At 71.6% G+C, this 55956-nt stretch carries 58 protein-coding genes and 1 pseudogene (2 of these 59 running past the window's edge); 32 read left to right on the forward strand and 27 right to left on the reverse strand.

All coding sequences use genetic code 11. The annotated features are described in order from the left end of the window. The 12 genes from ABD714_RS18885 to ABD714_RS18940 form a co-directional block, all read left to right on the forward strand. On the forward strand, positions 1–223 hold the 3' end of the coding sequence (locus ABD714_RS18885; protein WP_344813997.1) for an MraY family glycosyltransferase. 911 nt of this gene lie to the left of the window's left edge; only the last 223 of its 1134 coding nucleotides appear in the window; its start codon lies beyond the left edge, outside the window; its stop codon occupies positions 221–223. A gap of 159 nt (positions 224–382) precedes the next feature. Then, positions 383–922, forward strand: a complete 540-nt coding sequence (locus ABD714_RS18890; protein WP_344813998.1) for a Cg1360 family ATP-synthase-associated protein — start codon at positions 383–385, stop codon at positions 920–922. A 68-nt stretch (positions 923–990) separates the two neighbouring features. Next, positions 991–1290: an AtpZ/AtpI family protein gene (locus ABD714_RS18895; RefSeq protein ID WP_344813999.1), complete on the forward strand. Its 300-nt coding sequence runs from the start codon at positions 991–993 to the stop codon at positions 1288–1290. Continuing rightward, positions 1287–2096 (forward strand): F0F1 ATP synthase subunit A, encoded by an 810-nt coding sequence (atpB, locus tag ABD714_RS18900; protein ID WP_344814000.1) that lies wholly within the window; start codon positions 1287–1289, stop codon positions 2094–2096. Before ABD714_RS18895 ends, atpB begins: the two co-directional genes overlap by 4 nt. Before the next feature lie 69 nt (positions 2097–2165). Continuing rightward, entirely contained in the window at positions 2166–2393 is a 228-nt protein-coding gene (gene atpE, locus ABD714_RS18905) for an ATP synthase F0 subunit C (RefSeq protein ID WP_041792454.1), read from the forward strand. Positions 2394–2403: 10 nt separating this feature from the next. Then, entirely contained in the window at positions 2404–2955 is a 552-nt protein-coding gene (locus ABD714_RS18910; protein ID WP_344814001.1) for a F0F1 ATP synthase subunit B, read from the forward strand. Beyond that, complete coding sequence (locus ABD714_RS18915) at positions 2955–3749, forward strand: F0F1 ATP synthase subunit delta (protein WP_344814002.1); 795 nt, start codon at positions 2955–2957, stop codon at positions 3747–3749. Before ABD714_RS18910 ends, ABD714_RS18915 begins: the two co-directional genes overlap by 1 nt. A 68-nt stretch (positions 3750–3817) precedes the next feature. Then, positions 3818–5452, forward strand: a complete 1635-nt coding sequence (atpA, locus tag ABD714_RS18920) for a F0F1 ATP synthase subunit alpha (RefSeq protein ID WP_344814003.1) — start codon at positions 3818–3820, stop codon at positions 5450–5452. A gap of 40 nt (positions 5453–5492) precedes the next feature. Continuing rightward, complete coding sequence (locus ABD714_RS18925) at positions 5493–6404, forward strand: F0F1 ATP synthase subunit gamma (RefSeq protein ID WP_344814004.1); 912 nt, start codon at positions 5493–5495, stop codon at positions 6402–6404. 50 nt (positions 6405–6454) lie between these two features. Then, on the forward strand, positions 6455–7909 hold the full coding sequence (gene atpD, locus ABD714_RS18930; RefSeq protein ID WP_344814005.1) for a F0F1 ATP synthase subunit beta: 1455 nt from the start codon (positions 6455–6457) through the stop codon (positions 7907–7909). Between the two features lie 36 nt (positions 7910–7945). Beyond that, complete coding sequence (locus ABD714_RS18935) at positions 7946–8347, forward strand: F0F1 ATP synthase subunit epsilon (protein WP_344814006.1); 402 nt, start codon at positions 7946–7948, stop codon at positions 8345–8347. A 50-nt stretch (positions 8348–8397) separates the two neighbouring features. Further along, positions 8398–8853: a DUF2550 domain-containing protein gene (locus ABD714_RS18940; RefSeq protein WP_344814007.1), complete on the forward strand. Its 456-nt coding sequence runs from the start codon at positions 8398–8400 to the stop codon at positions 8851–8853. A 63-nt stretch (positions 8854–8916) separates the two neighbouring features. Here the strand turns inward: ABD714_RS18940 and ABD714_RS18945 are convergent, their stop codons facing one another. Next, positions 8917–9696 carry a hypothetical protein gene (locus ABD714_RS18945; RefSeq protein WP_344814008.1) on the reverse strand — a complete coding sequence of 260 codons (780 nt, stop codon included), beginning with the start codon at positions 9694–9696 and terminating at the stop codon, positions 8917–8919. Between the two features lie 30 nt (positions 9697–9726). Here ABD714_RS18945 and ABD714_RS18950 point away from each other — a divergent pair, with 30 nt between their 5' ends. Next, positions 9727–10728 carry a glycoside hydrolase family 5 protein gene (locus ABD714_RS18950; RefSeq protein WP_344814009.1) on the forward strand — a complete coding sequence of 334 codons (1002 nt, stop codon included), beginning with the start codon at positions 9727–9729 and terminating at the stop codon, positions 10726–10728. A gap of 120 nt (positions 10729–10848) precedes the next feature. Here the strand turns inward: ABD714_RS18950 and ABD714_RS18955 are convergent, their stop codons facing one another. Beyond that, a complete protein-coding gene (locus ABD714_RS18955; RefSeq protein ID WP_344814010.1) occupies positions 10849–12120 on the reverse strand; it encodes a TrpB-like pyridoxal phosphate-dependent enzyme in 1272 nt (423 codons plus the stop codon). After that, positions 12117–12818, reverse strand: coding sequence for a cob(I)yrinic acid a,c-diamide adenosyltransferase (locus ABD714_RS18960; RefSeq protein WP_344814011.1), 702 nt, complete (start codon positions 12816–12818; stop codon positions 12117–12119). The genes ABD714_RS18955 and ABD714_RS18960 overlap by 4 nt, the downstream gene beginning before the upstream one ends. An 83-nt stretch (positions 12819–12901) precedes the next feature. Between ABD714_RS18960 and ABD714_RS18965 the strand changes: the two genes are divergently transcribed. Together ABD714_RS18965 and ABD714_RS18970 are read left to right on the forward strand one after the other, a co-directional pair. Beyond that, on the forward strand, positions 12902–13798 hold the full coding sequence (locus ABD714_RS18965) for an NAD(P)-dependent oxidoreductase (RefSeq protein WP_344814012.1): 897 nt from the start codon (positions 12902–12904) through the stop codon (positions 13796–13798). Between the two features lie 60 nt (positions 13799–13858). Then, a complete protein-coding gene (locus ABD714_RS18970; RefSeq protein ID WP_344814013.1) occupies positions 13859–14611 on the forward strand; it encodes a peptidylprolyl isomerase in 753 nt (250 codons plus the stop codon). A 32-nt stretch (positions 14612–14643) separates the two neighbouring features. On the opposite strand, the gene ABD714_RS18975 is transcribed toward ABD714_RS18970, so the two are convergent. The 3 genes from ABD714_RS18975 to ABD714_RS18985 form a co-directional block, all read right to left on the reverse strand. Then, complete coding sequence (locus ABD714_RS18975; protein WP_344814014.1) at positions 14644–14850, reverse strand: hypothetical protein; 207 nt, start codon at positions 14848–14850, stop codon at positions 14644–14646. 101 nt (positions 14851–14951) lie between these two features. Beyond that, positions 14952–15764 carry an alpha/beta fold hydrolase gene (locus ABD714_RS18980; RefSeq protein WP_344814015.1) on the reverse strand — a complete coding sequence of 271 codons (813 nt, stop codon included), beginning with the start codon at positions 15762–15764 and terminating at the stop codon, positions 14952–14954. Positions 15765–15774: 10 nt separating this feature from the next. After that, positions 15775–16050 (reverse strand): hypothetical protein, encoded by a 276-nt coding sequence (locus tag ABD714_RS18985; RefSeq protein ID WP_344814016.1) that lies wholly within the window; start codon positions 16048–16050, stop codon positions 15775–15777. 89 nt (positions 16051–16139) lie between these two features. On the opposite strand from ABD714_RS18985, the gene nucS reads away from it, so the two are divergent. The 6 genes from nucS to ABD714_RS19015 all read left to right on the forward strand — a co-directional run bounded on the left by nucS (position 16140) and on the right by ABD714_RS19015 (position 22467). Then, the gene (gene nucS / locus ABD714_RS18990; protein WP_344814017.1) at positions 16140–16862 is read left to right on the forward strand and encodes an endonuclease NucS; all 723 of its coding nucleotides are present in this window, start codon (positions 16140–16142) and stop codon (positions 16860–16862) included. Positions 16863–16898: 36 nt separating this feature from the next. Further along, positions 16899–17432, forward strand: coding sequence for a P-loop nucleotide/nucleoside kinase family protein (locus ABD714_RS18995; protein ID WP_344814018.1), 534 nt, complete (start codon positions 16899–16901; stop codon positions 17430–17432). A 48-nt stretch (positions 17433–17480) separates the two neighbouring features. Beyond that, on the forward strand, positions 17481–18938 hold the full coding sequence (locus ABD714_RS19000) for a carboxylesterase/lipase family protein (protein ID WP_344814019.1): 1458 nt from the start codon (positions 17481–17483) through the stop codon (positions 18936–18938). After that, positions 18931–20457, forward strand: a complete 1527-nt coding sequence (locus ABD714_RS19005; RefSeq protein WP_344814020.1) for a flavin-containing monooxygenase — start codon at positions 18931–18933, stop codon at positions 20455–20457. Before ABD714_RS19000 ends, ABD714_RS19005 begins: the two co-directional genes overlap by 8 nt. After that, positions 20435–21292: an SDR family NAD(P)-dependent oxidoreductase gene (locus ABD714_RS19010; protein ID WP_344814021.1), complete on the forward strand. Its 858-nt coding sequence runs from the start codon at positions 20435–20437 to the stop codon at positions 21290–21292. The genes ABD714_RS19005 and ABD714_RS19010 overlap by 23 nt, the downstream gene beginning before the upstream one ends. A gap of 827 nt (positions 21293–22119) precedes the next feature. Next, positions 22120–22467, forward strand: a complete 348-nt coding sequence (locus ABD714_RS19015) for a YciI family protein (protein ID WP_344814022.1) — start codon at positions 22120–22122, stop codon at positions 22465–22467. Between the two features lie 3 nt (positions 22468–22470). On the opposite strand, the gene ABD714_RS19020 is transcribed toward ABD714_RS19015, so the two are convergent. Genes ABD714_RS19020 through mce form a run of 5 tightly spaced genes read right to left on the reverse strand, consistent with a single transcriptional unit; the run spans position 22471 to position 27754 of the window. Beyond that, complete coding sequence (locus ABD714_RS19020) at positions 22471–23511, reverse strand: mycothiol transferase (protein WP_344814023.1); 1041 nt, start codon at positions 23509–23511, stop codon at positions 22471–22473. 50 nt (positions 23512–23561) lie between these two features. Beyond that, a complete protein-coding gene (locus ABD714_RS19025) occupies positions 23562–24584 on the reverse strand; it encodes an endonuclease/exonuclease/phosphatase family protein (RefSeq protein ID WP_344814024.1) in 1023 nt (340 codons plus the stop codon). Between the two features lie 32 nt (positions 24585–24616). Continuing rightward, the gene (locus tag ABD714_RS19030; RefSeq protein WP_344814025.1) at positions 24617–25744 is read right to left on the reverse strand and encodes a DivIVA domain-containing protein; all 1128 of its coding nucleotides are present in this window, start codon (positions 25742–25744) and stop codon (positions 24617–24619) included. Between the two features lie 55 nt (positions 25745–25799). After that, entirely contained in the window at positions 25800–27281 is a 1482-nt protein-coding gene (locus ABD714_RS19035; protein WP_344814026.1) for a coiled-coil domain-containing protein, read from the reverse strand. Further along, the gene (mce, locus tag ABD714_RS19040; protein WP_344814027.1) at positions 27278–27754 is read right to left on the reverse strand and encodes a methylmalonyl-CoA epimerase; all 477 of its coding nucleotides are present in this window, start codon (positions 27752–27754) and stop codon (positions 27278–27280) included. The genes ABD714_RS19035 and mce overlap by 4 nt, the downstream gene beginning before the upstream one ends. A gap of 70 nt (positions 27755–27824) precedes the next feature. Here mce and ABD714_RS19045 point away from each other — a divergent pair, with 70 nt between their 5' ends. From ABD714_RS19045 to ABD714_RS19070, 6 genes are all read left to right on the forward strand, one after another. Continuing rightward, positions 27825–29018: an acetyl-CoA C-acetyltransferase gene (locus ABD714_RS19045; protein ID WP_425562420.1), complete on the forward strand. Its 1194-nt coding sequence runs from the start codon at positions 27825–27827 to the stop codon at positions 29016–29018. Beyond that, positions 29018–29977: a methylmalonyl Co-A mutase-associated GTPase MeaB gene (gene meaB / locus ABD714_RS19050; RefSeq protein WP_344814028.1), complete on the forward strand. Its 960-nt coding sequence runs from the start codon at positions 29018–29020 to the stop codon at positions 29975–29977. The genes ABD714_RS19045 and meaB overlap by 1 nt, the downstream gene beginning before the upstream one ends. 155 nt (positions 29978–30132) lie before the next feature. Beyond that, a complete protein-coding gene (locus ABD714_RS19055) occupies positions 30133–30297 on the forward strand; it encodes a hypothetical protein (RefSeq protein WP_344814029.1) in 165 nt (54 codons plus the stop codon). Positions 30298–30302: 5 nt separating this feature from the next. After that, positions 30303–30851, forward strand: coding sequence for a PH domain-containing protein (locus ABD714_RS19060; protein WP_344814030.1), 549 nt, complete (start codon positions 30303–30305; stop codon positions 30849–30851). Then, the gene (locus ABD714_RS19065) at positions 30848–31351 is read left to right on the forward strand and encodes a MarR family winged helix-turn-helix transcriptional regulator (protein WP_344814031.1); all 504 of its coding nucleotides are present in this window, start codon (positions 30848–30850) and stop codon (positions 31349–31351) included. The genes ABD714_RS19060 and ABD714_RS19065 overlap by 4 nt, the downstream gene beginning before the upstream one ends. Positions 31352–31386: 35 nt before the next feature. Beyond that, positions 31387–32556: a DUF6716 putative glycosyltransferase gene (locus ABD714_RS19070; protein WP_344814032.1), complete on the forward strand. Its 1170-nt coding sequence runs from the start codon at positions 31387–31389 to the stop codon at positions 32554–32556. On the opposite strand, the gene ABD714_RS19075 is transcribed toward ABD714_RS19070, so the two are convergent. From ABD714_RS19075 to ABD714_RS19085, 3 genes are all read right to left on the reverse strand, one after another. Further along, positions 32546–33730, reverse strand: coding sequence for a cytidylyltransferase domain-containing protein (locus ABD714_RS19075; RefSeq protein ID WP_344814033.1), 1185 nt, complete (start codon positions 33728–33730; stop codon positions 32546–32548). The two genes, ABD714_RS19070 and ABD714_RS19075, sit on opposite strands and share 11 nt — an antisense overlap. Before the next feature lie 120 nt (positions 33731–33850). Continuing rightward, a complete protein-coding gene (locus ABD714_RS19080) occupies positions 33851–34636 on the reverse strand; it encodes a hypothetical protein (protein WP_344814034.1) in 786 nt (261 codons plus the stop codon). A gap of 45 nt (positions 34637–34681) precedes the next feature. Beyond that, positions 34682–35137, reverse strand: coding sequence for a group II truncated hemoglobin (locus ABD714_RS19085; protein ID WP_344814035.1), 456 nt, complete (start codon positions 35135–35137; stop codon positions 34682–34684). A 133-nt stretch (positions 35138–35270) separates the two neighbouring features. On the opposite strand from ABD714_RS19085, the gene icmA reads away from it, so the two are divergent. Further along, on the forward strand, positions 35271–37004 hold the full coding sequence (gene icmA / locus ABD714_RS19090) for a coenzyme B12-dependent isobutyryl-CoA mutase large subunit (RefSeq protein WP_344814036.1): 1734 nt from the start codon (positions 35271–35273) through the stop codon (positions 37002–37004). 131 nt (positions 37005–37135) lie between these two features. Here the strand turns inward: icmA and ABD714_RS19095 are convergent, their stop codons facing one another. The 4 genes from ABD714_RS19095 to pgm form a co-directional block, all read right to left on the reverse strand. Beyond that, positions 37136–37438 carry a DUF3349 domain-containing protein gene (locus ABD714_RS19095; RefSeq protein ID WP_344814037.1) on the reverse strand — a complete coding sequence of 101 codons (303 nt, stop codon included), beginning with the start codon at positions 37436–37438 and terminating at the stop codon, positions 37136–37138. Positions 37439–37462: 24 nt separating this feature from the next. After that, positions 37463–37741 (reverse strand): hypothetical protein, encoded by a 279-nt coding sequence (locus ABD714_RS19100; RefSeq protein WP_344814038.1) that lies wholly within the window; start codon positions 37739–37741, stop codon positions 37463–37465. A 4-nt stretch (positions 37742–37745) separates the two neighbouring features. Then, on the reverse strand, positions 37746–38966 hold the full coding sequence (locus ABD714_RS19105; RefSeq protein WP_344814039.1) for an inorganic phosphate transporter: 1221 nt from the start codon (positions 38964–38966) through the stop codon (positions 37746–37748). 174 nt (positions 38967–39140) lie between these two features. Continuing rightward, positions 39141–40775 carry a phosphoglucomutase (alpha-D-glucose-1,6-bisphosphate-dependent) gene (pgm, locus tag ABD714_RS19110; RefSeq protein ID WP_344814040.1) on the reverse strand — a complete coding sequence of 545 codons (1635 nt, stop codon included), beginning with the start codon at positions 40773–40775 and terminating at the stop codon, positions 39141–39143. 131 nt (positions 40776–40906) lie between these two features. On the opposite strand from pgm, the gene ABD714_RS19115 reads away from it, so the two are divergent. Further along, on the forward strand, positions 40907–41866 hold the full coding sequence (locus ABD714_RS19115) for a tetratricopeptide repeat protein (protein WP_344814041.1): 960 nt from the start codon (positions 40907–40909) through the stop codon (positions 41864–41866). Positions 41867–41979: 113 nt separating this feature from the next. Here the strand turns inward: ABD714_RS19115 and ABD714_RS19120 are convergent, their stop codons facing one another. Together ABD714_RS19120 and ABD714_RS19125 are read right to left on the reverse strand one after the other, a co-directional pair. Then, a complete protein-coding gene (locus ABD714_RS19120) occupies positions 41980–42978 on the reverse strand; it encodes a hypothetical protein (RefSeq protein ID WP_344814042.1) in 999 nt (332 codons plus the stop codon). 125 nt (positions 42979–43103) lie between these two features. Continuing rightward, positions 43104–43985, reverse strand: coding sequence for a LysR family transcriptional regulator (locus tag ABD714_RS19125; protein ID WP_344814043.1), 882 nt, complete (start codon positions 43983–43985; stop codon positions 43104–43106). A 136-nt stretch (positions 43986–44121) separates the two neighbouring features. Here ABD714_RS19125 and ABD714_RS19130 point away from each other — a divergent pair, with 136 nt between their 5' ends. After that, positions 44122–45012: an aldo/keto reductase gene (locus ABD714_RS19130; RefSeq protein WP_344814044.1), complete on the forward strand. Its 891-nt coding sequence runs from the start codon at positions 44122–44124 to the stop codon at positions 45010–45012. Next, entirely contained in the window at positions 45009–45941 is a 933-nt protein-coding gene (locus tag ABD714_RS19135; protein WP_344814045.1) for an aldo/keto reductase, read from the forward strand. The genes ABD714_RS19130 and ABD714_RS19135 overlap by 4 nt, the downstream gene beginning before the upstream one ends. A gap of 38 nt (positions 45942–45979) precedes the next feature. On the opposite strand, the gene ABD714_RS19140 is transcribed toward ABD714_RS19135, so the two are convergent. The 6 genes and pseudogenes from ABD714_RS19140 to ABD714_RS19165 form a co-directional block, all read right to left on the reverse strand. Continuing rightward, positions 45980–46315: a YnfA family protein gene (locus tag ABD714_RS19140; RefSeq protein WP_344814046.1), complete on the reverse strand. Its 336-nt coding sequence runs from the start codon at positions 46313–46315 to the stop codon at positions 45980–45982. A gap of 30 nt (positions 46316–46345) precedes the next feature. After that, positions 46346–47371 carry an NAD(P)-dependent oxidoreductase gene (locus tag ABD714_RS19145; RefSeq protein WP_344814047.1) on the reverse strand — a complete coding sequence of 342 codons (1026 nt, stop codon included), beginning with the start codon at positions 47369–47371 and terminating at the stop codon, positions 46346–46348. A 37-nt stretch (positions 47372–47408) separates the two neighbouring features. After that, a complete protein-coding gene (locus ABD714_RS19150; protein ID WP_344814048.1) occupies positions 47409–48182 on the reverse strand; it encodes an NUDIX hydrolase in 774 nt (257 codons plus the stop codon). 482 nt (positions 48183–48664) lie between these two features. Further along, a pseudogene (glgB, locus tag ABD714_RS19155) lies at positions 48665–50569 on the reverse strand (1,4-alpha-glucan branching protein GlgB); the annotation flags it as partial. Positions 50570–50583: 14 nt separating this feature from the next. Next, positions 50584–51948, reverse strand: a complete 1365-nt coding sequence (locus ABD714_RS19160) for a maltokinase N-terminal cap-like domain-containing protein (RefSeq protein ID WP_344814049.1) — start codon at positions 51946–51948, stop codon at positions 50584–50586. Next, entirely contained in the window at positions 51948–54050 is a 2103-nt protein-coding gene (locus ABD714_RS19165; protein ID WP_344814050.1) for an alpha-1,4-glucan--maltose-1-phosphate maltosyltransferase, read from the reverse strand. The genes ABD714_RS19160 and ABD714_RS19165 overlap by 1 nt, the downstream gene beginning before the upstream one ends. A gap of 97 nt (positions 54051–54147) precedes the next feature. On the opposite strand from ABD714_RS19165, the gene ABD714_RS19170 reads away from it, so the two are divergent. Next, positions 54148–54534, forward strand: coding sequence for an SRPBCC family protein (locus tag ABD714_RS19170; protein ID WP_344814051.1), 387 nt, complete (start codon positions 54148–54150; stop codon positions 54532–54534). Between the two features lie 27 nt (positions 54535–54561). Here ABD714_RS19170 and glgX read toward each other — a convergent pair whose 3' ends face one another. Then, positions 54562–55956 carry the 3' portion of a glycogen debranching protein GlgX gene (gene glgX, locus ABD714_RS19175; RefSeq protein WP_344814052.1) on the reverse strand. It continues 717 nt past the right edge of the window, so 1395 of the gene's 2112 nt are visible here — the last part of the coding sequence; its start codon lies off the right edge, out of view — the gene reads right to left on this strand; the stop codon is at positions 54562–54564.

A 55956-nucleotide genomic window follows, 5' to 3' on the forward strand; every position in this document is an offset into this window, starting at 1 on the left:
CCTCCTCGAGCGCGGGCACAGCCAGCGCCGGGCCGTGCTGCTGATGTACATCTGGTCGGCCCTGGTGTCGTTCGGGGTGATCATCCTGGGGCTGGTCCGCACCGACCGGCAGTGGCAGGTCGTCGCGGTGGTCCTGGTGATCGCGGTGGTGCTGCTGCTGGCCACCCTGGGGCGCCCGGTCCGGGGCGAGCGGCGCCCCCGCAGCACCGTCGGTGGAGCCTGACGACACGCCCGGACGGCCCCGCGAGAGCCTGCTCACACCGGACCAGTCGGAGTTCTGGTTCGGTGGGTGCTTCGTGATAGTTTTCACGAACACTTTCGCCCTACGCCTGCGGCACGCTCCCGCGTTCGCTGATCCCCTGATGACGAGGACGACGCTTCGATGACGACCCCCCACCGGCAGGCCTCCGCGGCCGCGGCGGAGCGGTCCCCGAACGTGTCGACGAGCGACAGCGAGGCCATCGTGAGCGGACCGAGCATCCACGTCGTCCGGGCGCGCAAGCTGCTGGTCGGCGGGCTGGTCGGCGGCGTGGCGGCGGCACTGCTGTCACTGGTCCTCTTCACCGTCCTGGACGGCACCCGCGGACTGGCGTCGGCGGGTCTGGCCGCCGCCATGGTCCTGTTCTTCTACGGGGTCGGTCAGCTGGTGATGGTGGCCTTCGCCGACGCCGGCGCCCGGACCCTGCTCGCCGTCTCGATGGCCAGTTACACCGCTCGCGTCGTCGTGCTGGGGCTGGTGCTGCTGGTCTACAACAAGAACAGCGACGCCTTCCCGGCGCTGTGGCCGATGGCCATCTTCCTCACCACCGTCGCCGTGGTGGTGGGCTGGATCGTGGCCGAGGTCTGGGTCTTCAACCGGCTGCGGATCGGCGCCTACGACACCGAGTACGTCTCGCCCAGCACCGACGAGGACCAGCAGTGAGCACCGCTCAGCACGGCGCATCGCAGCGGCGCGTCCAGCCGGTCCGGCCGTCGCAGCGGGCTGCTAGCGTGTCCATCGCCATGAAGCAGCGTCGCCGGGCGGAGGAGGAGGGGGGTCAGGTGCACAGTCACGCGGTCGGGATGAACGAGGGACTGCGGGTCCTGTCCTACCTGATCGCCGGGGTCGCGCTCTACGGCGCGCTCGGCTGGCTGGCCGACCGGCTGCTGGGCACCGGATTCTGGCTGCCGGTGGGCATCGTGCTCGGCGCGGCCTCCGCGGCCTACACCATCATCCGGCGCTTCGGGCAGGTCGAGGACTCGACCGCCCAGAGCCTGCCGACGACCACGACTGGAGAGGGAGCGCGTTGAGCCTGCTGACCATGGGGCTGCTGCCGCTGGAGACCGGTGGCGAGGAGGGCTACGTCCCGCCGAGCCCGGAGCTGTTCGATCTGCCGCCGATCTTCCCGAGCATGCCGTGGCTGGACAAGTACTTCCTGCAGGCGCTGGTCGCCACCGTCATCATCATCATCTTCTGGGTCGTGATGTCCCGGAAGCGGGCGATGGTGCCGAGCAAGGGCCAGTTCGTGGGCGAGACGGCGTACTTCTTCATCCGCAACTCGATCGCCCGGGACAACCTCGGCCACGACTTCCGCAGGTTCCTGCCGTGGCTGATCGCGCTGTTCTCCTTCGTCCTGCTCAACAACCTGTGGGGCGTCTTCCCGCTCACCTTGATGCCGACCTTCGCGCACGCCGGCTGGGCATACGGTCTGGCCGCCATGGTGTGGATCGTGTACAACGCCGTGGGCATCGCCAAGCACGGCCTCGGTGGCTACCTGAAGGTCTCCACGTTGCCGTCGGGCGTGCCTGTCTTCATGTGGCCGCTGATCATCCCGCTGGAGTTCTTCTCCAACATCATCGTCCGGCCCGTCACGCTGGCTCTGCGACTCTTCGCCAACATGTTCGCCGGCCACCTGCTCGTCGTGGTCTTCGTCGTCGGTGGGGAGTACCTGCTGCTGCACGGTGGGAGCATCGTCAACCACGTGGCCGGCGGTGTCGCCCTGGTCTTCAGCATGGCCATCTTCGGGCTGGAGATCTTCGTCCAGTGCCTGCAGGCCTTCATCTTCACCGTGCTCACAGCGGTCTACCTGTCGTCCTCGCTGGCCGAGGAACACTGACCACTTTTCCCCTTCGTCCACCCAAGATTCGGCTGAACCCCCAGCGGAATACCGAAAGGAATGTTGTACATGTCTCCACTGGAGCTCACCGGCTCGCTCGGCATCGTCGGCTACGGCCTCGCCGCCATCGGCCCGGGCATCGGCGTGGGTCTGATCTTCGCCTCCGTCATCCAGGGCACCGCCCGTCAGCCCGAGGCGCGCGGCGCCATGATGGGTACCGCCTGGATCGGCTTCGCCGTGACCGAGGCCCTGGCGATCATCGGTATCGCCCTGGCCTTCGTCTTCGGCGGTCTGTGATCTGACCATCATGACGTCGCTTCTCATCCCGTACGCCACGAACCCGCTGGTTCCCGAGCTGGCGGAGATCATCGCCTCGATCGTGTTCGTGGCGATCCTGACCGTGATCATCGCCAAGGTCGTGGTGCCGCGGTTCGAGGCCACGTACGCCGAACGCACCGCCGCGATCCAGGGCGGCATGGAGAAGGCCGAGAAGGCGCAGGCGGAGGCCGAGGCGGCGCTGAAGACGTACCAGGCGCAGCTGGCCGAAGCCCGCACCGAGGCGGCCAAGATCCGCGAGGACGCCAAGACCCAGGGCACCCAGATCATCGCCGAGCTGCGCGAGCAGGCCCAGGCGGAGGCGGCTCGGATCCGCTCGTCGGCCGAGGCGCAGCTGGAGGCCGAGCGGACCCAGGTGCTGACCCAGCTCCGGAGCGAGGTCGGCGGCCTGGCCACCACCCTCGCCGGCCGGATCGTGGGTGAGTCCCTGACCGACGACGAGCGGGCTCGCCGTACCGTCGACCGTTTCCTGGCCGACCTGGAGTCCGACAGCACCGACGCCAACACCCCGGCTGGGACCTGATGGCTGAACCGCTGGAGAACCGTCTCGGCGTGCTCGACGAGCTGCTCGACGAGTGGGGTCCGCACGACGACCTGGCCGCGGAGCTCTTCGCCGTGGTCGACGCGCTGGACTCCTCGGCGACGCTGCGTCGGGTCATCACCGACCCGGGCACGCCGGAGAACGCCCGGCGTGACTTCGTCCGCGGGGTGCTGGCCGGGAAGGTCTCTGTCACCTGCATCGAGTTCGTGGCCCGGGCCGCCCAGCGCCGCTGGTCGGGCGGGCGCACCTTCACGGCCGCGCTCGAGCGCCAGGCCGTCCGCTCGGAGCTGTTCCGGGCCGACCGGGCGGGCCAGCTGGACGAGACCGAGGACGAGCTGTTCCGGTTCGCCCGGGTGGTCGAGTCCGACGGGGCGCTGCGCAACGCGTTGTCCGAGCGTGCGGTGGGCGAGTCCCACCGCGAGAGCCTGGTCGACGAGCTGCTGCAGGGCCGGGCCACTCCGAGCACCGTGGTGCTGGCGAAGCGCGCCGTCGGGTCGCGCGAGCGGACGTACGGCCACGCGCTGGAGAGCTACATCAACCTCGCGGCGGCGCAGAAGAACCGGGTGATCGCCACGGTGCGGGTCGCCCGACCGCTGACCGAGGACCAGCTGCAGCGACTGCGGGCGGGCCTGGCCCGCCAGGTCGGACGCGACATCGCGCTGCAGGTCATCGTCGAACCGGACCTGCTGGGCGGGGTCCGGGTCGAGCTCGGCACCGAGGTCATCGAAGGGACCGTGTCCGGCCGGCTGGCCGAGGCGCGCAAGCTCTTCTCCTGACCAGCGCCGAGCGCTGCTGATCAGCCCCCTGACAAGCCACTGAGTAACGAAGATCGGATGAGGAAACGATGGCGGAACTGACGATTCGACCGGAAGAGATCCGGGAGGCCCTGGACCGGTTCGTCCAGAACTACCAGCCGGAGACCTCGACCCGCGAGGAGGTCGGCACGGTCGTCACCTCCGGTGACGGCATCGCCCGGGTCGAGGGCCTGCCTTCGGCCATGGCCAACGAGCTGCTCGAGTTCGAGAACGGCGTGCTGGGCATCGCCTTGAACCTGGACGTCCGTGAGATCGGCGTCGTGGTGCTCGGTGACTCCGAGGGCATCGAGGAGGGCCAGGCGGTGCGCGGCACCGGCGACATCCTCTCCGTGCCCGTCGGCGACGGCTACCTCGGTCGGACGGTGAACGCCATGGGCACGCCCATCGACGGGCTCGGCGACATCACCGACATCGACGAGCGACGGCCGCTGGAGCTGCAGGCCGCCGGCGTGATGGAACGCCAGGAGGTCCGGCAGCCGCTGCAGACCGGCATCAAGGCCATCGACGCCATGATCCCGGTCGGCCGGGGCCAGCGGCAGCTGATCATCGGCGACCGCAAGACCGGCAAGACCGCCATCGCGATCGACACGATCATGAACCAGAAGGCGGCCTGGGAGTCCGGCGACCCGGAGGCACAGGTGCGCTGCATCTACGTCGCCATCGGGCAGAAGAACTCCACCATCGCCTCGATCCGCGGTCAGCTGGAGGAGGCGGGAGCGCTGGCGTACACGACCATCGTGAACTCGCCGGCTTCCGACCCCGCGGGCTACAAGTACATCGCCCCCTACACCGGCTCGGCCATCGGTCAGCACTGGATGTACCAGGGCAAGCACGTCCTGATCGTGTTCGACGACCTGACGAAGCAGGCCGAGGCCTACCGGTCGATGTCGCTGCTGCTCCGCCGCCCGCCGGGTCGCGAGGCGTACCCGGGTGACGTCTTCTACCTGCACAGCCGGCTGCTCGAGCGCTGCGCCAAGCTGTCCAAGGAGCTCGGCAGCGGCTCGATGACCGGTCTGCCGATCATCGAGACCAAGGCCAACGACGTGTCGGCCTACATCCCGACCAACGTCATCTCCATCACCGACGGCCAGATCTTCCTGCAGTCGGATCTGTTCAACGCCAACCAGCGACCGGCCATCGACGTCGGTGTGTCGGTGTCCCGGGTGGGTGGCGCCGCGCAGATCAAGGCGATGAAGAGCGTGGCCGGCTCGCTGAAGCTGGAGCTGGCGCAGTTCCGCGACATGCAGGCGTTCGCCATGTTCGCCTCCGACCTGGACGCCACCACCCGGCGTCAGCTGGACCGGGGCAGCCGACTGACCGAGCTGCTGCGTCAGCCGCAGTACTCCCCGTACCCGGTGGAGGACCAGGTCGTGTCGGTGTGGGCGGGCCTGCAGGGTCTGATGGACGAGGTCCCGGTCGACGACGTCCTGCGGTTCGAGCGCGAGCTGCTCGACCACCTCCGCCACAACGGCAACGCCCTGACCAACATCCGGGAGTCGAAGGTCTTCGACGACGACACCGCCGAGGCTCTGCGTGGCCAGATCGCGGAGTTCAAGAAGGGCTTCCAGACGTCCGACGGCAAGCTCCTCGCCGGTCGCGAGGACTACGAGCCGCTCGAGGAAGACGACGTCAACCAGGAGCAGATCGTCAAGCAGAAGCGCTGATGCGCACCTGCGTCGACGTCGAAGCCAGGAAGGATCAACCATGCCGGCCAGCCTGAGGGAGCTGCGACAGCGCCGCGCCTCGGTCACCACCATCAAGAAGGTGACCCGGGCGATGGAGCTGATCGCGTCCTCCCGGATCGTCAAGGCCCAGCAGCGTGCTCAGCAGGCGCTGCCGTACGCCCGCGAGCTCACCCGGGCGGTGTCGGCGGTCGCCACCGACGCGCCGGAGATCAACCACCCGCTGACCATGCAGGTGTCCGACCCGAAGGGCGCGGCCATCCTGGTGATCACCTCCGACCGCGGTCTGGCCGGGGCCTACTCCTCGTCGGTGCTGAAGCAGGCCTCCCAGCTGCGGGAGCTGCTCGAGCGCGGCGGTCTGCGGGTCCAGCGGTTCCTGGCCGGGCGCAAGGCGATCGCCTTCGCGACCTTCCGCGGATTCGAGATCCACCGGCAGTGGGAGGGGTTCTCCGACGCGCCGACGTACGCGGAGGCCCGCGACATCGCCGACGCGCTGATCGAGTCGTTCCTCAAGTCGTCCGAGGAGGGCGGTGTGGACGAGATCCACATCGTCTACACCCGCTTCGTCTCGATGCTGACCCAGACACCGACGGTCATCCGCCTGCTCCCGCTCGAGGTGGTGGAGGGTGAGGCGACCGACCGGTCCGAGCTGCACCCGCTCTACGACTTCGAACCCGAGGCCGAGTCGGTGCTCGACGAGCTGCTGCCGCTCTACGTCGCCAGCCGTGTCTACTCCTGCCTGCTCCAGTCGGCGGCGTCCGAGCTGGCCAGCCGGCAGCGGGCGATGAAGGCGGCCACCGACAACGCCCAGCAGCTGATCGAACGGCTCACCCGTGAGGCCAACGCCGCCCGGCAGGCCGAGATCACGCAGGAGATCAGCGAGATCGTGGGCGGCGCCGCCGCCCTGGCCGAGGCGTCCGCCGGCTCCGACTAGCTCCACCCACCATCACCAGCACCAGTAGCGACACGAGGTAACGAGGGACTATGACCGCAGTAGCAGAAGACACCACCACGAACGCTCCCGCCGGCGGGACCGGACGCGTCTCCCGGGTGATCGGACCGGTCGTCGACGTCGAGTTCCCGGCCGACCAGATGCCCGACATCTACAACGCCCTGCTGGTGGACACGACCGTCAACGGCGTGACCCGCACCATGACGATGGAGGTGGCGCTGCAGATCGGCGACAACGTGGTCCGGGCGATCGCGCTGAAGCCGACCGACGGCATGAAGCGGGGTGCTGAGGTGCGGGACACCGGTGCGCCGATCTCGGTGCCGGTGGGCGACATCACCAAGGGCCACGTGTGGTCGGTGACCGGGGACGTGCTGGACGTCGATCCCTCGACCATCGAGATCACCGAGCGCTGGCCGATCCACCGGGATCCGCCGAAGTTCGACCAGCTCGAGCCGAAGACGGAGATGCTGCAGACCGGCATCAAGGTGCTCGACCTGCTGACCCCGTACGTGACCGGCGGCAAGATCGGTCTGTTCGGTGGTGCGGGCGTGGGCAAGACCGTGCTGATCCAGGAGATGATCTACCGGATCGCCCACAACTTCGGTGGCACCTCGGTGTTCGCCGGGGTGGGGGAGCGGACCCGCGAGGGCAACGACCTGATCAACGAGATGGAAGAGGCCGGCGTCTTCAAGGACACCGCCCTGGTCTTCGGTCAGATGGACGAGCCGCCCGGCACCCGGCTGCGGGTCGCGCTGTCGGCGCTGACCATGGCCGAGTACTTCCGCGACGTGCAGAACCAGGACGTGCTGTTGTTCGTGGACAACATCTTCCGGTTCACCCAGGCGGGCTCGGAGGTGTCGACCCTGCTCGGCCGGATGCCGTCGGCGGTGGGGTACCAGCCGAACCTGGCCGACGAGATGGGTCAGCTGCAGGAGCGGATCACCTCGACGCGTGGTCACTCGATCACCTCGATGCAGGCGATCTACGTGCCCGCCGACGACTACACCGACCCGGCCCCGGCCACGACGTTCGCCCACCTGGACGCCACCACGGAGCTGTCGCGCGAGATCGCCTCGCGTGGTCTGTACCCGGCGGTGGACCCGCTGTCGTCGACCAGCCGGATCCTGGATGCGCAGTTCATCGGTCAGGCGCACTACGACGTGGCGGTGGAGGTGAAGCAGATCCTGCAGCGGAACAAGGAACTGCAGGACATCATCGCCATCCTCGGTGTCGACGAGCTGTCCGAAGAGGACAAGATCATGGTCAACCGGGCGCGGCGGATCCAGCAGTTCCTGTCGCAGAACACGTACATGGCGGAGAAGTTCACCAACATCCCCGGCTCGACGGTGCCGCTGGCGGAGACCATCGAGTCCTTCCAGATGATCGTGTCCGGCAAGGTCGACCACATCGCCGAGCAGGCGTTCTTCAACGTGGGCAGCATGGAGGACGTGGAGAAGCGTTGGTCCGAGCTGCAGAAGAGCAACTGATCATGTCCCTGAGCAAGGTGAAGGGCGGTCGGTCCGATGGCTGATCCGATGCAGGTCGAGGTGGTCTCGGCCACCCGCGTGGTCTGGTCGGGCAAGGCGACCAACATCATCGCCAAGACCGTCGAGGGTGACATCGGCATCCTGCCCGGGCACGAGCCGGTGCTGGCCGTCCTGGTTCCCGGGGCGGTGGAGATCTTCGCCGAGGACGCCAGCCGTGAGGTGGTGGCGGTCGACGGTGGTTTCATCTCCGTCGCTCATGGCCGGGTCTCCATCCTCAGCGAGTACGCCATGCTGGCCGAGGAGATCAGCCTGCGGGACGCCGAGAAAGAGCTGGCGGCCGCCCAGTCTCGGCTCGACGCCGGCGAGGACGACCTGGACACGCGGCAGCACTTCGCGCTGGCGAGTGCTCAGGTCCGGGCCGCCGAGAAGCTCCGCTAGTCGCGCCTCGCAACTTCTCCGCAACTCAACCGTTGCTAGGGTTCGCCGTGATGCATGGGTGGTTGGCGGTCCTGGTGGTCGTGGTGCTCGTCGCCCTGCTGGCGGCGGCGGCGCTGATTGCTCTGCCCCTCCGGCGCCGCGTGCTGGCCCGCGACGGTGGGCTTTTCGAGTGCAGCGTCCGGCTCAAGACGGCGACACCGGGTGCCGGCTGGGTGCTGGGCATGGCCCGCTACAACGCGGAGATGCTGGAGTGGTTCCGGTTCTTCTCGTACTCGACCCGTCCGCGCGCCTCCTTCCTCCGCAACGAGGTCAGGGTCGTCAACAGCCGCGAGCCCGATCCCGTCGAGGCCGTGGCCCTCTACGCCGGTCAGCAGGTGGTCGAGCTGGTCGAGCACGTGGGCTCGGCCTCGGGCGGGCAGACCTGGGAGATCGCCATGGCCACCGACTCGCTCACCGGTTTCCTCAGCTGGTTGGAGGCGGCCCCGCCGCGACCTCCAGGCCTCTGACGGTCACGCTTCCGTGCCGGTTCCGGTCCCCTGCACGGTCCCGCGAGGTTCCCGGCCTCCGGGTCACTTCGGCCGGGCGGCCACCACGGCGTCCAGCTGGGTGCGCATGCTCCCCATCAGCTGGTCCGCCGCCAACGGCGCGTAGGCCGCCGTGCCGGACTCGTAGCGGTACTGCCAGGTGAGCGTGTTCAGGTAGGGCATCAGCTGAATGGCCATCAGACCGTCCGGACCGGCCAACCCGTCCGCGCCGGACAGGGTGTAGCCGAGCTGGTCGGAGTCGCTGGGCCCCGCCGGGGTGCGGGTCACCGTGGCTCTCCACGCCTGGACGCTGCCGGGCTCGGTCTGGCGTACGAAGACCTCCTGGTCGGCGCAGGTGTCGAGGGCGGCGGCGATCCGGGACCTCTCGGCAACGGCCTGGTCGACCCGGTCGAAGCGCAGCGTGAACAGCGAGATGGTGCTGGCCCGCCCGACCCAGTACGTGCCCACGCCGTCCTGAGCAGCGGCGGGGAACCGGTTCGCCACCGTGGCCTCGACCAGCGGCGCGCAGGCCTCCGGCTTGACGCTGACCGGGTTCTCGGTGACGGTCCGGCGAGTCATCACCGACGCGTCGTTGGTGCCGTCCGCACGGACCATGCCGGCGTACGTGTTCTGCACGTCCGCGAGGCTCAGCGGTTCGACCGGCCGCGGCCAGAAGCGCCAGGCCGCGCCGCCGGCGAGGACCAGCACGCCGAGCGCGAGAGCCACCATCGGCACCCAGCGCGGAAGCTCCCGCTGTTCGCGCGGACCCAGCACCAGCTCCTCCGGCGGGGCGGGCGGCGGCTCGTCCCGCACCGGTGTCGTCATACCCGCCACGCTAACCGCGATACTGGCCCCGTGCAGCAGATCGAGGGTGACCAGTTGCGGGGAGTGAACCTGGGTGGCTGGTTCGTGGTCGAGCCGTGGATGACTCCGGCGCTGTTCGCCGGCACCTCGGCGGTCGACGAGCACACGCTGATGGAGACCCCTCACGGTCCCGAGCTGATCCGGCGTCACCGGGAGACGTTCATCACCGAGGAGGACTTCGCCTGGATCGCCGACCACGGTCTCGACCTCGTCCGGCTGCCGGTGGGTCACTGGACCCTGGGGGGCGCGCCGCCCTATCTGCCGGCCGTCGAGCTGCTGGATGCGGCGATGGACTGGGCCCGCGCCCATGGGCTGAAGGTGCTGCTGGACATGCACGCCGTGCTCGGGTCGCAGAACGGTCGCGACCACAGCGGTCGGGTCGGTCCGCGGGAGTTCTACACCACGTCCCAGCACCGGGACGACAGCCTGGAGGCGCTGGCGCAGCTGGCCGCCCGGTACGCCGAGCACCCGGCCCTGTGGGGGATCGAGCTCGTCAACGAGCCGACGGACCCGCGGATCTGGCGGCTCTGGGAGTTCCACCACCGGGCGTACCGGCGGCTGACCGAGATCCTCGTCCCCGGCACCCGGGTGGTCTTCTCCGACGGCTACGTGCCGTGGTTGCTCACCGGCACCCTGCGTGGTCGGCCCGAGTTCCCGGTCGTGCTGGACTGCCACTTCTACCAGGCGTTCTACCCCTGGGACACCCGCAAGTCCTACGAGCAGCACCTGGCCAAGGCGCGCAAGCGGGCCAAGCTGATCGCGCGGCTGCAGCGCAAGCAGCCCGTGCTGGTCGGCGAGTGGAGTGCGGCCATGGATCCGGCAGCCCTGGTCGGACGCCCGGAGTCCCCGGCCGACCTGGCCCGCGGCTACGTGGACGCCCAGCTCGACGGCTACGCCGCGACGGCCGGCTGGTGCTACTGGTCCTACAAGACGAACACCCGGGACGACTGGAACTTCCGCCACCAGGTCGAGTCCGGCGTGATAGTGCTCTAGGACACGAGCGGGAAGCCGACGTGCCCGGCGTGCGGAGGAACGAGGAGGAACGGCACGCTCTTCCGCCGTTTCGACGAGCGACGACGTAGCCGGTGAATGCACGTCGGCGTCGCGAGTGGCCTACAAGAAATCGGCGTACGCGGGGAGGTCGAGGACGCCGTTGCCGGACAGGCCGAGCAGGATGGTCTCGTCGGTGGTGGCGGCCCGGGCCCGGGCGAGCGCGCCGGCCACCGCGTGGGTGGACTCCGGGGCCGGGATGAGGCCCTCGGCCCGGGCGAACTCGACCCCGGCCTTGAAGGCGTCGGCCTGGTCGACCGCGATGGCCGTCATCAGTCCGAGGTTCACCGCGTGCGAGACCATCGGCGCCATGCCGTGGTAGCGCAGACCGCCGGCGTGGATGGGGGGCGGGACGAAGTCGTTGCCGAGCGTGTACATCTTCAGCAGCGGGGTCAGACCGGCCACGTCGCCGAAGTCGTAGCGGTACTCGCCCTGGGTCAGCGACGGGCAGGCCGACGGCTCGCAGGCGACCACCTGGGTGCTGGTGCCGTCGCGCAGGTTGCGGCCCAGGAACGGGAAGCTCAGCCCGGCCAGGTTGGAGCCACCGCCCGCGCAGCCGTAGACGACGTCGGCGCCCTCGCCGATCTCGTCCAGCTGGGCCAGCGCCTCGACCCCGATCACCGACTGGTGCAACAGCACGTGGTTCAGCACGCTGCCCAGCGCGTAATGAGCGTTCGGGTCACCGACAGCGGCCTCGACCGCCTCGGAGATGGCCATCCCGAGCGATCCGGTGGTGTCGGGGTCGGCGGCCAGCATGGCGCGTCCCGCCTCGGTCAGGTCCGACGGCGACGGGTGACAGACCCCGCCGTACACCTCCATCTGCATCCGTCGGTAGGGCTTGGAGTCGTAGGAGGCCCGGACCTGCCACACCTCGCACTCCAGCCCGAGCAGCGCGCAGGCCATCGACAAGGAGGCGCCCCACTGCCCGGCGCCGGTCTCCGTGGTGAGCTTGGTGGTGCCCTCGGCGGCGTTGTAGTACGCCTGGGCGACGGCGGTGTTCGGCTTGTGCGAACCGGCCGGGCTGACGCCCTCGTACTTGTAGAAGATCTTGGCCGGCGTGGCCAGCGCCTTCTCCAGCCGGTGGGCCCGGATCAGCGGCGACGGCCGCCAGAGCCGGTAGATGTCCCGCACCGGCTCGGGGATCTCGATCCAGCGCTCGGTGCTGACCTCCTGCTGGATCAGCGCCATCGGGAAGAGCGGAGCGAGATCCTGCGGACCCAGCGGTTCCCGGGTGCCGGGATGCAGCGCGGGGGGCGTGGGCTCGGGCAGGTCGGCGGCCAGGTTGTACCAGTGGGTGGGGACCTGGGACGGCACCACGACGGGCTCGGCACTCACGCGGACTCCTCCGGTCGCTGGGGCTCGTCGGCCGGCTGGGTCGAGTCGGCCCCCCGGGGCTCGTCGGACTGCCGGGGCTCGTCGGACTTCCGGGGCCCGTCCGACCGCTTGCCCCCGGGCACCCACAGCACGTCCCGGTCGATGGTCGGGTCGGTCGCGTTGGCGGCGCGGGACAGGATGAACAGCAGGTCGGACAGCCGGTTCAGGTAGGTGATGGCCAGCAGGTTCACCCCGCCGGGAGCCTCGCTGCCGACCTGCTCCACAGCTGTCCAGGCGGTCCGCTCGGCCCGCCGCACGATGGTCCGGGCGACGTGCAGGTGGGCGGCTGCGGGTGTCCCGCCGGGCAGCACGAAGGAGCGCAGCGCCGGCAGCGGATCGCCGAAGGCGTCGCAGGCCTCCTCGAGCCGGTCGACGTACTCGGCGGTGATCCGCAGCGGCTCGTGCGCGTACGTCTCCTGCAGCGGGTTGCCCAGGTCGGCGCCGAGATCGAACAGCTCGTTCTGCACCCGGCCGAGCAACGTCACCATCGGCTCCGGGAGCTCGGTGGTGGACAGCAGCACGCCCAGCTGGGAGTTGGCCTCGTCCACGTCGCCGTACGCAGCCACGCGCGGGTCCGTCTTGTCGGTCAGCGACATGTCGACCAGCCGGGTCTGCCCACCGTCACCGGTGCGGGTGTAGATGCGCGTCAGGTGAACCACGGCCACACCCTAGTGGCCGGACCGGGGCCAGCGGCGTCGAAGTGGGCGTTCTCCGTCCGGCACCGGGTGGTTACGGTCTCGCCATGACGACGACGGTGTCCTCCCGGGTGGGCTTCCTCGGGCTCGGGGTGATGGGTCAGCCGATGGCGCTGCGGCTGGTGCGGGCCGGGGTCGGGCTGGTGGTCTGGAACCGGACGCCGGACCGCTGCGACCCGGTCGTGGCGGCGGGGGCGCGAGCGGTCGACACCGTGACCGAGGTCGCGGCCGACTGCGCGACCGTCGTGGTCATGCTCGCCGACGAGTTCGCCGTGGACCAGGTGCTGGACCCGGGTGGACCGGGCTTCGCCGACCTGGTCCGGGACCGGCTGCTGATCATGATGGGCACCTACCCGCCCGCCTACTCGGTCGCGCTGCAGGCGGCCGTGCGGGCGGCCGGCGGGTCGTACGTGGAGGCACCGGTCTCGGGGTCCCGAGCCGCGGCCGAAGCGGGTGCGCTGGTGGCCATGCTGGCTGGGGACGACCCGTCGGTGCTGGCCAGGACCCAGGAGCTGCTCGCCTCCGTGGCCGCCCGGGTGGTGCCCTGCGGTCCGGTGCCGTCGGCCCTGCTCACCAAGCTGACGGTGAACTCGTACATAATCACCATGCTGACCGGGCTGGCCGAGGCCGTGCACCTGGGGGACCGGCTGGGGATCGAACGCCGGAGGCTGACCGAGGTGCTGCTGGGCGGCACCCTCGCCTCGCCGGTGCTGGCCACCAAGCTCGAGAAGCTGGCGGCCGGTGACCACAGCGCGCAGGCCGCCATCGCCGACGTGGCCAAGAACACCGGGCTGATCACCACGGCGGCCGCGCGGGCCGGCGCCGCCGCACCGTTGGCCGAGGTCTGTCACCGGCTGTTCGCCGACGCGGTCGACCTCGGCCTGGGGGGTGATGACCTGATCGCGGTGATCAGCTCGCTGGAGGCTCGCGCCGGCAGCCTGTGAGGTCGTCCGCCGTCGGCGTGGCCTCTCGACCGGCCGGGCCCGGTGGGGCAGGGTGAGGGGGTGGGCGGACGTCATGGGCTGCTGGTGACCGGTGTGGTGCTGCTGACCCTGGCGGCCTGCGGGACGATCCCGGCCAACGACCCGCTGCGACCGTCGACCGCAGCCGGTGCCTCCACGCCCGCCGAGACCAGCGCCCCCACGCCGGCGACGTCCGCCGGTAGCCCGGCGGCGACGGGGACCGAGCAGTGCGAGTACGAACCGAGCGGCGACGTGGCGACGTCGGTCCGACCGCCCAGCCCCACCGGGGTGGCGACCAGCGGGACGATCGGCTACGACCTCACCATGACCGAGGGGACCGTGCGGATCACCCTCGACCCGGTGCGGGCGCCCTGCACGGTGCACTCGTTCGTCTCCCTGGCCGAGCAGGGCTTCTTCGACGAGACCCGCTGTCACCGGCTGGTGGACTCCGGCATCTTCCTGTTCCAGTGCGGTGACCCGACCGGCAGTGGCAGTGGCGGACCGGGGTACACGTTCGCCGACGAGCTGGACGGCAGCGAGTCCTACACCAAGGGCGTGATCGCGATGGCGAACGCCGGCGCGAACACCAACGGATCGCAGTTCTTCCTCGTGTTCCGGGACTCGACCTCGTTGGACCAGAAGCCCGACTACACGATCTTCGGGAAGGTCGACCCCTCGGGCATCCCCGTCCTCGAGCGGATGGCCGCCGAAGGTCAGGACGGCACCGACCCGGCCGGTGGCGGGCGCCCGAACAACCCGTCGGAGATCCTCGAGGTCACGCCGGCCGGACGCTGACGCCGGCGCCTGGCACCCGCGTCAGGACGGCGTCAGGAGCGCGGCGGCCGACGCCGGTTCCTCGGCTTCGTCGTGGCGAACTTGGCCACGATGATCAGCAGCCCGATGGCCATGGCCGCGCCGATGATCGAGGCGGCGAACCCGTTGCCCCGGGTCGGCCGGACGGTCTCCAGCACGACCAGTCCGATGTCCGCGGGCAGGGCCAGCGCCGCGGCGAAGATGGTCATCAGCTCGGTCACGCTCTCTCCTCGTCGATCGACACTCACCTGCTGGTTCCCAGCCGATCCTGACGGTGGATGCAGCCGAGGTCCAGCGCTTCCCGATCCGGTGGACCCTGCGATCAGTCCAGACCGACGAACCGGCGCAGCGCGGCCAGGAAGATCTCCGGCTGCTCGCTGTGCACCCAGTGACCCGCGTCCTTGATCGTGAAGGTGGTGGTCCGGGGGAAGAGCGCCCGCATCGCCGGCGCGTACGCCGGGGTGATGTAGTCGGACCTCCCGCCCGCGACCCACAGCACCGGACCCGGGTACGGGGTCGTGCGCAGGTCGGGCCACTCGCCGAGGGCAGCCAGCTCGGCACCGAGCAGAGACAGGTTCATCTGCCAGCGCCAGCCGCTCGCGCTGCCGGGATCGCGGCGCAGGTTCTGCAGCAGGAACGAGCGCACCACCTCGTCGGGCACGTACGGCACCAGCTGCGCGTCCGCCTCCGCGCGGGTCTGCAGCCGCTCGAGGTCGATCGACAGCATGCCGGTGACGTAGTCGGCGAAGCCGCTCAGCCGCTCGTAGTGGACGGGGGCGATGTCGGCCACCACCAGCCGCTCCACCAGCTGCGGTCGGAGCAGGGCCATGGCCATCGCGACCTTGCCGCCCATCGAGTGCCCGACGACGGTCAGCGGGTCGGCGTCGACCGACGACAACACGTCCGCGATGGCGACCGCCAGGTCGGCGTACGTCACCCGCTCGGTCCAGCCGGACTGGCCGTGGTTGGGCAGGTCCAGCATGATCACCCGCGCCTGCTCGGACAGCACCTTGGCGATCGAGGTCCAGTTCTTGCCCTGCCCGAAGAGGCCGTGCAGCAACAGCACCCGCGGGCCGGTGTCGCCCTGCTCGGTGTAGTGCAGACCGTCCCGGTCGACCACGACGCGGGGTTTCATCGGTCCCTGCTCACGAGCGCCGGCTCCAGCACCCGGTGTGCCAGTGGCGCCGCTCGGTGACGGGGGAGTCCACCATCCACGACGTCGGCTCGGCGGGCCAGACCACCACGTGGGGCGTGCCGGGCGGAATCGACCGCGAACAGCCCGGGCAGCGGTACTCCTTGGTCGCCGCGGCTCCGGCGATGCTGCGGACGACCCAGCGCCCGTCGGTCCGCTGCTCCGCCCGGGCGTGCCCGGACCCCAGCGGCCGGGGCGCTCGCAGGTGCTTGCTCGGACGTCGGGCCACGGGAGAAGTCTGGCAGAACGGTGGGAACGGACCGGGCGGTCCGTCGCCAGGGTGGGGACCGGTCCGTCGGCGCCCGGTAGGTTGACCGGGTGCGTTTGCTGATCGCCCGGTGCCAGGTCGACTACGCGGGTCGGTTGACCGCCCACCTGCCGATGGCGACCCGCCTGATCCTGGTCAAGGCCGACGGGTCGGTGTCCATCCACGCCGACGACCGGGCCTACAAGCCGCTGAACTGGATGAGTCCGCCCTGCACGGTGACGGTGCGGCCCGCCGACACGGTCGTCGCCCCCACCGACCCGGCGGCGGCGGGGCTGGCCGGTGAGCCGCTGACCGAGGTGTGGGAGGTCAAGGGCCGCGACGGCGACACGCTGCTGATCTCCCTGGCCGAGGTGCTGCACGACACCCAGCACGATCTGGGGATCGACCCGGGGCTGCAGAAGGACGGTGTGGAGGCGCACCTCCAGGTGCTGCTCGCCGCCCATCCGGAGACGCTGGGCCCGGGCTGGACCCTGGTCCGGCGCGAGTACCCGACAGCGATCGGCCCGGTGGACCTGCTCTGCCGCGACGCCGAGGGCGCGTACGTGGCCGTGGAGATCAAGCGGCGCGGCGAGATCGACGGGGTGGAGCAGCTGACCCGCTACCTGGACCTGCTGAACCGGGACCCGCTGCTCGGCTCGGTCCGCGGGATGTTCGCCGCCCAGCAGATCAAGCCGCAGGCCCGGGTGCTGGCCGGCGACCGTGGCATCGCCTGCCTGACGGTCGACTACGACGTGCTGCGCGGCACCGACGACCCGACCGCGCGCCTGTTCTGAGACGCCCGTGTCCGAGCCCATGGTCCTGAGCCGGTCGTGCGACCCGTCCTGGTGGTGATCGGCGGCCTGCCCGCGTCCGGCAAGTCGACGCTCGCCGAGGCGCTGGCCCGCGAGACGGCGACCCCCTACGTGCGGGTCGACCGGATCGAGCAGGCGATCGTGGACTGGACGGCGCTGACGCACCCGGTCGGTCCCGTGGGGTACGCGGTGGCGCACCGACTCGCCGCCGAACAGCTCCGGCTGGGTCTGGACGTGGTCGTGGAGTGCGTCAACCCGGTGGCGGTGACGCGGGACGCCTGGCCGGGCACGGCGGAGCAGGCCGGTGCCGCCCTCGTGGAGGTCGAGGTCGTCTGCTCCGACGCCGCCGAGCACCGTCGGCGGGTCGAGCAGCGGCCCACCGACGTCGAGGGACTGGTGAAACCGTCCTGGGCGGAGGTCCTCGGCCGGGAGTACGAGCCCTGGACCCGCGAGCGGGTCGTCGTCGACACCGCGACCACCGCCGTCGCCGCCGCCGTTCGGCGCGTGGTCGCGGCCCGGGAGACGGCTCGCACGTCGTCCTCGACGGCGTAGGGAGGCTGTCGGCGTGGCCGCCGCCGAGGGAGCGGGCAGGATGGCGGGGTGAGCACCGATCGCGTCGTCGAGATCGAGGCCGGCACCCTGGCGGGCTCGGCCCGGGGTGCTGTCGACGTCTGGCTGGGAGTGCCGTACGCCGAGCCGCCGGTCGGACGGCTGCGCTTCACCGCCCCGACCGAGGTCCGCCGGTGGCGCGGTGTCCGGCCGGCCGTCGTCGTCGGCGGGGCCGCCCAGCAGCTGGCGGCGGTGACGGCCGCGAGGTCGTCCCTCGGCACCCCGAGCGAGGACTGCCTCTACCTGAACGTGTTCGCGCCGGCCGTCCCGGCGCCACCGCGCCCGGTGCTGGTCTGGATCCACGGAGGCGCCTTCACCAGCGGCAGCGGGGCGCTCTACGACGGATCGGACCTCGCGGCCTCCGGTGACGTGGTGGTCGTCACCCTCAACTACCGGCTCGGTGTCCTCGGTCTCGTCGACCTCGGTGCGGTGACCGACGCCGACATCCCGTCCAACCTGGGACTGCGCGACCAGATCGCTGCGCTCGCCTGGGTCCGCGACAACATCGCCGCGTTCGGTGGGGACCCGGCCCGGGTGACCGTGGCGGGTGAGTCGGCCGGATCGATAGCGGTGTCGCTGCTGCTGACGGCACCCAGCGCCCGCGGGCTGTTCCGCTCCGCGATCATGCAGAGCGGTTCCTACAGCCTGATCCACGGAGCCGACGTGCGAGCGGAGGTCGCGCAGCGGTACGCCGACGAGCTGGGGCTCGGGCCGTCCGACGCCGACCGGCTCTGGGAGGTGCCGGCCGAGCGGCTGCTGGCCGCCCAGCACGCGGTGCGGCGCGCCGTCCGGGGCACCGTGCCGGCCGCGCCCTGGTTCGACGGTGACCTCGTGCCCGACTCCCTGGCCGCCGCCCAGGCGGCCGTACGACCCGAGGTGCCCCTGCTGATCGGGCACAACCACGACGAGGTGACCCTGTTCCAGCTGCTGCCGGGCGACATCATGCCCACCACCCGGGCGGCCCTGACCACGCGCCTGCGGGCCGCGCTGCCCGCCGCCCACGCCGAGGCGGTGATAGCGGCCTACCCGGACACCCTGCTCGGCACCCGGGCGCTGGGCACCGACCTGAACTTCGCCGTGCCCACCCGTCACTTCGCGGAGCGGCACCGGGCGGCGGGCGGACCGACGTGGTGCTACCGGTTCGACGCGTCAGTGCCGTTGATCGGTGCGGCGCACGCGTCCGAGCTGCCTTATCTGTGGGACTGGACCGGGCCGACGGCGGCGATCCTCCGCGGTCGTCGGACGGCGGCTCGCCGCGCGCTCGGCCGGCGGCTCAAGGACCACTGGACCGCCTTCGTCCGCGACCAGGCGCCGGGACCTGACTGGCCCGCCTTCACGCTGCCGGAACGACCGACCACCGTCTTCAGCCCCGGCGGCGACCGGGTCGAGACCGGGGCCGCCGTACGACACGAGGTGTGGCGGGGGAGCGACGTGATGCCGCGTGACTGACCCGCAGCCGTCGCCCGGCGAGGCGCTCGAGCACGTCGACGTGCTGGTGATCGGCGCCGGGCTGTCCGGGGTGGGCGCCGCCTGCCACCTGCGCCGGGAGTGCCCGGACAAGACCGTGGTCGTCCTCGAGGCGCGCGAGCGGATCGGCGGCACCTGGGACCTGTTCCGCTACCCCGGTGTCCGGTCCGACTCCGACATGTTCACCCTCGGCTACGACTTCCGTCCCTGGCGCTCCAGCCGGGCCATCGTCGACGGGCCGTCGATCCTCGCGTACGTCATCGAGACGGCCCGCGCGTACGGGGTGGACCGGCAGATCCGCTTCCGGCACCGCGCCGTACGGGCGGAGTGGTCGAGCGAGACGGCTCGGTGGACGGTCACCGTGGACCGGGGCGAGGCGGGAACGGTGGCGCTGACCTGCTCGTGGCTCTACGCCTGCACCGGCTACTACCGCTACGACCAGGGCCACCGGCCGACCTTCCCCGGGGAGGCCGATTTCGGCGGGCCGATCGTGCACCCGCAGCAGTGGCCCACCGACCTCGACGTCCGGGGCCGCCGGGTGGTGGTGATCGGCAGTGGCGCCACCGCTGTCACGCTGGTGCCGGCTCTGGCCGCGCAGGGCGCCCACGTGACCATGCTGCAGCGCTCGCCGACCTACATCGCCACCGTGAGGTCGGTCGACGCCACGGCCGAACGGATCCGGCGGCGGTGGCCGACCTGGGTCGGCGACGTGGTTGTGCGCTGGAAGTACCTGCTGACCAGCATGGTGATCTACCGACTGAGCCGGCGGCGGCCCGAGCGGATGAAGGCCCTGCTCCGCCGGGGAGCGGTGGCCCAGCTGCCGGCCGGCTTCGACGTCGAGACCCATCTCACCCCCAGCTACCAGCCCTGGGACCAGCGGCTGTGCGCGGTGCCGGACGGCGACCTCTTCCGCGCCATCCGGGCCGGGAGCGCCGACATCGTGACCGACGGCATCGACCGCTTCACCCCCGCAGGCATCCGGCTCGTCTCGGGGCGCGAGCTGGCGGCCGACGTGATCGTCACCGCCACCGGTCTGACCGTGCTGGCGCTGGGCGGGATGGAGCTGGTGGTCGACGGCGACGTGGTCGATCCCGCGAGAACCGTGGCGTACAAGGGACTGATGATGTCCGGTGTGCCGAACTTCTCCCTCACTCTGGGCTACACGAACGCCTCCTGGACGCTCAAGGCCGATCTGGTGGCGCGCTACGTCTGTCGCCTGCTGCGCCACCTCGACCGCCGGGGCCTCCGCAGCGCCACGCCGGTCGCTCCCGACTTCCCCGAGGACCAGCTGACGGGCCTCATCGACCTCCGGTCCGGCTACGTGCGGCGCGGTGGGCAGCGCCTGCCGCGGCAGGGTCCAGTGGCGCCGTGGAGACTGCACCAGAACTACCTGCGTGACCTCGTGCTGCTGCGCTGGGGTCGACTGACCGACGGACTGCGGTTCGACCGCCTCCGCCCGGTCACGACGAGGAGGGTCCATGATCGACTACCGGTTCGCTGACGGCACCGCCCTGGTCACCGGGGCGGCGAGCGGCATCGGCGAGGCCCTGACCCACGGGCTGGCCGCCCGCGGCAGCCACCTCGTGCTGCTGGACCGGGCCGCCGACCGCCTCTCGGCCGTGGCGGACGACGTCCGGCGGCAGCACCCCGCGGTGCGGGTCGAGACGGTCGTCGCCGACCTCTCCGACCACGAGGCGACGATCGAGCTCGGGGCCCGACTGGCCCACGACCACCCGGAGCTGACACTCGTGGTGAACAACGCCGGGGTGGCCCTGGCCGGGTCGTTCACCGAGCTCAGCCTGGACGAGTTCGACTGGCTGATGGAGATCAACTTCCGGGCGGTGCTGACCCTGACCCACGCGCTGGTCCCCGTCCTGCTCCGGCACCCCGGATCGGCCCTGGTCAACGTGTCCAGCGTGTTCGGCCTGATCGCACCGCCGACGCAGACGGCGTACGTCACCAGCAAGTTCGCCGTCCGTGGGCTGACCGAGTCGCTGCGGGCCGAGCTGCTGGGGCGGGTCGGTGTCACCTGCGTCCACCCGGGCGGCATCGACACCCGCATCGCCGTCGACGCCCGCGTGAGCGAGGGCGCGGACGCCGGGGAGGTGGACCGCGGGCTGCCGGTGATCGCGTCCCTGCTGCGGATCCCGGCGTCGGTCGCCGCCGAGCGGATTCTCGAGGGAGTCCGCCGCCGGCGTCCCAGGGTCCTGATCGGCGCGAGCGCCCGGCTGCCGGACCTTGCGGCCCGCGTCGCCCCGGGCTCGTACGGGCGGGTGCTCACCCTGCTGCTGGCCGCCGGGAGACGCCGGGTCAGCCGGCCCCGCGTCGATCGCTAGCGGCGTCGATCGTTAGCGGGGTCGATCGGTAGCGCGTCGATCGGCCGGGACAGGGTGCTGACTGATCTCTGCGATCGGGTCGAGCGAGCGAGGCGAGGATCACGCCAGGAGCGATGCGAAAATCACGGCCAGGAGCTGCGGATCCCGTCTGCTGCCTCGCAGGTCCAGCTGATCGTCGATCCGTGCGCCAGGTAGGGCTCCCGGCCACCAGCGTGACTCACCACTCGGGCGCTGGCGTGCCGGCACTGTTCGGCCCACTGCCATCGAGGCACCGACTGCGCCGCGGCGACTCCGCCGACGACCGACAGCACGATCACCAGCCCCACGACCAACGGGCGCCCCGGCTGGGGTCGCTCGGTCGGTCGTGTGGTGACACCGGCACCGCTCGCGGTCCTCACCGCCTCCGCCACCAGTGTTCTCCGGTGCGGACCGGATGTCGCGTACGGCGTGGTCGGGCGCGTGGGGCAGTGCCGTTTGTCGCCCCGGAGTCACGTCCGGTGGTGCGGGGTGAGCGGGCTGGTCCGGATGTCGCCGGGGAGCCGCGTCCGGTGTGGTCGGGCGTGTGAGGCAGTGCCGCTTGTCGCCGGGGAGTCACATCCGGCGTGGCCGGGCGTGTGGGGCAGCGCCGGTTGTCGCCTGGGAGTCGCGTCCGGTGTGGTCGGGCGCGCTGGGCAGCGCCGGTTGTCGCCCCGGAGTCACGTCCGGCGATGAGGACGCCAGGCAGCCGGGTCAGGATGTCGTGGAGAGGATGTCGAGAACGCGGGATCGGTTCCGTCTCCCGTACGCAGGCCGCGTCCGCGGCCACCGACCGAGAGGACCACAGCACCGTGAGCCAGTACGCCGTCCTGATCTACCACGACGACTCCGCGCACGCTCCGGACGCGACTCCGGAGGACACCGCCTCCTGCGACGAGCACGCCGATGAGCTCGAGGCCGCCGGGTCGATGGTGCTGGCCTACGCGCTGACGCCCCGGCACATGGCCACCTCACTGAGACCAGGTTCCCGAATCCCGGAGCCGTTCGTGCCCGACGGCCCGATCGTGGCCGGCTTCTACATCATCGAGGCCCCGGATCTGGAGGCCGCGCTGACGATCGCCGCCACCAACCCGGTGCTGCAGGAGGGTGGCGGGGTCGAGGTGCGGCCGGTCCACAGCGGTGGCCTGGTCGAGCACTGACCCTCAGGCGCCGAACCGCTGGAGCACCTCAGCGGCCAGGTCGGCCGGCATACGGCCCTCGACCTCCAGCCGCCAGCTGCCGGGCAGGTCCGGTAGGTGCCGGGCGTACGCGTCGTGGTCGGCGCGCAGGAAGTCGGGGTCCTTGCTCAGCCCGCGTCCCGGGTCACCGAGCGCGCGGGTCAGCGAGGCGTCGTAGTCGGCGATCAGGACCACGTGGAAGATCGGGATGCCGGCCGGCAGGCGGTCGCGCACCTGCCGCACCTCCTCAGGAGTGGAGGTCCCCTCGTCGACCACGACGTCGATGTCCGTCGCACACCAGGCGCCGACGAGCTGCGCGTGGATGGCGTGGGCCTGGTCCCAGCTGGGCAGGGTGGGCAGCGCCATCTCCGCCACCGTGTCGAGATCGGTGAGCGCGACCGACCGGCCCGAGGCGCGGAGCAGCCGGCAGACCTCCGCGGCCAGCGTGCTCTTCCCGGCGGCGATGGGCCCGGTGATCATCAGCAGCCTCGAGCCAGGCGCACCGCCGGCGGGCCGAGGCTCCCGGGCCGCCAACAGCTGCTCGCGCAGGATGTCGGCGTGACCGTTGTGCTGGGCGAGCTCGCGGAGCACCTGCAGCTGGATCCAGCGCAGGGTCATCGGCCCCAGCCGGTGCCCGCTGACGACGTGGTCGGCGGCGTACGCGGCCTCGACCTCCCTGGCCACCGCACCGGCGCGGTCGTAGTCCGCCAGCACCGAGGCGATCGTGTCCGACGGCCCGAGCGCGAACGAGTCGTCGACGGTGTCGGGCTGCCCGAGCTCGGTCCGCGGGGTTCCGGTGACCGCTTCGCCGTACCAGACCACCTGCAGGAAGGTGGCGTGCTTGACCAACCCCAGCACGGTGGTCAGCGACGGCACCAGGCGGGCGCGGGCCTCGTCCTCGGTCAGACCGTCCAGGGTCGCCCGGAGGGTGGCTCGCTGAGCCTCCAGGAACAGGGCGAGCTGTCCGGACTCCGCGAGCGTCCGTTCGGCGAAGACGCGGCTGGGCGCAGGTCGAGGACTCGTCATGGGTGCAGAGTCTGCCTCGACCCGCTTCCGGGGACGAGGGGCAGCGGCCCTCAGCCGGCGCGGAGCCCGACCGCGGCCAGCACCCCGAGGTGATCGGTGCGGCTGACCCGGACCCGGCTGAAGTCGGTGACGGTCAGATCCGCGCTGACCAGCAGGTGGTCGATGGCGATCAACGGGGGCAGCGCACCCTCGGCCGGGAACGTCGGCCGCCACCCGGCTCCGACGAGGTCGTCGGCGTCGCGGAAGCCCCGGGCGGCGTACTGCCGGAGGCTCGGGTGGCTGTCGACCGCGTTGAAGTCTCCCGCCACCACCGTGCGCGTGGTGGGCACGTGCTCCAGGACCTGCAGCTGGGCGGGCCACCAGTCCTGGCCGCCGAGCCTGGGGCGTCGCGGGTGGACGGCCGCGACGGAGATCGGCCCCAGTCCCGGGACGGTGACGGTGGTCAGCCAGTTCTGCGCGCCGCCCGCCGGGTCCAGCCGCTCGCCGGCGGTCAGCGGGTAGCGGCTGTAGATCCGGGTGCCCGACGGTCCGCCCTCGGGCAGCGGACCGCCGCTCGCGTACGGGAAGTCCTCCTCGAAGCCGCTCGCGACCAGACCGTCGGCGGCCGAGCGGGTGATCTCGACCAGCACCACCACGTCGGCGCCGCCGGCCGCCGATCGCAGCGACGACGGGTCGGCCGCGCCGAACAGGAGGTTCTGGGAGAGGACGGTGACGCGTTCCGGACCGGCGACAGGGTCACGGTCGGCCACGACGTCGGGCAGCAACCAGGAGCCGTGCAGGACGGTCAGGGCGACCGTGAGCCCGATCGCAGCCAGCCGGACCGGGCCGCCGCGCGACAGCAGCACCGAGGCGAGCAGGGCGACCAGGGCGACGCCGTACGCCAGCAGGGCGAAGTCGACGAACGAGGTCACCATCGCCCACGTGTCGCGGGCGATCCCGGGCACGACGTCGATCCTGCGGGCCAGGGTGCAGCCGGCGCCGACGACGAGCGCCGCCCCACCGAAGGTCGCACACCACCGTGCTGCCACGGCGCGGGCACCGACCACGCGTGCACCCGCGTCCTGTGTCCTCACCCGGCAGGCTCAGGTCCGCGTCAGCCGGCGCATCAGTGCGAGGACGCTGCGGCGTACCCGGTGGTGCTCTCGTCGTGGGTCTCGGTCGACGACTCGACGACGACCGGCTGGTTCCCCCGGGTCTCGTCGACGTCGCTCAGCTCCAGCGACGGCACCTCCGGCAGGCTCTGAGCGGTCTCGGCGGCCAGGGCGCTGAGGGAGGTGAGCTGGCTGAGCATCGCCTGCTTGCGACGGTCCAGCAGATCCTGCTCACGCCGCATCTGCCGGCGCCGCCAGGCGAACTCCTGCCGGGCCCGCTCGTCGATGGTGTCGGCCTGAGCCTGGGCCCGCCCGACGATCGCGTCGGCTTCCGCGATCGCGGCACGCTTCACCCGCTCGGCCTCGTGGAGGGCGTCGTTGCGGAGCCGGGCCGCGACATCGGTCTGCTCGGCCAGGTGCGTGGCCGCCTGGGTCTGCAGCCGGCTGGACTCACCCAGCAGCGCCTCGATCCTGGCCTGGGCCTCGTCGCTGACCTGACGCAGATCTGTCAGCGCCTGGTCCCGCTCCACGGCGGTCTGCTCCCGGAGCGCCGCGGCGTCCCGCTCGGCCGCTCCCAGCAGCTGGCGGACCTCGATCTGCGCCGACTCCAGCCGGGCGGCACTGAGCCGCTCGTTCTCGATCAGCAGTGCCTCCGCCTCGACCCGGGCGCTGGCCAGCAGCTGCTCGGACTCGAACCGGGCGTGCTCGTAGACCGCCTGGGCGTCGGCGTCGGCCTGACGCCTGAGGTTGTCCAGCTCACCCAGCTGACGGTCCCGGATGCCGGCGAGCTCGTTCTCCGCGCGCTCCCGCTGCTGCCGGGTCTCGGTGTCGGTCTGCTCGAGCAGCCGGTCGGCCTCGCGCTGAGCCTGCGCGGTCAGGTCCCCGGCCTGCTCCTCGGCCACCCGCAGGATCTCCTGAGCGCGGCCGCCGAGGTTGTTGAAGTCCGGGTGAGCGGACTCCTGGGCCCCGGTCAGGTCGTGACGGAGCTGACCGTTCTCGGTGATCAGGCGCTGCACCTGGGCGTCGAGGTCGTTCAGCCGGGACTGGAGGGAGCGGACGAAACCGTCCACGGCGTCGCGGTCGTAGCCGCGACGGTTGATCGGGAAGTCGCTGGAGGGGAGAGGTGCGCCTGAGTACGCCACGGCCGGGTCCTTGTCTGTCTTGCTGGTGTCGTGCGGAGCGGGGGAGGGTGCTGGGTCAGCGGTTGCCGCGGTCGTCGGCCGCCATCTGCTCGGCGGAGATGACGACTGTGGCGTCCGGGTCGTGAGCGTCGTCGGAGTCGGAGGTCTCCGTCCGGGAGCGGCTCGAGGTCGCGGTCTCGTCGGTGCTGTCGGCGTCGATCCCGTCGGTGTCGGTCGCGGGGGTTTCGGTGGACACGGAGGTCTCGGTCACGTCCTCCTGCTCGACCACGTCCGGCTGGGCGTCGTCCTGGTGTGCGTCGTGCTGGTGTGCGTCGTGCTGGTCCTCGGTGGGCCCGGAGCCCTCCGCCGGGTCGACGGTGTCGTGGTCGGTGTCGCCGTCGGACTGGCTGTCGGGCTGCTCGGTGTCGCCGGTCGGGCGCTGGCCCTCGGGCAGCGCCGGGGCGAGGCCAGGCGGCAGCATGACCGTGCGGTCACCCAGCTCGCCGTCGAAGTCGTCGAGGTCGTACGGCTCGGGGAACGACGTCGCGGTCTCCTGGGCCAGGGCGGACAGGCTGGCCAGCTGGGCGAGCACGGCCTGCTTGCGCTGACCCAGCAGGTCGGTCTCCCGGCGGAGCTGCTCCTTGCGCCAGGCGAACTCCGCCTGGGTGCGCTCGCTGATGGCCGCGGCCTGCTTCTTGGCCGCCTCGACCCGGTCCTCGGCCTCCTTGACCGAGGACAGCTTGAGCTGCTCGGCCTCGTGCAGCGCCTCCTCCCGGATCCGGGTGGCCTCGGCGATGTCGGCCTCGAGCCGGGCCGCGGACTCCTCGTGGTAGCGGGTCGCCTCCGTGAGCATCGCCGACGTCTGCTGGGACGCCTCCTCCTGCGCCCGGCGGAGCTCGGTCAACGCCGCCTCACGCTCGACCGCGATCTGCTGCCGGGTGTCGGCGATCTCGCGCTCGACCACCCGACGCAGCTCCTCGGTGTCCAGGTAGGTCTGCTGGCGTACGGACTGCACGTCGTGCTCGGCCTCGCGGCGCAGCGACTCCGCCTGCCGGCGGCCGGCCTCCAGCAGGGCCTCCGACTCGGCCTTGGCCCGGTCGAGGTTCGTGGCCCCGTCCGCCTGCAGCCGGGCTCGGACCTTGTCGATCTCGGCCAGCCCGCCCGACTTCAGCTCGTTGCCCTCCCGGGCGGCCTGGTCGCGGGTGGAGTCGGCCTCCCGCCGTGCCTCCTCGCGGAGCCGCTCGGCGTCCGCGGTGGCCCGGTCCAGGACGTCGCGGGCCTGCTCCTCGGCCAGCCGGAGGATCTCGGAGGCCCGACCGCCCAGGTTGGTGTAGTCGGCCTCGTTGTGGGAACGGCTCTCCTCCAGCTGCCGCTTCAGCTCGCCGGTCTGCTTCTCGGCCGTGGCGGCCTGCTGCCGCACCTGCACCATGGTGGCCTCGAGGGACCGGACGTAGTCGTCGACGGCCGCCCGCTCGTAGCCACGCAGGGCCGACGGGAAGTTCCCCGCCGCGCTGGCGGCGTCATCGAAGAGCCCGAGTCCGGTGTTGTCCGACGTCATTGCTGTCCTGTCTCCATACGCTCGACGGCCGCAGCCGCTTGAACCAACTCGATCAGCACCCCGCCGGTGTCCTTGGGGTGCACGAAGTTGATCCGAGACCCCCCTGTGCCAGTTCTGGCTGCATCATAAAGCAGCCGCAAACCCTTTCTCCGAAGGACACTCGCGGCGTGGTCGATGTCTTCGACCCGGTAGGCCAGCTGCTGCAGACCCGGTCCGGACCGCTCCAGGAACCGGGCCAACGCACTCTGCGCGTGCAACGGCGCCAGCAGCTGGAGCTGGGTGCCGGACGTGTCGCCGGGCGGCGCCAGCATGGCCTCGGCCACCCCCTGCTCGACGTTCTCCTCGCGATGGAGGAGCACCAGACCGAGCACGGCGGTGTGGAAGGTGATCGCGGCATCGAGATCGGGCACCGCCACGCCCACGTGGTCGATGGCGATGAGACCCGGCACCGGCACCGGGGCGGCTGACGACATGGCGCCACCCTGCCATGCGGACGCGGTGCCAGACTGTCCGAAGCACCGTGACGAGGCGAAGGAGACGGCGATGGTGGCGGGATCGGTGATCGTGGGCGGAGCACGGACCCCCTTCGGCAAGCTGCTGGGCGGGCTCGCGGGCGTGCCGGCGACCGTGCTCGGGGGCCACGCCATCCGCGCCGCCCTCGCCCGGGCGGGGATCGCCGGCGACCAGGTGGACGCTGTCGTCCTCGGTCAGGTGCTGCAGGCCGGCTGCGGGCAGCTGCCCGCGCGCCAGGCCGCGGTGCACGGGGGCGTCCCGATGTCGGTCCCCTCGGTCACCGTCAACAAGGTGTGTCTGTCCGGTCTGGCGGCGGTCGCGCAGGCCGACCAGCTGATCCGGGCGGGCGAGGCCGACGTCGTCGTCGCCGGCGGCATGGAGTCGATGACCAGGGCGCCGCACCTGCTGCCGGGGTCGCGGTCCGGGTTCACCTACGGCGACGTGACGCTGCGGGACCACCTGGCCTTCGACGGCCTCTGGGACGCCTTCACCGACCAGGCCATGGGACGGCTCACCGAGGCGTGCAACACCGGTGCGGAGGAGGTGACCCGGGCCGAGTCGGACGCCTTCGCCGCCCGGTCCCACCAGCGTGCGGAGGCGGCCGCGGCGCTTCTCGCCGCCGAGATCGTCGGAGTCGAGGTGCCACGACGTCGGGGCGAGCCGGTGACGGTCCGGCTCGACGAGGGCGTACGCGCCGGCGTCACGGCCGAGGGGCTGGGCGGGCTGCGGCCCGCGTTCGGCTCCGACGGGATCATCACGGCGGCCTCCTCGAGTCCGATCTCCGACGGCGCCGCCGCGCTGGTGGTGGCCTCGGCGGACGCCGCCGAACGGCTGGGCCTGTCGGTGCTGGCCCGGATCGGTGCGTACGGCCAGGTGGCCGGCCCCGACTCCTCCCTCCAGCTGCAACCGGCCCACGCCATCGGCCGGGCCCTGGCCAGGCAGGGCCTCCGGGTCGCGGACCTGGACCTGATCGAGATCAACGAGGCGTTCGCCCCGGTCGCTCTGGCCAGTGCCCGGGCCCTCGGGCTGAGCGCTGACGAGACCGACCAGCGGGTCAACGTGCACGGCGGGGCGATCGCGCTGGGTCACCCGATCGGTGCCTCGGGAGCCCGGCTGGTGCTGCACCTGGCGTACGAGCTGCAGCGGCGGGGGAGCGGGACCGCGGTCGCCTCCCTGTGCGGTGGCGGGGGTCAGGGCGACGCCCTGATCCTGACCGCGGCCTGATGGGCGCGCCACCGGACGGCCCCGAGCTGGACCTCCTGGTCGGGCAGGCCCGCGCCGGCCGGGCCCGGGCGATCGGGCGACTGGTGAGTCTGGTGGAGAACCACGACCGACGCCTCCCGACGCTGATGGCCCTGCTGGCGGCCGACACCGGCCGCGCCCGCGTGATCGGGCTCACCGGCTCTCCCGGGGTCGGCAAGTCCACCACCGTCGCGGCGCTGGTCACCGCGCTCCGGGCCCGCGACGAGCGGGTGGCCGTGCTGGCCGTCGACCCGAGCTCCCCGTTCTCCGGCGGGGCGCTGCTGGGGGACCGGGTCCGGATGCAGACGCACGCGCTGGACCCGCAGGTCTTCATCCGGTCGATGGCCACCCGGGGGCACCTGGGCGGCTTGGCGGTGGCGGCACCCCAGGCGATCCGGGTGCTGGACGCGGCCGGCTTCGACACGGTGCTGGTGGAGACCGTCGGCGTCGGTCAGTCCGAGGTCGACGTCGCCGGACAGGTCGACGCGACGCTGGTGCTGCTGGCGCCCGGCATGGGGGACGGCATCCAGGCCGCCAAGGCCGGGGTGCTGGAGATCGGCGACCTGTTCGTGGTCAACAAGGCCGACCGGGACGGTGCCCACGTGGTGGTCCGTGAGCTCCGGAACATGATCGCGCTGGCTCAGCGGGAACCGCAGGACTGGAAGCCACCGGTGCTCAGCACCAGCGCGGTCGACGGCACCGGCGTGGCCGAGCTGCTGGTCGAGCTGGACCGGTTCCACGCGCACGCCTCGGCCTCCGGGCTGCTGTCGCAGCGCCGCCATGACCGTGCCCGCCGCGAGGTCGAGTCCCTCGTGCTGGCCCGGTTGCGGGCGGGACTGCCGGTGGCCGGCCGTGCCGGACTCGACGGGCTCGCGGCCGAGGTGAGCGCCGGACGGCTGGACGCGTACGCCGCCGCCGACCGGGTGCTGAACCGCTCGTGAGCGACCGGCTCTCAGTCTCAACTTCAGCCTGAGACCGGTTGGGCGTGGCGCTGTCGGCGTGCATGAGAGGCGGCTGAGCGTGGGGTAGAAAAGTCACGACACCACGCACGACCTGCCGTCGTGCGCCGAGACCAGCTGTGGGAGTGAACGCACCGATGAAGTGGATCAAGCGGATGCTGCTGCTGTTGGTCGTGGGCTTCGTGCTGTTCTACCTGGTGAACCAGCCCCAGGGTGCCGCCGACGCCGTCCGGGGCGCCGCGGCGGCGGTCGGCACCGCGATCAGCTCCCTGATCACCTTCTTCAACGCGCTCGCCGGCTGACCCCGGTGTCCGGTCCGCTGGCCTGGCTCGACCCCGGTGTCGAGCGCTACCTGCTCGTGGAGGACGGGGAGCAGATGCGGGACCAGGTCACCCGCCACTGGGCGGCCAGCGTGTGGCCCGGCCTCCGGTTCGGCGTCGGGCTGTGGATCCTCGCCGGCGCCTTCGTGTTCACGTCCTGGTTCTTCTGGGTCGTGCTGGTGCTGTCGCTCGCTGTCGTGGTCAACGCCGGCTGGGTGCTGGCCGAGCAGTTCCGGGACCGCTTCGTGGTCACCAACCAGAAGGTCTACCGGGTGCACGGCAACCTCAACCAGCTCCGGGCGAGCATGCCGCTGACCCGGATCCTGGACATCACCGTGGACCGTCCCGTGCTGGGCCGGATCCTCGGCTACGGTCACTTCGTGTTCGAGTCCGCCGCCCAGGACCAGGGGCTGCGGGAGATCAAGTGGGTCTCCGAGATCGACGACCGAGAGCGCCTGATCCAACGGGTGATCCACGAGGCCGGCCTCGGCACGGGACCGACGACGACCACCGGCACGGAGGACGACGGGACGTGACCACCGGACGCGCACCGCTGCCGTTCGACCCCATCCTGGAAGCGGCTCGGCTGTGGGACCAGCGCTGGGACGAGACGCCGCGGATGCGGGCGGTGACGTCCCTGATGCGCGTCCACCAGCTGGTGCTCACCGAGCTCGACGAGCTGCTGCGGCCGCTGGGTCTGACCTTCGCCCGCTACGAGGTCCTCGTGCTCCTCTCCTTCTCCCGGCGGGGCGCGCTCCCGCTGGGCAAGATCGGCGAGCGGCTGCAGGTCCATGCCACCTCGGTCACCCCGCTGGTCAAGCGACTGGAGAGTGCCGGCCTGATCCAGCGGACCCCGCACCCCGAGGACGGTCGGGCGGTCCTCGCTTCCATCACCCCCGACGGTCAGCGGGTGCTCCAGCAGGCCACCGAGGCCATCGTCGGCGCCCGGTTCGGTCTCGCCGCGATGTCCGACGAGCAGTGCGACGACCTCACCTCCCTGCTCACCCCGCCGCGCTCGGCCGCGGGCGACTTCTGACCCCCCGCCCGCCCGCCGGTGCCGGGGTCGTCCGGGTGCTGGCGGTCGCCGACGCCGACTCCTACCTCAAGTGGAGTGCCTCGACCCTCGACCGGCTGCCGGCGGAGTGGGACCGCCGGCAGGTGCTGCTCAGCTCACCCATCGCCCCCTCCCCGGAGCAGTCGCTGGCGGCCACCGGCGTGCCCACCACCCGTCTGTCGCTGCTCGGTCTGCACCGGCTGCTGCGGCGGGAGCGACCGGACGTCGTGTTGCTGGCCTGCACCGGGCCGACCGTCGCCCTGCTGGCCGGTCTGCCCGCCGTCCGGGGTCGGGACCGGCCCGTCCTGGTCACCGGCCTGCCCGGGATCAGCATCCCGGCGTCGGCGCGGGCCGTGGCCCACCGCTGCGGCTGCGACCTGCTGGTCGTGCACAGCCGACGCGAGCGGCTGGAGTTCGCCCGGCTGGCGGCGACGCTCGCCCCCGGCCTGGTCGTCGCCCTCAACGGGTTGCCGTTCCTGACCCGTGACCCGTCCGGACGCACCGCGGCTCCCGCGGGCGCGGACGTGGTCTTCGCCGCTCAGGCCAAGGTGCCACCCGAGCGTCGCGACCGGGAGGCGATCCTGCTGGCCCTCGCCGACGTCCGGCCCGCCGGCGCCGCCGTGGTCAAGGTCCGGGCGCTTCCCGGTGAGCAGCAGACCCACCGCGAGGACCTCCCGTACGCCGACCTGTGGGCCGACCTGCTGTCGACGGGACGGGTGCCGGCCGGCACCGTACGGTTCGCTGCCGGGTCGATGCGAACGGCGCTGGCGGGTGCACGGAGCCTGGTGACCGTCTCCTCGACGGCGGCCCTGGAGGCGATCGACACGGGTGTCCCGGTGGTCGTGCTGGACGACTTCGGGGTGTCGGAGGACCTGATCAACACGGTCTTCGTGGACTCCGGCTGTCTGGGTGACCTGGCCGACGTACGGGCCGGCCGGGCCCACCGGCCCGACCCGGCGTGGCTGGCCGACAACTACTTCCACCCGGCGGCCGAGGACGATCTCGAGGTGCAGGTCCGCGCCCTGGTCGCCCGCCGGGACGAGGCGCGGCTGCCGGCCCGCCGCGGACCGAGCGGCTCGCGGCGGGGTCGGGCGGCGGCCCGGCTGCTGCTGCCGGGATGGGTCGTCCGTCCGCTGCGGACGCTCCGCCGGTGGGGGAACCGGGCGCGGCGACGCCTCAGTCGCTGAGGGCGCCGGAGCGGGCGGCGAGCACCAGATCGCAGACCTCGCGGACGGCTCCGTGGCCGCCGGGCCGGGTCAGCACCAGGCGGGCGGCCCGGAGGACCTCGGGATGGGCGTCGGCGACCGCGATCGGCCAGCCCACGGCCGCCATCACCGGCAGGTCGTTGACGTCGTTGCCCACGTACGCCACGTCGGCGGCCCGGAGACCGCGACGGTCGAGCCAGGCCGTGAGCGCGCACACCTTGTCGTCCACGCCCTGCAGGACGTCGACCCGCAGCTTGGCCCCGCGGGCGCCGACCACCGGGTTGCGCTCCTTGGACACGATGACGAAGGGGATGCGCGCCTCGCGCAGCATCGCGACCCCGAGACCGTCGCCCCGGGACACCCGGACGGCCTCGACCGCGTCCTGGTCGACCAGGACCCGGTCGTCGGTGTGCACACCGTCGAAGTCGGTGGCCACCGCCGTGACGGGCAGCACCGCGGGCCGGGGATCGACCAGGGGTGCCAGGGCGCCGGCGACGGCGAGGTCGGCCTCGGTGTCGATCTCCATCGCGGTCAGCTCGGGCACCGGCACCACGGCGGTCCGGTCGAAGAACCGGTGACCGACAGCGGCGAAGCGGTCGGCCCGGAACGCGTAGAAGGCACCGGTCTCGCGGTACTCCGGAGGGCGGTCCTGTCGACGCTGCCGGTGGGCTGCCTCGTGGTTGACCCCGACCACGCGGTCCCCCTGAGGGCGCCACAGGAAGGTGTGGTTGTCGATGGCAGAGAACACGGAGTCCGCCCGATCGCTCAGCACGAGGTCGACAGCAGCGTCGAGGTCGGAGGCGGCCACGAACGGGCTGGAGCACTGCAGGAACACCAGGACGTCCACCCGTGGACCGTCCTGCGACAGCACCTCCAGCGCGTGCACCAGCGCCGACTCCGAGCTGGCCGTGTCGCCGGCCAGCGCGGCGGGTCGGTCGATCACGATCGCCCCGGCGGCGGCCGCCTCGGCTGCGATGGCGGCGTCGTCGGTGGAGACGCACACCTGCGTGATCGCGGTGGCGTCACGGGCGGCGCGGACGGCCCGGCCGACCAGGGAGACGCCGCCGACCCGCCGCAGGTTCTTGCCCGGCACCCCCTTGGAGCCACCCCGGGCGGGGATGACGGCGACGACCCGGGGCGCGGCAGAGGGATCCACGCGCGGACCGTACGGGTGGGGGGTGACGCGGTGGTGAACGACAGGTGACCGGTGCTGACCGACGTGCCGTCGGCCGGCCGGGTCGTCATCGTCAGGGTCATCATCGTCAGGGTCGTCCCGTCAGGGTGGGCCCGGCCACAGCCCGACCAGCACCCGGAAGTCGTCGACGACCTGCTGCACGACACCCCCATGGGCCAGGACGGCGTGCACGGAACGGCGGTCGGCGCTGGACTCACCGGTGCACCAGGCCCCCAGGGTCCCGAGCTCCCCGGTCAGGTCGGGTCGATGGGTCCCGTAGTGGTGGACGGCCAGCTCGCGGTCGGTGGTCCAGGTCGACTCCAGGACGCTGACCAGACCGGCCGTGGCCAACAGGGTCTTCCGCGCCAGTCGGCGACCCAGCTCGACCGGGTCCCGCTCCGCCGGCGCCGCCCGCCACCGGCCGAGGTGCCGGTCGATGTCGCCGTTGAAGCCCCGGGCCGCGCGGGCGTCCGCAGGAAAGCTCTCCTGGCCGGGCGACCGGTCGGGGCCACCGAGCCGCACGCAGTAGTGCCGCACGAAGACCCGGAGGCCGTACGCCGGGTCGTCGTCCCCCTGCAGGTCGTCGGGGTGGGCGGGAGCCACCGCCACCTCCCGGCAGAGACCCGCGAACCGGTCGGTCAGCTCCAGGCCGATGGCGGTCGCCTGCTCGACCGGCAGGCCGACCGTGAGCACGTCGACGTCCGACCGCCCCACGCGGGCCTGCCCGGTGGCCACGGAGCCGTACAGGTAGGACGTCACCGCCGGCCAGACCGACAGCCTCTCCCGCACCGCCGCCAGCACCGGCTCGAACGCTGTCGGGACCGCGCGACGGTCGACACCGGTGACGATGAGCCCGTCCGCGGTCACGCCCTCCCGAGGATCACGCACCGACGCCCTCCGCTCGGCTGGGTCGCCCGCCTGAGCACGGAGCGGTCACGGCGATCCGGTGACCAACCCGTCCCAGGACCAGCGGGGGATCGACAACCCGTCCGGGACGTCGTCCGCCGACCCGTGATGTCGGTACATCGTGGTCCAGGTGGCCCAGGCGAAGTAGTCGTGGAGCGTGCGCGCGAGGCGCTGGTCGGTGAGGCCGACGTCGTCGAGGGCGGCATCGAAGCAGGCCACGGCGCGATGGTTCATCTCCTCGTGCTCGCCGTCGCCGCTGTGGATCCGCACGACCGTCGTCTCGTCGCCGTACCGGGAGGAGTACAGCTCCGGTCCGCCGAGGGCCTCGGCCCAGTACGACGCCAGCCGCTCGACGTGGTCGTCGGCGAAACCGTGGCTGAAGGCGTGCCCGACCACCTCGTCGGCGACCGCCCGGCGGTGCCAGGCCTCCGCGAGCCGGTGGAGTCCGTCGATCCCGCCCGCTGCCTCGTACGGAGTGTCCACGACTCCGACCCTCCCACCGCGACGCTCGGCGAGCAACGCCCGATCAGCAGATCCGGCGGGTGCCACGGCCGTTGCGGACCATCTGCTCGGGGGCGGTAGTAGGACATCCTAGGATCGGGGGCGGAGGTTCCCGATGACGCAGAATCCTGGGGCGCACGATCCCGCCGACGGTGGGCGGGCCCGCTGGCGGGCCGCGTACGATGCAGCGGCCGCCGCGGGGCGGGTCCGTGACGACGACTTCACCACGCTGTCCGGGGTCGAGGTCGACCCGGTCTACGGACCACCGGACGAGCGCGCCGAGGCCGCCGACCCGCGGATGGAGCGGATCGGCTGGCCGGGGGAGTTCCCGTACACGCGTGGTCTCTACCCCACCGGCTACCGCGGCCGCGAGTGGACCATCCGCCAGTTCGCCGGGTTCGGCAACGCGGCCCAGACCAACGAGCGCTACCGAATGATCCTGGACAACGGCGGCGGTGGACTGAGCGTGGCGTTCGACATGCCGACGCTGATGGGCCGCGACTCCGATGACGCCCTCAGCCTCGGCGAGGTCGGTCACTGCGGGGTGGCGATCGACTCGGCGGCCGACATGGAGGCCCTGTTCGCCGACATCGACCTGGGCGCGGTCACGACCTCGATGACGATCTCCGGACCGGCCGTGCCGATCTTCTGCATGTACCTGGTGGCGGCCGAGCGCCAGGGCGTGCCCCTCAGCCAGCTGAACGGCACGCTGCAGACCGACATCTACAAGGAGTACATCGCCCAGAAGGAGTGGCTGTTCGGACCCGAGCCGCACCTGCGGCTGATCGGGGACCTGATGGAGTTCTGCCTGACCGAGGTGCCGGCGTACAAGCCGCTCAGCGTGTCCGGCTACCACATCCGGGAGGCCGGCTCGACGGCCGCGCAGGAGCTCGCCTTCACCCTGGCCGACGGGTTCGGCTACGTCGAGCTCGGGCTGTCCCGCGGGCTGGCCGTCGACGACTTCGCTCCCGGGCTCAGCTTCTTCTTCGACGCCCACATCGACTTCTTCGAGGAGATCGCCAAGTTCCGGGCGGCCCGTCGGATCTGGGCGCGCTGGTTGCGCGATCGCTACGGGGCGACGACGGCCAGGGCCCAGTGGCTCCGCTTCCACACCCAGACCGCCGGGGTGTCGCTGACCGCTCAGCAGCCGTACAACAACGTGGTCCGGACCGCTGTCGAGGCGATGGCGGCGGTGCTCGGGGGCACGAACTCGCTGCACACCAACGCGTTGGACGAGACGCTCGCCCTGCCCACCGAGTCGTCGGCGGAGATCGCGTTGCGCACGCAGCAGGTGCTGGCCGTCGAGACCGGGGTCACCAACGTCGCCGACCCGCTCGGCGGGTCGTGGTACGTGGAGGCGCTGACCGACGAGCTGGAGGCCGAGGCCGAACGCATCTTCACCCAGATCATCGACCTCGGCGGCGGGGAGGACCTCCAGCACGCGATCGGTCCGGTGACCTCCGGGCTGCTCCGGGGGATCGAGGACGGCTGGTTCACCTCCCTGATCGCCGACTCCGCGTTCACGTACCAGACGGCCCTGGAGAAGGGCGACAAGCGGATCGTGGGGGTCAACACCCACACCGGCACCGCCTCCGGTGAGCTGGAGATCCTCCGGGTGAGCCACGAGGTCGAGCTCGAGCAGCGCACGGTGCTGGCCACCCGCCGGGCGGCCCGGGACGACGCCCTGGTCCGCCGCACGCTCGACGATCTCCGTACGGCCGCGCAGGCGACCACCGGGAACCTGGTGCCGCCGATGCTGGCCGCCGCCCGCGCCGAGGCCACCCTCGGCGAGATCTGCGACGTGCTCCGCGACGAGTGGGGGACCTACACCGAGACCGCCCGGTTCTGAGCCCGTCGCGAGCAGCCATGAACGGAGCGCCGGCTCTGTCTGGACTGAGGAGTCGAGCAGACAACGCTTCATCGTCTGCGAGCGACGAAGGAAGTCAGAGCCCTCAGCGCGGAGTGAGTAGCGAGGGACGACTACAGAGCGCGGGGCTCGCTCAGCGGCCAGCCGTGGGCGGCGAGCCGTGCCCGCACCCGGTAGACGTCGGCTTCCCGCGGGAGCTCGTCGGTGACCCGGGTGATGACGGTGCCGATGTCGATGTTGTCCACCGGCAGCTCGCCGGACTCGATCAGCTCGTGGGTGACCGCCAGCACCTCGTCGTTGCTGAGGCGCCGGGAGAGGACGGCGAGCAGGGGGATGTAGTCGCTCTCGGGCACCCCCTCGGGGTACCCGGCGCGCAGCCAGCTCACGATGGAGCCGAGGAATCCGGGCAGCGGCATTCGTCAGATCTTAGTGTCGGAGCTCTACTTGGCGAAGAGCTGCTTGCCGAAGATGATCACCACGATGCCGAAGAGCACACCGAGGATGCACAGGCCGAAAGCCACTGCCGCACCGGCCTTGCCGGCCGACCCCGCCACGGTGCCGTCGGTGCTGGCGCTCGTCGCGCCGGCCGGGGCCGGCACCCGGCCCCGCTCGAGCGAGCGCATGCCGATCGAGAACAGCACGGGGATGCCGGCACCGAGCAGCAGCCCGACGGCGAGCACCTGCCAGAGAGCGCTGAAGGCCTTGGTCAGAATCTCCATGTTCTCAGTTCCTCTCGGACCGGGCGCCGACGGCGACGGGCTCGGGTGCGGCGGCGGTCTCCTTGACGGCGAGGCCGCCTTCCCACTCGGCGTTGACGTTGTCGGGGTTGATCGCGGTGCGGCGCGAGCGGACGAACATCGCGCTGGCCGCGGCGACCAGGAGGGCGAAGACGACGGCGATGCCGGCCGCCCCACCGATGCCGTGGGCCAGGAACCAGCAGAGGGCACCGACGGCGGCGGCCGCGGGCAGCGTGGTCACCCAGGCGACCACCATCCGGCCGGCGACACCCCACCGGACCTCGGCGCCGCGCTTGCCCACGCCGGAACCGAGGATCGAGCCGGTGGCGACGTGGGTGGTGGACAGCGCCATGCCCAGGTGGCTGGAGGACAGGATGATCGCGGCGGACGCGGTCTCCGCCGCCATGCCCTGCGGGGAGTGGATCTCGACCAGGCCCTTGCCCAGCGTGCGGATCACCCGCCAGCCGCCGATGTAGGTGCCGGCGGCGATCGCCAGGGCGCAGGACGCCTTGACCCAGAACGGGATCGAGTCGGTGCTGGTCCAGCTGCCGTACGCGATCAGGGCCAGGGTGATGACGCCCATCGTCTTCTGCGCGTCGTTGGTGCCGTGGGCCAGCGAGACCAGCGAGGCCGAGCCGATCTGACCCCAGCGGAAGCCGGCATCGCGCCGGGCCTCGGGGATCTTGGCGACCAGCCGGTAGACCATCCAGGTGCCGAGACCGGCGACCAGACCCGCCACCAGCGGGGCGAACAGCGCCGGCAGCAGGATCGAGCTCACCACGCCGTCCCACTTGACCCCGCCGAGCCCGAGGGCCGCGATCGCGGAGCCGATCAGGCCGCCGAAGAGCGCGTGCGAGGACGAGGACGGCAGACCCAGCAGCCAGGTGGCCAGGTTCCACAGGATGCCGCCGACCAGACCGGCGAACACGATGGTGAGGATGGGTGTGCCCATCAAGCCTGCGATGGGGGCCCCGCTGCTGTCCTGGATGGACACGACCTTGTTGCTGACGGTCAGGGCCACCTCGATGGACAGGAACGCGCCGACCAGGTTGAGGACGGCGGAGAGGGCGACGGCCACCTTGGGCTTCAGGGCACCGGTGGCGATGGACGTGGCCATCGCGTTACCGGTGTCATGGAAGCCGTTGGTGAAGTCGAACGCCAGGGCGGTCACGACGACCACCACCAGGATGAACAACGCTTCGGTCACGAGTCCATCGTGCTGCCCGCGAACCCGCCGAGGCCAACCGTGGAAGGGCTCCGGGCGATGGATTCACCCATTGTTCATGTTGGACGCGCGGGCTGGTCATCTTCGCTGTCTCGTCGGTCACAACCCCTTGACAGAGGCCCCGACAACGTTGTCAGCCGGGGCCCCCGCACGGGGTCAGGCGAGAGCGGCGGAGACGACCTCGCGGGCCGCGTCCTGGACCTGCGCGAGGTGCTCCGGACCGCGGAACGACTCGGCGTAGATCTTGTAGACGTCCTCGGTCCCGGACGGCCGGGCGGCGAACCAGGCGGACTCGGTGGTGACCTTGAGACCGCCGATCGCTGCCCCGTTGCCCGGGGCGCTGGTCAGCTTGGCGGTGATCGGCTCACCGGCCAGGTCGGTCGCGGTCACCGCCGACGGGTCCAGCTTGGCCAGCTTGGCCTTCTGCTCACGGTCGGCCGGGGCGTCCACCCGCGCGTACGCCGGGGCGCCGTGCTTGGCCGTGAGGTCGGCGTAGTGCTCGCTCGGGGACTTGCCGGTGACGGCCTGGATCTCGCTGGCCAGCAGCGCGAGCAGGATGCCGTCCTTGTCCGTGGTCCAGGTCGTGCCGGCCAGGGTGAGGAAGGACGCGCCGGCCGACTCCTCGCCGCCGAACCCGATCTCACCGGTGCGCAGCCCGGGCACGAACCACTTGAAGCCGACCGGGACCTCGATCAGCGTGCGGCCGAGGTCCTCGGCGACCCGGTTGATCATCGAGGACGAGACCAGGGTCTTGCCGATGCCCGCGTTCGGGTTCCAGCCGTCCCGGTGGCCGTAGAGGTACTGGATGGCCACGGCCAGGTACGCGTTCGGGTTCATCAGGCCGGCGTCGGGGGTGACGATGCCGTGCCGGTCGGAGTCGGCGTCGTTGCCGGTGGAGATGGCGTACGCGTCCTTGTTCTTGATCAGGCTGGCCATCGCGTTCGGCGAGGAGCAGTCCATCCGGATCTTGCCGTCGGTGTCGAGGGTCATGAAGGCCCACTGCGGGTCCACGGCGGGGTTGATGACGGTCAGGTCGATGCCGAGGTGCTCGGCGATGTAGCCCCAGTACTGGACGCTGGCGCCCCCGAGCGGGTCGGCGCCGATGTGCACCCCCGCCTCGCGGATGGCGTTCAGGTCCAGCGCGTTCACGAGGTCCTCGCAGTAGGCGCCGAGGTAGTCGAAGCGGCTGATCTCCGAGCCGGAACGCTCGTACGGCGTCCGGGTGACCCCGGACATGTCGGCCAGCAGCTCGTTGGCCCGGGCCGCGATCCAGGAGGTGGCGTCGGAGTCGGCGGGTCCACCGTGCGGCGGGTTGTACTTGAAGCCGCCGTCGCGCGGCGGGTTGTGGGACGGGGTGACCACGATGCCGTCGGCCTCGGGGTCGCTGCTGCTCTTGTTCGCGTTGTGCACCACGATGGCGCGGGACACCGCCGGGGTCGGGGTGTAGTCCTCCTCGGCCTCGGTCAGCACGGTGACGCCGTTGGCCACCAGCACCTCGATGGCGGTCTTCCAGGCCGGCAGGGACAGCGCGTGGGTGTCCTTGCCGATGTAGAGGGGACCGGTGACGCCCTGACCGGCGCGGTACTCCACGATCGCCTGCGTGGTGGCGGCGATGTGGTTCTCGTTGAACGCGGTGTCCAGGCTGGAGCCTCGGTGGCCTGAGGTGCCGAACACGACCTGCTGGTCGGGGTTGGTCGGATCCGGCACGAGGTCGTAGTAGGCGCCCAGCACGGCGTCGACGTCGATCAGGTCTTCGGGGAGGGCCGTCTGGCCGGCGCGGGGATGAGCCATGGGGGTCATTCTGCCCATGCGCCGATCGGCGGTGTCACCGGCCTCGGCCGCCGTGCCGGGACGGCCCCGCTCCGTCCCGTGGGAGCTCGTCGCGTTGGAAGGCGCTGCGTTCGTTTGGGAGGATGAGCGTCATGAGTACGTCCAGCTTCAGCCGCCACGGCGCCGTCGACCTCTCCCAGCTCGCGCAGAAGGCCAAGCAGCCGCCGCCCGCCGGCGGACCGGGCCGGTCGGGTCCCGCTGCCGGCGGAGCGGCCGGCGGTGGGTCGTACGTGGTCCAGCTGACCGAGGAGACGTTCGAGGCGACAGCCATCCGGGCCTCCATGAAGCACCCGGTGATCGTTGAGTTCTACTCCCCGCGGGTGGCCACCGGACAGCAGCTGTCCGACGACCTCGCCGCGGTGGCGCAGGAGAACGCGGGCAAGTTCCTGCTCGGCCGGCTGAACGTGGATGCCGCCCCCGGCATCGTGCAGGCCCTGCAGCTGCAGGCCGTCCCGACGGTGATCGCGTTGATCGGTGGGCAGCTGGCGCCGTTGTTCCAGGGCGTCGTGCCGCGCGACCAGGTCGTGGCGGCGGTGGAGTCGGTGCTCAAAGCCGCCGTCAGCAACGGCATCGTGGGCCGGGCCGACCCGGTCGGCGGGGCGCCCGCCGGGCCCGACGCCGAGGCTGAGGAGGCCGGGCCGGACCCGCGGTTCGCCGCCGCCGACGCGGCGCTGGAGCAGGGCGACTTCGCCGGGGCGGAGGCCGAGTTCGACCTCCTCCTGCAGGCCGACCCGGCCGATGCCGAGGCCAAGGCCGGCAAGGCCCAGGCCGGGTTGCTGGCTCGCGCGTCCGCCCTCGACCCCCAGGCCGTGCTGACCGCGGCGGCCGCTCCCGACGCCACGGTGGCCGACCAGCTCGCCGCCGCCGACCTCGAGCTGGCCACCGGCCGGGTGGACGAGGCCTTCGACCGGCTGATCGGGCAGATCAAGGTCCGCACCGGGTCGGAGCGGGACGAGGTCCGGGTCCGGCTGCTGGCGCTGTTCGACACCGTCGGCAACGCCGACCCCCGGGTGCTCAAGGCCCGCCGCGCCCTGATGACCGCCCTGTTCTGAGCCGTTGGCGATCGTCGGTCACGTCCGGTCCGGCATCGAGAAGGAGCAGGCAGGCCTCCGGGCTGATCTGAGGTGCGTCCGCGCCTTCTCACCACGGGTGACGTCGCGCGGGATCAGGCTGGCTGCCCGAACCACCCTTCGGGCTCGGCGAGGGTCCAACGATCACGCGACCGCTCGCGGAGCAAACCGTCGGCCCGGGCTGCGTCGAGGCGTCCGGCCAGGCGGGAGCGGTAGGTGGTCAGATCCGCCTTCTCGACCCGGACGACGACGAGACCGGCGCGCTCCAGGCGTTCCTCCCGCTCGTTGTCCTCCCGGTGCTGGCGCCGATCCCGGTGGCCGGCGCTCCGGTCAGCCCGCCAGGTGGCGCCGTCGTACTCGAGAGCGAGCCCGGCTTCGGCATCGAGCAGGTCCGGGATGGCGAGGAGATGGCCCCGTCCGTCGAAGACCGCTCGATTCACGAGCAGGTCGTGCCACCCCAGCTCGGTCACGGCGAACATCCGCAACCGCGACTCCCACGGGCTCCGTACGCCGACACGGGCCAGCTCGATGGCCCGGCGCGCCTGACGGACGCCCCGACGCGGGAGCAGATCGTCGACGACCCGCTGCAGCCGCCGCCGGACGAGGAGTCGCGAACCCAGCACCGCGTCCACGGCGACCACGGCTTCGGTCAGCGTGGCCCCCCGCAGGGCCAGGTCCAGGGCGGCCCGGACGAGCGTGGTGACCGGGACGCCCTCGACCTCCTCGTGGCGCGCCGCTCGTCGGCTCTGGCGGTAGGACACCCCGTCGGTCGGTCGCCGCCGACGACCCGGCGGCAGCACGACCGGCACCGGCAGGGGAGCGAGGGTGTGGTCGTCGAAGCCGTCCAGCTGGTCGACTCCGTGGACGTACGCGGCGGCCCACCCGGCGATCAGCGCGCCGTCCGGCAGACCCGCTGCAGCGTCCAGGATGCGCTGGGCCGTCGAGGTGGAGGATCCGGATCGCCGGTACCAGCCGTACGCCGTCCGGGTGAAGCGTGGTCCGGTCAGCGTGGTGCGAGGAGTGCCTCGACGAGCCCAGTCAGCGACGGAGGCCGGGACCCGGCAGGTGCTGAGTTCGTGGGCGAATCTCGTCATGCCGGATCCTGGCACCGGTGGGCAGCGCTGGAACCACGATCCACAGGCTCATCGACAAGGAGCAGACACACGCACCACGCACCTCGTGGGGTGTGTCCGCTCCTTCTCGAGCGGCCCGCCGCCTCTCAGGCCGTCAGGGCCAGATCGACGTCCAGCAGGTCCAGCACCAGGGCCGCCGTCGTCGACGGCTCACCGGTGATGGTCGAGACCACCCAGTCCGGGGTCCCGATCGGCATGGACAGCGTGACCAGCCCGGCGGCCTGGGGTTTGGCCGCGACGTGCTGCGGGACGATGGCCGTGCCGAGACCACGGTGCACGAGATCCAGCAGGGTGTGCACGTCGTTCACGGTGCAGCGCACGTGCCGGGTCACGCCGTTGGTCAGGCACGTGCTGTCGTTCAGCGACCGGATCGCCCACGACTCCTGGAAGTCGACGAAGTCGAGGTCGGTCAGATCGCCCCAGTGCAGCGAGCCCACCCGGGCGAGCCGGTGGTCCGGCGTGGCCAGCAGGACCATCGGGCGGCGCCCGAGCTCGACCCGGTTGACCGGCCCGAGGTGCTCCTCGGTGGCGACGAAGGCGAGGTCGAGGCGCGCGTCCCGGACCAGTCGGACCAGCTCGTGCGACCCGGCTTGCGTGAAGTCCAGATCGAGGAGCGGGTAGCGGCGGTGCACCCGGTCGAGCAGCGCGTTGACGTCGACGATGCCCAGGCACTGCTCCGCCCCGATCCGCAGGCTGCCGGACAGCTCGCGGGTCGCCCGGACCACGGCGTCGCGGGCCGCGGCCGCCTGCGCCAACAGGGTTCGCGCGTGCGGCAGCAGGGCGAGGCCGGCCGGGGTCGGTTCGACGCGGCGGGTCGTCCGGTCGAACAGGGACGTGCCCAGCTCGTCCTCCAGGGCGCGGATCGCGGCGGACAGCCCGGACTGGGAGACGCCGCAGACCGCGGCGGCCCGGGTGAACTGCTCCTCGTCGGCCAGCGTCACCAGGTACTGCATCTGCCGAAAATCCATTGACCAGAGATCCTTGTGAAAGCCATCGAACTCAGTTGTTGGATTTCTAGTCTGTACCGGCCTACGGTCGAACACAAGCGGTGCCCTGTCAGTGGAACACCAGCAGGGCACCAGTCAGTGAACGAGAGGAAACCCAGTGCAGCAGCGCACGATCGGAGCCCGCTCCGTGTCCGCCATCGGCCTCGGCGGCATGCCGATGTCCATCGAAGGACGTCCCGAGACCGAGCGGTCCGTCGCCACCATCCACGCCGCCCTCGAGGCCGGCGTCACCCTGATCGACACCGCCGACGCCTACCACCGCGACGCGAACGACGTCGGGCACAACGAGGAGCTGATCGCGAGCGCGCTGCGGTCGTACGGCAGCGACACCTCCGACGTGCTCGTCGCCACCAAGGGCGGGCACCTCCGTCCCGGCGACGGGTCCTGGACCAAGAACGGCCGGCCGGAGTACCTCAAGGAGGCGGCCAAGGCCTCCGCCCGGCGCTTGGGCGTCGAGGCGATCGGCCTCTACCAGTTCCACCGACCGGACCCCGACGTCGACTACGCCGACTCGGTGGGCGCTCTGGCCGACCTGCTCGACGAGGGCGTCATCCAGCTCGCCGGCATCTCCAACGCCTCGGTGGCGCAGATCGACCTGGCCAACGAGGTGCTGGGTGGGCGGCTGGTCTCGGTGCAGAACCAGTTCTCCCCGACCTTCCCCTCGAGCCGGGGCGAGCTCGATCACTGCGCCGAGCTGGGGATCGCCTTCTTGCCCTGGTCGCCGCTGGGCGGCATCGGCCGGACCGCGTCGGTGGGCGACAGCCACCCCGCGTTCCTGCGCCTCGCCGACGAGCGCGGTGTCAGCCTGCAGCAGGTCATCCTGGCCTGGGAGCTGGCACTCGCGCCGGTCGTCATCCCGATCCCCGGGTCCTCGCGTCCGGCCAGCATCACCGACTCCGCGGCGGCGGCCGACCTCGAGCTGTCCGCCGACGACGTGGCGGCGCTGACCGACGCCGTCTCGGTCGGAGCGCAGGGGGAGCAGGCATGAGAACCGTCCCGCTCGGCACCACCGGCACCCAGGTGCCCAACGTCGTCCTCGGTCTGATGCGGATCGCCGAGATGGACGACGACGCTGTCAAGACCCTGGTGGGCACCGCCCGCGACGCCGGCATCGACTTCTTCGACCACGCCGACGTCTACGGCGGTGACCACGGGTGCGAGCGCCGGTTCGCCGAGGCGATGCAGCTGACCGCGGCGGAGCGCGAGCAGATCACCCTGCAGACCAAGGCCGGCATCGTCGGCGACGGGCCGTACTTCGACTTCTCCTACGAGCACCTGATCAGCTCGGTGGAGGGTTCGCTGCGGGCCCTGCAGACCGACTACATCGACATCCTGCTGCTGCACCGGCCCGACGCGCTGGTCGAGCCGGACGAGGTCGCGAGGGCCTTCGACGAGCTGGAGGCCGCGGGCAAGGTCCGGGCTTTCGGGGTGTCGAACCAGACGCCCCGCCAGATCGACCTGCTGAAGAAGTCGGTCACCCAGCCCCTGGTGGCCAACCAGCTCCAGCTCTCGATCACGCACGCGCCGATCGTCGCCCAGGGCGTCGCGGCCAACATGCTGGGCGAGGAGCAGTCGGTGACGCTGGACGGCGGCGGCATCGTCGACTACTGCCGCCTGCACGACATCACCATCCAGGCGTGGTCACCCTTCCAGGCCGGCTTCTTCAACGGCGTCTTCCTCGGCTCGGCCGACTACCCCGAGCTCAACGCGGTCGTCGACCGGTTGGCCGCACAGTACGACGTGCCGCCGATCGCCATCGCGACCGCCTGGATCACCCGGCACCCGGCGCAGATGCAGGTGGTGCTGGGCACGACGACCCCGGAGCGGGTCGCCGGCGCCGCGCAGGGCTCGGACATCGCCTTGACCCGACCCGAGTGGTACGAGCTGTTCCGGGCCGCCGGCCACCGGGTGCCGTGACCCTGATCCGACGGCTCGGGTGACCGGCGGGGAGTGGCTCAGGCTGTGCGCGGTGCGTACATGATCAGAGCCACTCCCACCAGGCAGACCAGGGCGCCGGTCACGTCCCAGCGGTCGGGCCGGAAGCCGTCGACGACCATGCCCCACACCAGCGAACCGGCCACGAACACCCCGCCGTACGCGGCCAGGATGCGGCCGAAGTGGGCGTCGGGTTGGAGGGTGGCCACCAGGCCGTACAGACCGAGGGCGATCACCCCGCCCCCGACCCAGATCCAGCCGCGGTGCTCGCGGACACCCTGCCAGACCAGCCAGGCGCCACCGATCTCGGCCAGAGCGGCGAGGACGAACAGGGCGAGCGAGCGCACGGTGTCCATGCGCTCGGATGGTAGTTCCGACCCGGGTGGTCAGCCGACCGGTCGGTTGCGGTAGCGGCCGACCAGCTCCCGGGCGGCCACCTGCATGCGTACGGGGGGCAGGCCGGCGGCGATCTGTCGCAGGTCGTCGACCACCATCTCGCCGATCCGCTCGAAGGCCTGAGGGATCCCCCCGGCCCGGTGACCGGAGAAGACCAGACCCTCCAGCCGACGGTACGGGTCGTCGGCCGGCACCGGCTCCTCGGGCCAGACGTCCACGCCGGCGAGGATCCGACCCGCGTCGAGCTCGCTCCAGAGCGCGTCGTAGTCGACCACGGCGGCGCGGCTGACCAGGATCAAGCGGGTACCGTCCGGCAGGGCGGCCAGCTGGTCGGCGCCGAGCAGGTGCTCGCTGTCCGACGTCACGGTGGCCAGCACGAAGACGAACTGGCTGCGTCGCAGCAGCTCGGGCAGCGGGGCCGCCACCAGCCCCACCTCGGCCAGTGCGCGGTCCGGCAGCCACGGGTCGTGGACCTGCAGATCCACCGCGAACGCCTCCAGCAGCGGCCGCAGGGCGCGACCGAGGTTGCCGTAGCCGATCAGCCCGACCCGCGCCCCGCGGAGCAGCACGGCGTCGGCGTTGCCGTCGGCCACGTAGCGCTCGGTGCCGGAGCGGAAGGCTCGGTCCTCCCGGCTGATCCCGCGGGCCACGTCCAGTGCGAGGCCCAGGGCGTGCTCGGCGACCGCCTGGGCGTACGCCGGGCCGCAGCCGAGCACGTGGATCCCGCGGGCGAAGGCGGTGGGGTAGTCGACGTTGCCGAAGAAGTTGCCCTCGACGTTGCAGATCGCCCGCAGGGCGGTGGCCTCGGCCAGGCGCTCGGTGGGCAGATCGGGCTGGCCGATGACGGCGAACGCCTCCGGCAGCGCCCGGTCGAAGGAGGCGGGGTCCTGATCGTCGGACAGGTCGACCACCCGGAACAGCCGGTCGAGCTCCGCCCGGACGGCCGGACGGAAGATCCGCTCGGGTCGCTGCGGTGCCGGTTGCAGGATCACCAGCGGTCGGTCGTCGGCGGTCATCGCAGCCTCCCCGGTCCGGCCCTGCGGGCCCGGATGATCATGGGGAGCCGTCCTGCAGGTACGCCGACTCGCCGGCCGCCAGACCCATCGCCACGCTCAGTCGTCGGTGGGACAGCGGCGTCACCACCTCGGCCGCTTCGTCGAGAGTGAGCAGGGCCACCGAGAGGATCTCGTTCTCCTGCAGGGAGAACGTGGCCAGGTCGTCCTCGGTCACCACGCCACCGTCGAAGATCAGCTCCAGCGCGTCCTCCCAGCCCAGGTACGGCGGCAGCCAGTCCGCGACCAGCAGCCGACCCACGGCGAGGTCGAGGCCGAGCTCCTCGGCGACCTCCCGGATCGCGCCGTCGCGGGGCGGTTCGCCCGGCTCGACGATGCCGCCCGGCAGCTCCCAGTCGCTCTTGAAGGCGGTGTCGCAGAGCAGGATCCGGTCGTCGACGTCGCGCATCAGCACGTGGGCGATCACCCTCTTGCGGGGCAGCACGGTGTTCATCACCCCGGAGAAGCCGTCCGGACCACCGACGACGTCAGCGGCCAGGCGAGCGAAGAGCGCCAGGTCGTCGTAGCTCCCGTCACCCAGCGGCACGACCGAGCGGCGCGTTCCCTCGAACCGGAAGCCCGAGCGCAGCACGGCCCGGCGTGCGAGGCGGTCACCCGCGGGCACGGCGGTCTCGATCCGCCGGACGCCGTCCGCGAGTGCCTCCTCCGCCAGCGCGGTGATCCGGCGCTGCAGGACGTCCGCGTCGACCTCCGGCCCCCAGCTGAGGCCGGCGATCCCGTGATCGCCGACCGTCAGCCGGACCGCGTCGCTCACGACTCCGGTGGGGGAGTCTTCTTGGCCGCCGACTTCTTGGCCGCCTTCTTCGCCGGCGCCTTCTTGGCGGCCACCTTCTTCACCGCCGCAGCGGCCTTCTCGACGGTGTCCTCGACCGCTGCCGCCGCCTTCTCCACTGTCTCCTCGACCGCTGCCGCCGCCTTCTTGACGGGTGTCTTCGTGGCAGGTGTCTTGGTGGCGGCGGCCTTCTTGGCCGGCGCCGCCTTCTTGACCGGTACCGCCGTCTCGGCCGGTTCCGCCGGGGCGGTCGTGGCCGGTGCCTTCTCGGCCGCCTTCTCGGCCGTCTTCTTGGCCGCCGCCTTGACGGGTGCCTTCTTGGCCGCCGCCTTCTTGCCGGGGGGCGCGTCGGACTCCGCCGACCCGCCGGAGACCTGAGCGACCCGCCTGCTCGGGCGGGGCGAGACCTGCTTGGCCGCGGCCCGCGTGCCGGCCTCCACCTGGGCGGTGTCGTCGGTCTCCTCGGTCGGAGCGGCCTGGTGCAGCAACCAGACCGCACCCAGCGGCGGGATGGTCACGTTGGCCGACGCCGGGAAGCCGTTGGACGGCACGGGGTGTGCCACGACCTCACCGAGGTTGCCGATCCCCCCGGTGCCGTCGTAGACGTCGGCGTCGGTGTTCAGGATCTCCTGCCAGGCCCCCTCGGCCGGCAGCCCGACCCGGTAGTCCGGCCGGGACTCCGACGAGAAGTTCGTGATGCACGCGATCATCTGCCCCTCGCCGTCGAACCGGACCCAGGAGAACACGTTGCCGCCCGCGTCGTCGGCGTTGATCCAGCGGAAGCCGGCCGGGTCGTTGTCCAGGGCGAACAGCGCCGGGTGCGCCTTGAGGACCGCGTTCAGGTCCTTGACCAGCCGCTGCACCCCGCGGTGCCCCCAGTGCGCGCTCTCGTCCCAGTCGATGCTGCGCGACTCGGAGAACTCGCGGCGCTGGCCGAACTCGGTGCCCATGAACAGCAGCTTCTTGCCCGGGTGGGCCCACATGAACGCGTAGAACGCCCGCAGGGTGCCGAACTTGCGCCACTCGTCCTGCGGCACCCGCTCGAACATGGAGCCCTTGCCGTGCACGACCTCGTCGTGGCTGATCGGCAGCACGAAGTTCTCCGAGTAGGCGTACGCCATGGCGAAGGTCATCTCGTGGTGGTGGTACTGCCGGTAGACCGGCTCGCGGCCGAGGTAGCGCAGCGAGTCGTTCATCCAGCCCATGTTCCACTTGAAGCCGAAGCCCAGACCGCCCTGGTCGATGGCACGGGTCACGCCCGGCCAGGAGGTCGACTCCTCGGCGATCATCATGATCCCCGGCTTGCGGCGGTAGTTGTGCTCGTTGACGCGCTGCAGCAGCTCGACGGCCTCGAGGTTCTCGTTGCCCCCGTGGATGTTCGGCACCCACTGCCCGGCCTCGCGGGAGTAGTCGAGGTAGAGCATGGAGGCGACCGCGTCGATCCGCAGACCGTCGATGTGGAACTCCTCCAGCCAGTAGAAGGCGTTGGAGATCAGGAACGCCTTCACCTCGTTGCGGCCGAAGTTGAAGATGTAGGAACCCCAGTCCGGGTGCCAGCCCAGGCGCGGGTCCTCGTGCTCGTAGAGCGCCGTGCCGTCGAAGCGCTGCAGGGCCCACGGGTCGGTGGCGAAGTGCCCGGGGACCCAGTCCACGATCACCCCGACCCCCGCCTTGTGCAGCTCGTCGACGAGGTAGCGGAACTCGTCGGGTGAGCCGAAGCGCGAGATCGGCGCGTAGTAGCCGGTGACGTGGTAACCCCAGGAGCCGTCGTACGGGTGCTCGGCGACCGGCATCAGCTCCACATGGGTGTAGCCCTGCCAGGTCACGTACTCCACCAGCTCGCGGGCCAGCTCCACGTAGGTGAGGCCCTTGCGCCAGGACCCCAGGTGCAGCTCGTAGACGCTGACCGGCTCCTGGTACTGCTTCTTCTGACCCCGGTACCACAGCCACTCGTCGTCGCCCCACTCGTACTGGGAGCGGTACACGATGGAGGCGTTGTGCGGCGGCGCCTCGCAGAACTGGGCGAACGGGTCGGCCTTGAGCCGCCAGACGCCGTCGGAGCCGAGCACCTCGAACTTGTAGAGGGTCCCGCTGCCGACCCCCTCGACGAACAGCGACCAGACGCCGGACCCCGGCACCAGGTGCATGGTCGAGGCATCGCCGTTCCAGTAGTTGAAGTCACCGACCAGCCGCACCGTCTGGGCGTTCGGCGCCCACACCGCGAAGCGCGTGCCGGAGACCTGACCCCGCTCGCTGTCGGTGACGGTCATCTCGTGCGCGCCGAGCCGCCGCCACGCCTCGGTGTCGTGACCTTCGTGGAAACCGGTCAGGTCCCATCCGGTCAGCTCACCGCCGGGGTCGAATGCCATCGTTTTCTCCTTCGTCAGCTCTGGTCGGCTGGGGTGCCAGCCAGGGTGCGGATCGCGCCCAGGGGGATCGCGACCCAGTCGGGACGGTTGCGGACCTCGTAGACGAGCTCGTAGACCGCTTTGTCCGCCACGTACGCCTGCAGGGTCGCTACCTGCTCCGAGCTCAGCGGACCGTCAGCGTACGCGGTCAGGAACGCCTCCCGGGCCGACGCGAGCCAGCGCGCCGCGCCCGGCCCCGGCACGGTGGCGGCGGCGTAGTCGAACGACCGCAGCATGCCTGCGACGTCGCGCCAGGGGGAGTCGGGGGCGAGCCGCTCGGCCATGGTCTTGGCCGGCTCTCCCTCGAAGTCGATGATCTTCCAGCCCGACGGCGTCCGCAGGGTCTGGCCCAGATGGAAGTCGCCGTGCACGCGCTGGGTCTGCAACGTCCCCGCGCCGACGTCGGCAAAGACCGACAGCAGCCCGGGGGTGAGCTCGTCCAGCACCGGGGCGACCTGGGCGGCCACGGTGAGCCGGCCGTTCATGATCGCCTCGGTGGCGGCGCCGTCGACCTCGGCGGTGGGGAACGCCCGGCGCAGGGCGGCGTGGATCTGGGCCAGGGAACGACCCAGCTGGGCGGCGTCCGCGGCGAAGTCCTCGCCCGCCCGCAGCGAGTCCAGGGCCAGCCCCCAGCCGTCCTCGGCGGCGGCCAGCTTCTGCACCGCCATGGCGAGATCGGCCTCGACGGGCGCGCCGTCCTGCACCCAGCGTGCCCGGATCCAGCCGTAGAGGCGGGCCACGTCGCTCACTCCGGTGCGGGCCAGGGCGTCGTGGACCTCGATGTCGAGGTTGGTGCCCAGCTCGATCCGACGGAAGAACTTGATCATGGCCACGTCGCCGAACATCACCGACGTGTTCGACTGCTGACCGGTGAACGGCACCGGGGTCGCCGAGGCGTCGAGACCGGAGACATCCGTGCGCTGGAAGGACACCTCGGCCTCGCGGCCGCGCGCCTGCCCGCCGTCCAGCAGCAGCCGCCACAGCAGAGTGCAGGCCTCGGGGTCCTGCGCGGCGTCGTACGCGATCACCGGGCCGAGGTCCTCGACGGTGCGCCGGCCGATCTCGGCGTGCTGCAACCCGGGGACCGGTGCGTGGTGGTAGGCCACGAGGAGCTGGTAGAGCTCGTACGGCCAGGGCGTGTCCTCCTCTCCCGGCTCCGGGTCCTCGGCGGGCGGGTAGTCCACCCGGAGGATCTCCACCCGCACGGCCGGCCACTGGGACACCTCGGTCAGCCACGGCAGCACGGTCAGCGACCCGACCTCGGCCCGGCGGCCCTTGCCCGCGAACCAACGGGCAGCGGTGAGGTGCCTCAGTAGCTGGTCGGTGAGCTCGGAGTCCATCAGGGCGTGACCCGCGACCGGTGCGGCGAGTCGCCCTGCCGCACCACGGTGAGGACGTGCGCGGGGTCGTCGAAGGTGAGCCGGACGAACGCCCGCTGACCCCAGCGCCAGGACTGGCCGGTGATCTCGTCGTGCACCAGGAAGATCTCGCCCGGCGCCAGACCCAGCGCCTCCATGTCCAGCACGATCTCCGACTCCGCGACCGAGGTCGGGTCGAGGTTGCAGACGGTGATCACCACGTCGTCGCCGGACCGCTTGGAGTAGACGATGACGCTGCTGTGCGGCGCGTGGTGGAAGGTCAGGTCCCGCAGCTGCTGCAGGGCGGGGTGCTCCCGCCGGATCTGGTTCAGCCGACCGAGCAGGAGGTTCAGGTTCTCTCCGCTCTCCTCCGCGGCCGCCCAGTCGCGGGGCCGGTACTCGAACTTCTCGGAGTTCAGGTACTCCTCGCGGCCCCGGGCCAGCACCTCGTTCTCGAACAGCTCGAAGCCGGCGTACACCCCCCAGGTGGGCGAGAGGGTGGCCGCCAGCACCGCGCGGATGGTGAAGGCGGTGTTCCCACCCCACTGCAGGAAGGTGGGCAGGATGTCGGGGGTGTTGACGAAGAAGTTCGGACGGAAGAAGGAGTCGGTCTCGGTGGTGAGCTCGGTCAGGTACTCCTCGAGCTCCCACTTCTCGTTCCGCCAGGTGAAGTAGGTGTACCCCTGGTGGAAGCCGACCTTGCCGAGGGCGTGCATCATGGCCGGCTTGGTGAAGGCCTCGGCCAGGAAGAGCACGTCGGGATCGGTCTTGCGCACCTCGGCGAACAACCAGGCCCAGAACTCCACCGGCTTGGTGTGGGGGTTGTCGACCCGGAAGATCCGCACCCCGTGGGACATCCACAGGCGGACGACCTCGAGCCAGGCGGCCCGGATGCCGTCGCGGTCGGCGTCGAAGTTGAAGTTGTAGATGTCCTGGTACTTCTTCGGCGGGTTCTCCGCGTAGGCGATCGAGCCGTCGGCCCGGTGGGAGAACCACTCGGGGTGCTCCTTCACCCACGGGTGGTCCGGGGAGGCGTTCAGGGCGAGGTCGAGGGCGATCTCCAGCCCCAGCTCCCCGGCCCGGGCGACGAACCGGTCGAACGCATCGAAGTCCCCGAGGTCGGGGTGGATGGCGTCGTGGCCGCCGGTCACGTTGCCGATCGCCCAGGGTGAGCCGGGATCGCCCGGACCGGCCTGCAGGGTGTTGTTCTTGCCCTTCCGGAACGAGGTGCCGATCGGGTGGATGGGGGGCAGGTAGACCACGTCGAAGCCCATCGCCGCGGCGGCCTCCAGCCGGGTCTGCGCGGTGTCGAACGTGCCGGAGACCCACTCCCCGTTCTCGTCGCGGTGGGCGCCCTCGGAGCGGGGGAAGAACTCGTACCAGGAGGAGAAGAGGGCCCGCTGGCGATCCACGAACACCGGGTAGTCAGGCGTCGGGGACACGTGCTCGCGAGGACCGTAGTGGTGCATGGCGTCGCGCACGTCGGGCGCGAGAGCCACGTGCAGCCGGTCCTCGACCTGCTGCGGGGCGGCCAGCCCGTCGGCGGCGCCGCCGAGGACCGCCGCCGTGTCGTGGTCACCGGCCTGCCGGGCCCGCTGCGCGGCGCCGTGGAACAGGGCGGTGCCCTCGGTGATCATCAACGCCACGTCGATGCCGGCGGGGATCTTGATCTCGGCGTTGTGCACCCAGGTCTCCCACGGGTCGCTCCAGCCCTCGACCCGGAACGTCCAGGCGCCCTCGGTGCCGAGCGAGACGTAGGCGTGCCACCAGTCGAAGCCGAGGGGGGTGGTGGGCTCCATCCGGACCTCGGTCTCCACCCCCGACGGGTTGGTCACGATCACCGAGGCGTTGACGGCGTCGTGGCCCTCGCGGAACACGGTGGCCCGGATCTCGAACTCCTCGCCGACGGCGGCCTTGGCGGCGTAGGCGCCGCCCTCGAGCACCGGCGACACCTTGGTCACCGGGATGCGCCCGATCCGGGCGCCGAGCCCGGAGCCGGTCGTCGCCGCGGGGGCGGGGGTGGACGCGGCGGCGGTCGCGGCGGGCGCTGTAGAAGTGGTCTCGGTCACATCAACGTCGGTCACGTGGCCAACCTATCGGCAGGGGGCGGACCGGAGCAGAGGTGGGGGAGACTGACCCGGTCGGACGAGGCCGCGGTCCGACCCCACCGAGGAGGCACCCGTGCAGCACACCCTGGCCCAGGCCGGCGAGACGTCCGCGACGCAGGCCTGGCACCGCTACGCCGACCTCGACGAGTGGTCCCGCTGGGCCCCGTTCATCACGTCCGTGGAGGCCCGCGAGCGGGTGCTGGCCACCGGGGTGACCGGCACGGTGGTCGGCGTGGGTGGGCTGCGGATCGCCTTCGAGGTGCTCGCCGTCGATGCCCCCGCGCGGACCTGGCGCTGGCGGGCCCGCCTGGGGCCGCTGGCCCTGGTCCTCGATCACGAGATCACCGAGCGCCCGACCGGCGGCTGCGTCGCCCTGCTGGGCGTCTCCGGTCCGGCGCCGCTGGTGACGGCCTACCTGGCGCCGGCGCAGCTGGCGCTCCGTGCCCTGGTCCGTCCCTGAGCCGACCGGCTCTCGTCGGTCGGCCGCTCAGTCCACCTGCAGCACCACGACCGAGCGTCCGGGGATCCAGAGCCGGCTCCCGGCCGGGACCTTGTCCTCGGTGAGCTCGCCGGGCCGGCCCGTGTGCGCGACGACCGTGTACGTGGTCGCCCAGCTGCCGTCGGGCAGGGTGACCTGGACGGGGTCGGGACCGCCGTGCAGCCAGATCAGCAGGGCGTCGTCGGAGTCGCGGTCGGTGTGGTCGTCGGCCAGGTAGACCCCGAGCGTGCGCCGGTGCGGGTCGTGCCACTCGTGCGACGTCATCTCCGTCTCCGCGCCGCCGAACCAGGCGAGGTTCTTGCGCCCCGTCGGCGCACCCGTGCTGTCCAGGACCGGCTCGCCGTGCCGGAACCGGCTCCGCCGCAGCACCGGGTGCTCGCGCCGGAGGCGGAGCAGCCGCCGGGTGAGGTCGTGCAGGTTGTGCCAGTCCTCCTCGACGTCCCAGTGCATCCAGGACAGGGGCGAGTCCTGGCAGTAGGCGTTGTTGTTCCCCTGCTGGGTGCGACCGCGCTCGTCGCCGGCGGTGATCATCGGCACCCCGGCAGCCAGGATCATCGTGGCCAGCATGTTGCCGGCCTGCCGGTGCCGCAGGGCCATGATCACGGGATCGTCGGTCTCGCCCTCGACCCCGCAGTTCCAGGACCGGTTGTCCTCGGTCCCGTCGCGGTTGGACTCCCCGTTCGCCCCGTTGTGCTTGACGTTGTAGGTCACCACGTCCCGCAGGGTGAAGCCGTCGTGGGCGGTCACGAAGTTCACGCTGGCGGTGGGCCGCCGGCCGTGGTGGTCGAAGATGTCCGGAGAGCCGGTGAGACGCTGCCCCATCTCGGCCACGCCGGAGGTGTTGCCCCGCCAGAAGTCCCGGACGTAGTTGCGGAACCGGTCGTTCCACTCGCTCCAGCGACGCCCGAAGGCGCCGACCTGGTAGCCGTACGGTCCGAGGTCCCAGGGCTCGGCGATGATCTTGGTCCGGCTCAGCACCGGGTCGGTCCGCAGCAGCTGCTGGAACGGGTGGTGCAGGTCGACCTGGTGGCGCTCGTCGCGGACCAGCGTGGTGACCAGGTCGAAGCGGAAGCCGTCGACCCCCATCTCCGTCACCCAGTAGCGCAGCGAGTCCGCCACCAGCTGCAGCACGCCGGGTTGTGCGGTGTCCACCGAGTTGCCGCAGCCGGTGACGTCGTAGTCGGTCCGGAGGTCGTCGGTCAGGCGGTAGTAGCCGGAGTGGTCCAGACCACGGAACGACAGCGTCGGCCCCTCGTGGCCGCCCTCGCCGGTGTGGTTGTAGACCACGTCGAGGATCACCTCGATGCCGGCCTCGTGGTAGGCCGACACCATGTCCTTGAACTCGGTCACCTGCTGACCCAGGGTGCCGACCGAGCCGTACGC

It is taken from the genome of Microlunatus aurantiacus, assembly GCF_039536605.1.
In the GTDB taxonomy this organism is placed as follows: domain Bacteria; phylum Actinomycetota; class Actinomycetes; order Propionibacteriales; family Propionibacteriaceae; genus Microlunatus; species Microlunatus aurantiacus.

Bases quoted from the DNA above. Each gene is read 5' to 3' on its own strand.
- ABD714_RS18980 (WP_344814015.1), bottom strand. From the start codon at position 15,764: ATGAAACCCCGCGTCGTGGTCGACCGGGACGGTCTGCACTACACCGAG.
- ABD714_RS18890 (WP_344813998.1), top strand. From the start codon at position 383: ATGACGACCCCCCACCGGCAGGCCTCCGCGGCCGCGGCGGAGCGGTCC.
- ABD714_RS18925 (WP_344814004.1), top strand. From the start codon at position 5,493: ATGCCGGCCAGCCTGAGGGAGCTGCGACAGCGCCGCGCCTCGGTCACC.
- ABD714_RS18915 (WP_344814002.1), top strand. From the start codon at position 2,955: ATGGCTGAACCGCTGGAGAACCGTCTCGGCGTGCTCGACGAGCTGCTC.
- ABD714_RS18945 (WP_344814008.1), bottom strand. From the start codon at position 9,696: ATGACGACACCGGTGCGGGACGAGCCGCCGCCCGCCCCGCCGGAGGAG.
- ABD714_RS19140 (WP_344814046.1), bottom strand. From the start codon at position 46,315: ATGGACACCGTGCGCTCGCTCGCCCTGTTCGTCCTCGCCGCTCTGGCC.
- ABD714_RS18910 (WP_344814001.1), top strand. From the start codon at position 2,404: ATGACGTCGCTTCTCATCCCGTACGCCACGAACCCGCTGGTTCCCGAG.
- ABD714_RS19125 (WP_344814043.1), bottom strand. From the start codon at position 43,985: ATGGATTTTCGGCAGATGCAGTACCTGGTGACGCTGGCCGACGAGGAG.
- ABD714_RS18940 (WP_344814007.1), top strand. From the start codon at position 8,398: ATGCATGGGTGGTTGGCGGTCCTGGTGGTCGTGGTGCTCGTCGCCCTG.
- atpA (WP_344814003.1), top strand. From the start codon at position 3,818: ATGGCGGAACTGACGATTCGACCGGAAGAGATCCGGGAGGCCCTGGAC.
- ABD714_RS18965 (WP_344814012.1), top strand. From the start codon at position 12,902: ATGACGACGACGGTGTCCTCCCGGGTGGGCTTCCTCGGGCTCGGGGTG.
- ABD714_RS19095 (WP_344814037.1), bottom strand. From the start codon at position 37,438: ATGCCGCTGCCCGGATTCCTCGGCTCCATCGTGAGCTGGCTGCGCGCC.
- atpE (WP_041792454.1), top strand. From the start codon at position 2,166: ATGTCTCCACTGGAGCTCACCGGCTCGCTCGGCATCGTCGGCTACGGC.
- atpD (WP_344814005.1), top strand. From the start codon at position 6,455: ATGACCGCAGTAGCAGAAGACACCACCACGAACGCTCCCGCCGGCGGG.
- ABD714_RS19135 (WP_344814045.1), top strand. From the start codon at position 45,009: ATGAGAACCGTCCCGCTCGGCACCACCGGCACCCAGGTGCCCAACGTC.
- ABD714_RS19020 (WP_344814023.1), bottom strand. From the start codon at position 23,511: ATGACGAGTCCTCGACCTGCGCCCAGCCGCGTCTTCGCCGAACGGACG.
- ABD714_RS19120 (WP_344814042.1), bottom strand. From the start codon at position 42,978: ATGACGAGATTCGCCCACGAACTCAGCACCTGCCGGGTCCCGGCCTCC.
- mce (WP_344814027.1), bottom strand. From the start codon at position 27,754: ATGTCGTCAGCCGCCCCGGTGCCGGTGCCGGGTCTCATCGCCATCGAC.
- meaB (WP_344814028.1), top strand. From the start codon at position 29,018: ATGGGCGCGCCACCGGACGGCCCCGAGCTGGACCTCCTGGTCGGGCAG.
- ABD714_RS19100 (WP_344814038.1), bottom strand. From the start codon at position 37,741: ATGGAGATTCTGACCAAGGCCTTCAGCGCTCTCTGGCAGGTGCTCGCC.
- pgm (WP_344814040.1), bottom strand. From the start codon at position 40,775: ATGGCTCATCCCCGCGCCGGCCAGACGGCCCTCCCCGAAGACCTGATC.
- ABD714_RS19055 (WP_344814029.1), top strand. From the start codon at position 30,133: ATGAAGTGGATCAAGCGGATGCTGCTGCTGTTGGTCGTGGGCTTCGTG.
- ABD714_RS19010 (WP_344814021.1), top strand. From the start codon at position 20,435: ATGATCGACTACCGGTTCGCTGACGGCACCGCCCTGGTCACCGGGGCG.
- ABD714_RS19115 (WP_344814041.1), top strand. From the start codon at position 40,907: ATGAGTACGTCCAGCTTCAGCCGCCACGGCGCCGTCGACCTCTCCCAG.
- icmA (WP_344814036.1), top strand. From the start codon at position 35,271: ATGACGCAGAATCCTGGGGCGCACGATCCCGCCGACGGTGGGCGGGCC.
- ABD714_RS19145 (WP_344814047.1), bottom strand. From the start codon at position 47,371: ATGACCGCCGACGACCGACCGCTGGTGATCCTGCAACCGGCACCGCAG.
- ABD714_RS19035 (WP_344814026.1), bottom strand. From the start codon at position 27,281: ATGACGTCGGACAACACCGGACTCGGGCTCTTCGATGACGCCGCCAGC.
- ABD714_RS19045 (WP_425562420.1), top strand. From the start codon at position 27,825: ATGGTGGCGGGATCGGTGATCGTGGGCGGAGCACGGACCCCCTTCGGC.
- ABD714_RS18935 (WP_344814006.1), top strand. From the start codon at position 7,946: ATGGCTGATCCGATGCAGGTCGAGGTGGTCTCGGCCACCCGCGTGGTC.
- ABD714_RS19160 (WP_344814049.1), bottom strand. From the start codon at position 51,948: ATGGACTCCGAGCTCACCGACCAGCTACTGAGGCACCTCACCGCTGCC.